General features: G+C 36.5%; 47 protein-coding genes, 4 tRNA genes and 2 pseudogenes (1 of these 53 running past the window's edge). 23 read left to right on the top strand and 30 right to left on the bottom strand.

What is annotated here, in order from left to right; all coding sequences use genetic code 11:
* Positions 1–771: 771 nt before the first annotated feature.
* Positions 772–2,184, bottom strand: a complete 1,413-nt coding sequence (locus tag GA0061081_RS06955; RefSeq protein ID WP_091348794.1) for an FAD-dependent oxidoreductase — start codon at positions 2,182–2,184, stop codon at positions 772–774.
* 13 nt (positions 2,185–2,197) lie between these two features.
* Complete coding sequence (gene gltB / locus GA0061081_RS06960; RefSeq protein ID WP_091348797.1) at positions 2,198–6,655, bottom strand: glutamate synthase large subunit; 4,458 nt, start codon at positions 6,653–6,655, stop codon at positions 2,198–2,200.
* 378 nt (positions 6,656–7,033) lie between these two features.
* Here gltB and GA0061081_RS06965 point away from each other — a divergent pair, with 378 nt between their 5' ends.
* A complete protein-coding gene (locus GA0061081_RS06965) occupies positions 7,034–8,215 on the top strand; it encodes a BaiN/RdsA family NAD(P)/FAD-dependent oxidoreductase (protein WP_091348800.1) in 1,182 nt (393 codons plus the stop codon).
* 19 nt (positions 8,216–8,234) lie between these two features.
* Here the strand turns inward: GA0061081_RS06965 and GA0061081_RS06970 are convergent, their stop codons facing one another.
* Positions 8,235–9,674, bottom strand: coding sequence for a sigma-54 interaction domain-containing protein (locus tag GA0061081_RS06970; protein WP_091348802.1), 1,440 nt, complete (start codon positions 9,672–9,674; stop codon positions 8,235–8,237).
* A gap of 256 nt (positions 9,675–9,930) precedes the next feature.
* On the opposite strand from GA0061081_RS06970, the gene dokD reads away from it, so the two are divergent.
* The 4 genes from dokD to GA0061081_RS06990 are packed head-to-tail and all read left to right on the top strand — an operon-like array spanning position 9,931 to position 15,367.
* The gene (gene dokD / locus GA0061081_RS06975) at positions 9,931–11,328 is read left to right on the top strand and encodes an ornithine/lysine decarboxylase DokD (protein WP_091348805.1); all 1,398 of its coding nucleotides are present in this window, start codon (positions 9,931–9,933) and stop codon (positions 11,326–11,328) included.
* 52 nt (positions 11,329–11,380) lie between these two features.
* Positions 11,381–12,787, top strand: a complete 1,407-nt coding sequence (locus tag GA0061081_RS06980; RefSeq protein ID WP_091348808.1) for an APC family permease — start codon at positions 11,381–11,383, stop codon at positions 12,785–12,787.
* Between the two features lie 25 nt (positions 12,788–12,812).
* Positions 12,813–13,919: an alanine/ornithine racemase family PLP-dependent enzyme gene (locus tag GA0061081_RS06985; protein ID WP_091348811.1), complete on the top strand. Its 1,107-nt coding sequence runs from the start codon at positions 12,813–12,815 to the stop codon at positions 13,917–13,919.
* Positions 13,920–13,972: 53 nt separating this feature from the next.
* A complete protein-coding gene (locus tag GA0061081_RS06990; protein ID WP_091348814.1) occupies positions 13,973–15,367 on the top strand; it encodes an amino acid permease in 1,395 nt (464 codons plus the stop codon).
* 76 nt (positions 15,368–15,443) lie between these two features.
* Here GA0061081_RS06990 and GA0061081_RS06995 read toward each other — a convergent pair whose 3' ends face one another.
* The 8 genes from GA0061081_RS06995 to GA0061081_RS07030 all read right to left on the bottom strand — a co-directional run bounded on the left by GA0061081_RS06995 (position 15,444) and on the right by GA0061081_RS07030 (position 21,345).
* Positions 15,444–16,046, bottom strand: a complete 603-nt coding sequence (locus GA0061081_RS06995) for a MarC family protein (protein WP_091348817.1) — start codon at positions 16,044–16,046, stop codon at positions 15,444–15,446.
* Between the two features lie 145 nt (positions 16,047–16,191).
* A complete protein-coding gene (rplS, locus tag GA0061081_RS07000) occupies positions 16,192–16,542 on the bottom strand; it encodes a 50S ribosomal protein L19 (RefSeq protein WP_034900792.1) in 351 nt (116 codons plus the stop codon).
* A 33-nt stretch (positions 16,543–16,575) separates the two neighbouring features.
* Positions 16,576–17,328, bottom strand: coding sequence for a tRNA (guanosine(37)-N1)-methyltransferase TrmD (trmD, locus tag GA0061081_RS07005; protein ID WP_091348820.1), 753 nt, complete (start codon positions 17,326–17,328; stop codon positions 16,576–16,578).
* Positions 17,329–17,344: 16 nt separating this feature from the next.
* Positions 17,345–17,872, bottom strand: coding sequence for a ribosome maturation factor RimM (gene rimM / locus GA0061081_RS07010; protein ID WP_245176383.1), 528 nt, complete (start codon positions 17,870–17,872; stop codon positions 17,345–17,347).
* A gap of 25 nt (positions 17,873–17,897) precedes the next feature.
* Entirely contained in the window at positions 17,898–18,146 is a 249-nt protein-coding gene (gene rpsP / locus GA0061081_RS07015) for a 30S ribosomal protein S16 (protein ID WP_034900786.1), read from the bottom strand.
* A 226-nt stretch (positions 18,147–18,372) separates the two neighbouring features.
* Positions 18,373–18,675: an AtuA-related protein gene (locus GA0061081_RS07020; protein ID WP_091348827.1), complete on the bottom strand. Its 303-nt coding sequence runs from the start codon at positions 18,673–18,675 to the stop codon at positions 18,373–18,375.
* 1 nt (position 18,676) lies between these two features.
* Positions 18,677–20,014, bottom strand: a complete 1,338-nt coding sequence (locus tag GA0061081_RS07025; protein ID WP_091348831.1) for an acyclic terpene utilization AtuA family protein — start codon at positions 20,012–20,014, stop codon at positions 18,677–18,679.
* A gap of 20 nt (positions 20,015–20,034) precedes the next feature.
* The gene (locus tag GA0061081_RS07030) at positions 20,035–21,345 is read right to left on the bottom strand and encodes a CitMHS family transporter (protein ID WP_091348834.1); all 1,311 of its coding nucleotides are present in this window, start codon (positions 21,343–21,345) and stop codon (positions 20,035–20,037) included.
* Positions 21,346–21,720: 375 nt separating this feature from the next.
* On the opposite strand from GA0061081_RS07030, the gene GA0061081_RS07035 reads away from it, so the two are divergent.
* Entirely contained in the window at positions 21,721–22,608 is an 888-nt protein-coding gene (locus tag GA0061081_RS07035; RefSeq protein WP_091348837.1) for a LysR family transcriptional regulator, read from the top strand.
* A gap of 22 nt (positions 22,609–22,630) precedes the next feature.
* Here GA0061081_RS07035 and GA0061081_RS07040 read toward each other — a convergent pair whose 3' ends face one another.
* The 8 genes and pseudogenes from GA0061081_RS07040 to aas all read right to left on the bottom strand — a co-directional run bounded on the left by GA0061081_RS07040 (position 22,631) and on the right by aas (position 30,293).
* Positions 22,631–23,005: a DUF956 family protein gene (locus tag GA0061081_RS07040; RefSeq protein ID WP_091348841.1), complete on the bottom strand. Its 375-nt coding sequence runs from the start codon at positions 23,003–23,005 to the stop codon at positions 22,631–22,633.
* A 174-nt stretch (positions 23,006–23,179) separates the two neighbouring features.
* Complete coding sequence (locus tag GA0061081_RS07045; RefSeq protein ID WP_091348843.1) at positions 23,180–24,091, bottom strand: PTS system mannose/fructose/sorbose family transporter subunit IID; 912 nt, start codon at positions 24,089–24,091, stop codon at positions 23,180–23,182.
* A 16-nt stretch (positions 24,092–24,107) separates the two neighbouring features.
* A complete protein-coding gene (locus tag GA0061081_RS07050) occupies positions 24,108–24,908 on the bottom strand; it encodes a PTS mannose/fructose/sorbose transporter subunit IIC (RefSeq protein ID WP_091348847.1) in 801 nt (266 codons plus the stop codon).
* Positions 24,909–24,929: 21 nt separating this feature from the next.
* Positions 24,930–25,472: pseudogene (locus tag GA0061081_RS11345) on the bottom strand (PTS sugar transporter subunit IIB); the annotation flags it as partial.
* Positions 25,473–25,528: 56 nt separating this feature from the next.
* A pseudogene (locus GA0061081_RS11350) lies at positions 25,529–25,904 on the bottom strand (PTS sugar transporter subunit IIA); the annotation flags it as partial.
* Between the two features lie 146 nt (positions 25,905–26,050).
* Positions 26,051–26,962, bottom strand: coding sequence for an N-acetylmuramic acid 6-phosphate etherase (gene murQ / locus GA0061081_RS07060; RefSeq protein WP_091348853.1), 912 nt, complete (start codon positions 26,960–26,962; stop codon positions 26,051–26,053).
* Positions 26,949–28,136: a lysophospholipid transporter LplT gene (gene lplT / locus GA0061081_RS07065; RefSeq protein WP_091348857.1), complete on the bottom strand. Its 1,188-nt coding sequence runs from the start codon at positions 28,134–28,136 to the stop codon at positions 26,949–26,951. The genes murQ and lplT overlap by 14 nt, the downstream gene beginning before the upstream one ends.
* Before the next feature lie 15 nt (positions 28,137–28,151).
* Positions 28,152–30,293, bottom strand: a complete 2,142-nt coding sequence (gene aas, locus GA0061081_RS07070) for a bifunctional acyl-ACP--phospholipid O-acyltransferase/long-chain-fatty-acid--ACP ligase (protein WP_091348861.1) — start codon at positions 30,291–30,293, stop codon at positions 28,152–28,154.
* 187 nt (positions 30,294–30,480) lie between these two features.
* On the opposite strand from aas, the gene GA0061081_RS07075 reads away from it, so the two are divergent.
* Positions 30,481–31,455, top strand: coding sequence for an ornithine cyclodeaminase family protein (locus tag GA0061081_RS07075; protein WP_091348864.1), 975 nt, complete (start codon positions 30,481–30,483; stop codon positions 31,453–31,455).
* Positions 31,456–31,479: 24 nt separating this feature from the next.
* Here GA0061081_RS07075 and gpsA read toward each other — a convergent pair whose 3' ends face one another.
* From gpsA to GA0061081_RS07090, 3 genes are read right to left on the bottom strand one after another with little or no spacing between them, the layout of a single operon-like run.
* Positions 31,480–32,493: an NAD(P)H-dependent glycerol-3-phosphate dehydrogenase gene (gpsA, locus tag GA0061081_RS07080; protein WP_245176384.1), complete on the bottom strand. Its 1,014-nt coding sequence runs from the start codon at positions 32,491–32,493 to the stop codon at positions 31,480–31,482.
* A gap of 46 nt (positions 32,494–32,539) precedes the next feature.
* Entirely contained in the window at positions 32,540–33,016 is a 477-nt protein-coding gene (secB, locus tag GA0061081_RS07085; RefSeq protein ID WP_091348870.1) for a protein-export chaperone SecB, read from the bottom strand.
* Positions 33,017–33,041: 25 nt separating this feature from the next.
* Positions 33,042–33,482 carry a rhodanese-like domain-containing protein gene (locus tag GA0061081_RS07090; RefSeq protein ID WP_091348873.1) on the bottom strand — a complete coding sequence of 147 codons (441 nt, stop codon included), beginning with the start codon at positions 33,480–33,482 and terminating at the stop codon, positions 33,042–33,044.
* A gap of 155 nt (positions 33,483–33,637) precedes the next feature.
* Between GA0061081_RS07090 and GA0061081_RS07095 the strand changes: the two genes are divergently transcribed.
* The 12 genes from GA0061081_RS07095 (at position 33,638) to GA0061081_RS07150 (ending at position 47,576) form a co-directional block, all read left to right on the top strand.
* Positions 33,638–34,135 carry a DUF4952 domain-containing protein gene (locus GA0061081_RS07095; RefSeq protein ID WP_091348876.1) on the top strand — a complete coding sequence of 166 codons (498 nt, stop codon included), beginning with the start codon at positions 33,638–33,640 and terminating at the stop codon, positions 34,133–34,135.
* 301 nt (positions 34,136–34,436) lie between these two features.
* Positions 34,437–35,846, top strand: coding sequence for a glutamate--ammonia ligase (gene glnA, locus GA0061081_RS07100; protein WP_091348879.1), 1,410 nt, complete (start codon positions 34,437–34,439; stop codon positions 35,844–35,846).
* Positions 35,847–35,921: 75 nt separating this feature from the next.
* Positions 35,922–36,971, top strand: a complete 1,050-nt coding sequence (gene glnL, locus GA0061081_RS07105; protein WP_091348883.1) for a nitrogen regulation protein NR(II) — start codon at positions 35,922–35,924, stop codon at positions 36,969–36,971.
* Between the two features lie 11 nt (positions 36,972–36,982).
* Positions 36,983–38,437 carry a nitrogen regulation protein NR(I) gene (glnG, locus tag GA0061081_RS07110; protein WP_091348886.1) on the top strand — a complete coding sequence of 485 codons (1,455 nt, stop codon included), beginning with the start codon at positions 36,983–36,985 and terminating at the stop codon, positions 38,435–38,437.
* Positions 38,438–38,669: 232 nt separating this feature from the next.
* Positions 38,670–39,611, top strand: a complete 942-nt coding sequence (locus GA0061081_RS07115; protein ID WP_425337791.1) for a siderophore ABC transporter substrate-binding protein — start codon at positions 38,670–38,672, stop codon at positions 39,609–39,611.
* Positions 39,612–39,622: 11 nt separating this feature from the next.
* The gene (locus GA0061081_RS07120; RefSeq protein ID WP_091349163.1) at positions 39,623–40,579 is read left to right on the top strand and encodes an ABC transporter permease; all 957 of its coding nucleotides are present in this window, start codon (positions 39,623–39,625) and stop codon (positions 40,577–40,579) included.
* The gene (locus tag GA0061081_RS07125; protein WP_091348891.1) at positions 40,569–41,540 is read left to right on the top strand and encodes an iron chelate uptake ABC transporter family permease subunit; all 972 of its coding nucleotides are present in this window, start codon (positions 40,569–40,571) and stop codon (positions 41,538–41,540) included. Before GA0061081_RS07120 ends, GA0061081_RS07125 begins: the two co-directional genes overlap by 11 nt.
* Positions 41,537–42,292: an iron ABC transporter ATP-binding protein gene (locus GA0061081_RS07130; RefSeq protein WP_091348894.1), complete on the top strand. Its 756-nt coding sequence runs from the start codon at positions 41,537–41,539 to the stop codon at positions 42,290–42,292. Before GA0061081_RS07125 ends, GA0061081_RS07130 begins: the two co-directional genes overlap by 4 nt.
* A 197-nt stretch (positions 42,293–42,489) precedes the next feature.
* Entirely contained in the window at positions 42,490–43,497 is a 1,008-nt protein-coding gene (gene cra / locus GA0061081_RS07135; protein ID WP_091348896.1) for a catabolite repressor/activator, read from the top strand.
* 212 nt (positions 43,498–43,709) lie between these two features.
* Complete coding sequence (gene fruB / locus GA0061081_RS07140; protein ID WP_091348898.1) at positions 43,710–44,882, top strand: fused PTS fructose transporter subunit IIA/HPr protein; 1,173 nt, start codon at positions 43,710–43,712, stop codon at positions 44,880–44,882.
* Positions 44,883–45,818, top strand: a complete 936-nt coding sequence (gene fruK / locus GA0061081_RS07145; RefSeq protein ID WP_091349027.1) for a 1-phosphofructokinase — start codon at positions 44,883–44,885, stop codon at positions 45,816–45,818.
* A gap of 9 nt (positions 45,819–45,827) precedes the next feature.
* Positions 45,828–47,576, top strand: coding sequence for a fructose-specific PTS transporter subunit EIIC (locus GA0061081_RS07150; RefSeq protein WP_091349031.1), 1,749 nt, complete (start codon positions 45,828–45,830; stop codon positions 47,574–47,576).
* A 61-nt stretch (positions 47,577–47,637) separates the two neighbouring features.
* On the opposite strand, the gene GA0061081_RS07155 is transcribed toward GA0061081_RS07150, so the two are convergent.
* Positions 47,638–48,213, bottom strand: a complete 576-nt coding sequence (locus GA0061081_RS07155) for an LOG family protein (protein ID WP_091349035.1) — start codon at positions 48,211–48,213, stop codon at positions 47,638–47,640.
* A gap of 148 nt (positions 48,214–48,361) precedes the next feature.
* Here GA0061081_RS07155 and GA0061081_RS07160 point away from each other — a divergent pair.
* The 4 genes from GA0061081_RS07160 (at position 48,362) to pflA (ending at position 53,386) form a co-directional block, all read left to right on the top strand.
* A tRNA-Asn gene (locus GA0061081_RS07160) sits at positions 48,362–48,437 on the top strand.
* Between the two features lie 727 nt (positions 48,438–49,164).
* A complete protein-coding gene (gene focA / locus GA0061081_RS07165) occupies positions 49,165–50,013 on the top strand; it encodes a formate transporter FocA (protein ID WP_238786092.1) in 849 nt (282 codons plus the stop codon).
* A 68-nt stretch (positions 50,014–50,081) separates the two neighbouring features.
* The gene (pflB, locus tag GA0061081_RS07170; protein ID WP_091349038.1) at positions 50,082–52,364 is read left to right on the top strand and encodes a formate C-acetyltransferase; all 2,283 of its coding nucleotides are present in this window, start codon (positions 50,082–50,084) and stop codon (positions 52,362–52,364) included.
* A 242-nt stretch (positions 52,365–52,606) separates the two neighbouring features.
* On the top strand, positions 52,607–53,386 hold the full coding sequence (pflA, locus tag GA0061081_RS07175; RefSeq protein WP_237410289.1) for a pyruvate formate lyase 1-activating protein: 780 nt from the start codon (positions 52,607–52,609) through the stop codon (positions 53,384–53,386).
* A gap of 51 nt (positions 53,387–53,437) precedes the next feature.
* On the opposite strand, the gene rarD is transcribed toward pflA, so the two are convergent.
* From rarD to alaS, 7 genes are all read right to left on the bottom strand, one after another.
* Entirely contained in the window at positions 53,438–54,331 is an 894-nt protein-coding gene (rarD, locus tag GA0061081_RS07180) for an EamA family transporter RarD (protein WP_091349042.1), read from the bottom strand.
* A 65-nt stretch (positions 54,332–54,396) separates the two neighbouring features.
* On the bottom strand, positions 54,397–55,689 hold the full coding sequence (serS, locus tag GA0061081_RS07185; protein ID WP_091349045.1) for a serine--tRNA ligase: 1,293 nt from the start codon (positions 55,687–55,689) through the stop codon (positions 54,397–54,399).
* Between the two features lie 153 nt (positions 55,690–55,842).
* A tRNA-Arg gene (locus tag GA0061081_RS07190) sits at positions 55,843–55,919 on the bottom strand.
* A gap of 19 nt (positions 55,920–55,938) precedes the next feature.
* Positions 55,939–56,015 (bottom strand) — tRNA-Arg (locus GA0061081_RS07195).
* Between the two features lie 18 nt (positions 56,016–56,033).
* Positions 56,034–56,126: transfer RNA gene (locus GA0061081_RS07200), tRNA-Ser, on the bottom strand.
* 129 nt (positions 56,127–56,255) lie between these two features.
* Complete coding sequence (gene csrA, locus GA0061081_RS07205) at positions 56,256–56,450, bottom strand: carbon storage regulator CsrA (protein ID WP_091349048.1); 195 nt, start codon at positions 56,448–56,450, stop codon at positions 56,256–56,258.
* A 138-nt stretch (positions 56,451–56,588) separates the two neighbouring features.
* Positions 56,589–57,671, bottom strand: partial view of an alanine--tRNA ligase gene (gene alaS / locus GA0061081_RS07210; RefSeq protein ID WP_091349051.1) — the 3' portion only. The gene runs 1,551 nt beyond the window's last position; the window shows 1,083 of its 2,634 coding nt (coding positions 1,552–2,634); its start codon lies off the right edge, out of view — the gene reads right to left on this strand; it ends in the stop codon at positions 56,589–56,591.

The following is a 57,671-nucleotide window of genomic DNA, read 5'->3' on the forward strand; positions in this document are numbered from 1 at the left end:
TAATTCCCTGACTCGGACGTGGTCACTGTAGCTATTTTATCCACCCAAGGTCAAAACGTCCGAAACCACCGCACCCAATCCATCCTATTCACCAAAAAAAAGGCCTGATTTTCCGCCAAAAATCGGTCAGAAAAGGTATTGATTTTATTAAAGTTTTTTCGATGTTTTTTTTAACAAAAACCGCCTAACAAAAACACAACAACCCATCCCAAAAAAGATGGTTATGTTGTTTGTCTTATTCCGGCGTCAGAATGTGCCGACAACAGAGTGAGGTTAGCACGCCAAACAGGGATGTTTGACGAGGCTATGCTTCGCCGGGAGCGAATCATAGCCGGTGCGTTAAGACCGAGCGACGGCGGACAAATTTGTCTGGAACAAATTTGAACACCTGAGCATAGCGAAGGTGGCCTCGTAGAGGCGAGTATCAGGATGATACGAGTAGCGTAGCCGTAGGCCACATTCTGCAGCCAAGCGCGGGATTGCTAAGGGAATTCGCTTTAATTCCCTTAGCTCGGACGTGGTCACTGTAGCTATTTTATCCACCCAAGGTCAAAACGTCCGAAACCACCGCACCCAATCCATCCTATACACCAAAACAAAAAAGGCCTGATTTTCCGCCCAAAAATCGGTCAGAAAAGGTACTGATTTTATTAAAGTTTTTTTGGGGTGATTTTTAACCAAAAACACCCCAAAACCCAATTAAAAAGCCCGCTTATAACAAGCGGGCTTATACTAATATCTAATTTAATTTTAATTTAAACTAAACAACCTTCAAACTTCCAAATAACTCAAAATACCTTCAGCCGCTTTGCGCCCTTCATTAATCGCTGTTACCACTAAATCCGACCCCCGAACGGCATCGCCACCGGCAAAAATTTTAGCATTACTCGTTTGGTAACCGTTAGCTTCTGGCGCAATGATTCGACCTTGTGCATCAAAATCAACCCCTTGTTCTTCCAACCACGGCATAGCATGTGGCTTAAATCCAAATGCCATTACCACTGCATCGGCAGGGAGGACAAATTCTGAACCTTCAATCATGACTGGCGAACGTCGACCTTTTGCATCGGGCTCGCCAAGCTCGGTTCGGACCATTTTTACGCCTGTCACTTGCCCAGTGCTGTTAATTTCAATGCTTAGTGGTTGTACATTAAATTGAAACTGTGCGCCTTCTTCTTTGGCGTTTTTTACTTCTCGCTTTGAGCCTGGCATATTGGCTTCGTCTCGGCGATAAGCACAAGTGACTTCGCTAGCGCCTTGGCGAATCGAGGTTCGTACACAGTCCATTGCAGTATCGCCACCACCAAGCACAACCACACGTTTATTTTTCATGTCAATATAAGGCGTATCTTGGGTTTGTTGATGTTGCATGAGGTGCTTGGTATTGGCAATTAAAAATGGCAGTGCGTCGTAAACACCATTAGCATCTTCGTTTTCAAGTCCTGCTCGCATTGATTGATAAGTACCTGCACCAACAAATACGGCATCAAATTCATTGATTAGGTCGGCTAATTGCACGGTTTTGCCTACTTCGGTATTGAGACGGAATTCAATGCCCATTTCGGTAAATATGCGGCGTCGGTTAATAAGTACTTCTTTATCTAATTTGAAAGCAGGGATACCAAATGTCAGTAATCCGCCAATTTCAGGGTGACGGTCAAACACCACCGGTGTTACACCATTGCGCACTAAAACATCAGCACAAGCAAGACCAGCAGGGCCTGCACCAATAATGGCGACTTTTAGCCCTGTTTGTTCAACATTCGATAGGTTGGGTTTCCACCCCATTTTAAAGGCTTCATCCGTAATATAACGTTCAATATTTCCAATGGTAACCGCACCAAATTCGGCATTTAAGGTGCAAGAGCCTTCACAAAGGCGATCTTGTGGACAGACTCGACCACAAACTTCCGGTAGACTGTTGGTTTGGTGCGAAAGTTCTACCGCTTCTAGAATTTTACCTTCGTTAACCAGTTTTAACCAATTGGGAATATAGTTATGTACAGGGCAGCGCCATTCACAATAAGGATTACCACAAGCCAGACAACGATCGGCTTGTGCTTGTGATTGCGAGGCAGAAAAGCCCTCATAAATTTCAACAAATTCAATTTTGCGGATGTTTAACGATTTTTTAGGCGGATCAACACGTTGTAAATCGATAAACTGATAAACATTTTGACTCATTTTCGTGTTCTCCTTACTGTGCTTGAACGCGCAGTTCTGCCGATGAGCGACTGCGGTGTCCAAGTAGTGCTTTGACATCACTGGATTTTGGTTTGACTAGGGCAAATTGTTTAGCAAAATTGTCCCAATTGGCCAAAATATTTTCGGCTCGTGATGAGTGGGTTAGTTGAGCGTGTTCCATAATTAAACCGCGAAGGTGTTCTTCGTGAATGGCGTAATTTGCGACGTTTAGCATTTCGACTAGCTCTTTGTTGATGCGTTTGTGTAGTTCGCCATCTTCATCTAAGATATAAGCAAACCCACCTGTCATACCCGCACCGAAGTTGACCCCTGTTTTTCCAAGTATACAAACAATACCGCCTGTCATATATTCACATCCATTATCACCAATGCCTTCAACAACGCTGATGGCACCGGAATTACGTACGGCAAATCGTTCACCTGCTCGGCCTGCGGCAAATAATTTGCCACCTGTTGCGCCATATAAGCAGGTGTTGCCCGCGATGGTTGCTTCATGACTTAAAAATGCCGAGCCTTGCGGTGGGCGAATGACAATGCGTCCACCAGCCATGCCTTTACCAACATAGTCGTTGGCATCGCCAGTTAGGGTTAGATCTACACCACCAGCATTCCATACACCAAAACTTTGCCCCGCCGTGCCGTTGAAGTTTAGCGAGATCGGATCGGTGACTAAGCCTTGATCGCCATATTTTTGAGCAATATAGCCTGATAGGCTTGTGCCAACCGAGCGATCGGTGTTTTGAATGTCAAAATAGAAGCTTTTGCTTTGACGGTTATCAACAAATTGTTGTGCTTGTGTGAGGATCTCTTTATTGAGTACCCCTTTATCAAATGGTTTGTTATCTTCTATGCAGTAAACCGGTTTGCCTTCAAGTGGGGTGGCGGTTTTTAGCAGTCCAGATAGATCTAGTTTTTGTTGTTTCGCAGTGATGCCATCAAGTTCTAATAATAAATCAGTCCGTCCGATTAAATCGACAATTCGACTTACGCCTAGTTCTGCCATCACTTCCCGTGTATTACGTGCAATAAAGAGGAAGTAGTTCATGGCTTTTTCTGGCAGGCCATGATAGTGCTCGCTACGTAATTTTTCATCTTGTGTTGCAACACCTGTTGCACAGTTATTAAGGTGACAAATACGCAGATATTTACAACCCAATGCGACCATTGGACCAGTTCCAAATCCGAAGCTTTCTGCCCCTAAAATGGCAGCTTTGACAATATCGGTACCGGTTTTTAATCCACCGTCAACTTGTAGACGGATTTTGTGGCGTAATCCATTAGCGACTAAGGATTGTTGTGTTTCAACCAGACCAAGTTCCCAAGGTGAGCCGGCATATTTGACCGATGTTAATGGGCTAGCTCCGGTTCCTCCGTCGTAACCAGAAATGGTGATGAGATCAGCATAAGCTTTAGCAACACCAGTTGCAATGGTTCCAACCCCGGGTTCAGATACTAATTTGACCGAAATCATTGCGTTAGGGTTAATCTGTTTAAGGTCAAAAATAAGTTGTGCCAAGTCTTCAATTGAATAGATGTCGTGATGAGGCGGCGGCGAAATCAATGTGACACCCGGTACCGAAAAACGTAATTTTGCTATATACGGTGTGACTTTATCACCAGGTAGCTGACCACCTTCCCCCGGTTTTGCTCCTTGTGCGACTTTAATTTGAATAACATCAGCACTCATTAAGTAACTTGGCGTTACGCCAAAACGGCCTGATGCAACTTGTTTTATGCGCGAGACTTTTATGGTGTTGTAGCGTGCTGGATCTTCACCGCCTTCACCTGAATTGGAGAAACCACCGAGTGTATTCATGGCTTCGGCAAGCGATTCGTGCGCTTCAGGGCTCAGTGCACCAATTGACATGGCGGCTGAGTCAAAGCGTTTGAATAGCGATTCTTCAGGTTCGACTTGTTCCAGTGGAATAGCTGCATCTTTAGGTGGATTGAGCTTTAATAAATCACGTAATGTGGCAATAGGGCGATTATTAACGATATCAGTATAACGTTTGTAATCGTCATAATTGCCATTATTGACCGCTTTTTGTAGTGATTGTACCACATCTGGGTTATAGGCATGATATTCGCCACCATGGACAAATTTAAGTAGTCCACCTTGTTCTAATGGTTTTCTTTTTAACCATGCACTTTTCGATAAGTTAAATTGGTCTTGTGTAAAATCATCAAAGTTAGCGCCACTAATACGGCTAGTAACACCTTGGAAACAAAGCTCAACCACATCTTTATGTAATCCAACCGCTTCAAACAGTTTTGAGCAGCGGTAAGAGGCAACGGTTGATATCCCCATTTTAGACATGATTTTGTATAGGCCTTTGTTGATCCCATTGCGGTAATTAAGAATTGCTTCGCGATAAGATTTATTTATTGTGCCATTATCGACCATTTGACCTAAGGTTTCATAGGCTAAGTAAGGGTAAATTGCTGTTGCTCCAAAACCAAGCAGTACTGCAAATTGATGTGGATCACGACAACTTGCGGTTTCAACAATGATATTGGCATCACAACGTAAATTCTTTTCAACTAAGCGTTGTTGTACAGCACCCACCGCCATTGGTGCCGGAATTGGTAAGCGATCGGCTGCGATGTTTTTATCTGATAAAATCAGTAAGACTGTGCCATTACGCACTTTTGCTTCGGCATCACCACATAATTGTTCAATGGCATCACGTAGGCTGCCATCAATGTCATAAGTGATGTCTAATGTTTCTGATTTGTAGTAACGCGACTCTAACTCGGTTAATTGTTGTAAATCAGAATAAACTAAAACGGGATATTTAAATGCCACGCGATGCGCTTGACCTTCTGCTTCGGCAAATACGTTCATTTCTCGGCCGATGCTGGTTGAAAGTGACATAACATGCGCTTCACGTAGTGGATCGATAGGCGGATTTGTGACCTGTGCAAATTTTTGGCGGAAATAGTCATAAATTAAACGAGGTCTACTTGATAATACGGCAAACGGCGTATCATCACCCATTGATCCAGTGGCTTCTTGGCCATTTTCACCGAGTACACGAATGCATTGGTCAAGCTCTTCAGCGCTATAACCAAACTGTTTCTGATAAGTGGCAAGTAACGTATCGTCGTAATTGCGTGAACCAATGTTATCATCAGGTAGGTTTTCAAATGGTATTAGCTGTTTAACATTTTTTGCCATCCATTCTTTATAAGGATGACGTTTTTGTAAATCGTTGTCTGTTTCAGACGATTGTAATATGCGACCTTCTTCGGTATCGATAACTAATAATTCACCCGGGCCAACACGACCTTTAGTGACAACTTCATCAGGTTGATAGTCCCAGATACCAATTTCAGAGGCACAGGTAATAAGTTTGTCTGTCGTTATTACATAACGCGCAGGACGTAATCCATTACGGTCTAAATTACATGCCGCATAACGTCCATCTGACATGACAATACCCGCAGGCCCATCCCAAGGCTCCATATGCATTGAGTTGAAATCGAAAAAGGCACGTAGGTCTTCGTTCATGTCAGGGTTATTTTGCCAAGCAGGAGGTACAAGCAGGCGCATAGCTCGTACAATATCCATCCCACCAACAAGGAATAGCTCTAGCATGTTATCTAATGAACTTGAATCGGAGCCGGTGACATTAACAAACGGTGCGGCATCTTGTAAGTCCGGAATGAGGGGCGTTTTAAATTTGTATGAGCGCGCTTTTGCCCATTGGCGGTTACCTTCGATGGTATTGATTTCACCATTATGCGCCAGATGGCGAAAAGGTTGCGCTAATGGCCAACGTGGCACGGTATTAGTTGAGAACCGTTGATGGAATAAACAAATTGCCGTTTCCATGCGGATATCGGCCAAATCTAAATAGAATCGAGGTAAATCTTTAGGCATACATAAGCCTTTATAGATATTGACCTGATTGGAGAAGCTGCAAACGTAAAATGTGTCGTCTTTCACCCGTTTTTCAATTCGACGACGCACCATATATAAGCGGCGTTCTAAATCGATTTTAGTCCAACCGGCAGGGGCGTTGACAAATACTTGTTCTATTTTGGGTAGTGATGATAATGCTATTTCGCCCAGTACGCTTTTATCAATCGGTACTTCACGCCAACCTAGAATAGATAAGGTTTCTTCAGCGAGTTCTTGTTCAACAATCTCGCGGCTTGCTTGTGCTTCTTTTTCGTCTTGGCTTAAAAACAGCATACCAACGGCATAATTGGTCGCTAATCGCCAACCTGCATCTTGTGCTACTAATCTAAAAAAACGGTCAGGTTTTTGTAATAAAAGGCCGCACCCATCGCCTGTTTTTCCATCAGATAAAATGGCGCCACGGTGTTGCATTCTGGCTAAACCGTGAATTGCTGTACGCACCACTTTATGACTTGGTTGCCCTTCAATGTGAGCAATTAGCCCAAATCCGCAGTTATCTTTTTCATGATGCTGGTTATATAACATATCATTGCCTCTAGTTCATCGCTTTTATAATTTGAGAAAGTATAGGCATTAATCCCATATTGGCTATGAAATTAAAGAAAAATCGTATTTTGGTCAAATAAATATTACTTATAAGTCAATCTTTTAATAACTGTTATTGGCGTTATTAATAAAGCTAATAATGGTAATTATTGCTATGATTTTTAATGGTTTTATAAGTCAATACTAGATTTTGGCAATTTTGGTGGATATTTGGGATATAAGTTCTTTTTCTTTTTTGTTAAAAAGTTTCATTAAAATGTTTATTTTAGTATAAAACATATTGCAAAATTCAATGGCTATTAGTGGTGGTTGTATACTGTTATAATTTATTATCTGTGAATTTTTAATATCTCAATTATGCAAACGAAAATTACAATTGTAGGCGCTGGCGCTGCAGGGCTTTTTTGTGCCGGCTTGCTAGGGCAAAAGGGCTATGATGTTACTGTGATTGATAATGGTAAAAAAGTAGGACGCAAAATTTTAATGTCTGGCGGAGGTAAATGTAATTTTACTAACTTGAATATTGAGGCTAAGCACTATTTGTCCCAAAATCCGCATTTTTGTAAATCGGCATTAAAACGTTATACGCAGTGGGATTTTATTCATTTGGTTAATCAATATCATATCGCTTATCATGAAAAAGATCATGGGCAGTTGTTTTGTGATGATTCAGCTCAACAGATTGTGAATATGTTAGTTAAAGAGTGTCAAAAAGGTGGCGTGAGTTTTATGTTGCAAACGCAACTTAATGATATTGAATCTGATACTGAGAAATTTAAATTACATACTTCAAAAGGTTTAATTGAGAGTGATAAAGTTATTATTGCAACAGGTGGATTATCTATGCCTGCGTTGGGTATGACGTCGGTAGGATATAAAATTGCCGAAAAATTTGATCTGCCGGTTGTTGCTGTAAAGGCTGGCTTAGTGCCTTTTACACTGCATAAACCCTTGTTAGAGGTGCTGTCAACGCTGTCTGGTATTTCGGTGCCGGTTGAAGTGTCGAACTCAAAAATTTGTTTTAAAGATAATCTGTTATTTACTCATCGGGGATTATCGGGTCCTGCCATTTTGCAAATTTCAAGCTATTGGCAAACTGGTGAAGCAATTAAGATTAATTTGTTACCTGATAGACAATTCGAAACGGAATTTAAACCATTACTTGAAGCAAATCGCAATCAAAATATAAAAAATTGTTTAGCGCAGATTTTACCTAAAAGACTCATTGAAGCATTAATACAATTAAATTTAGTGTCTGATTTAACAGTGAAGCAACTTACTCCTAAACAGCAACAAAATCTTTATGATATCTTGACGCAATGGTCCATTGTCCCTAATGGTACGGAAGGATATCGTACTGCCGAGGTAACATTAGGTGGGGTAGGTACTGATGCGTTATCATCAAAAACTATGGAGGCAAAAAAACAGCCCAATCTTTATTTTATTGGCGAAGTCGTTGATGTGTCAGGTTGGCTAGGAGGGTATAATTTTCAATGGGCTTGGAGTAGTGCTTTCGCTTGTGCTCAAGCGTTTGATTGATTGTTTTGGGGTGATTAGATTAATCACTAATTACCCCCATTTGAATATGATATTTTTTGACTTTATATTGTAAAGTTGTGCGTGAAATATTTAATATTTTTGCCGCTGTGATAATTTTACCATTGGCTTGGTTTAAGGCATCAATGATAAGTTGTCGTTCATAGTTTTCTACTTGTTGGGTTAAGTTGTTTCCATTTGGTGATGTGTTTTGTGCTATTTTGTCTGGTTTACTGCTGTTCTCGTCCTGATAAAATGAACTATTGAGGTCAAATAGCTCGTCATCAAGTGTGATATGCTGTAATTCACCGGGTTCGCTTTGTAATACCATACTTCTGACTATTGCATTTTCAAGCATCCGGACATTGCCAGGCCAAGGAGCTGATATTAATTGTTGTAGTGCATGTTCACTAATACCGCTGATGATGATATTTATATCGTTTTTATGTTTATCAATAAAATAGCGCGCTAAAACAGGGATGTCTTCTGTTCTGTCGCGTAAAGCTGGGAGCTTTATTAAACCAACGTTTAATCGATAAAACAGGTCGTTTCTCATTTTTCCTGTTTTTAGTAATTCTGCTGGTGATTCGTTCATCGCTGCAACAATACGAACATCAGAATACATTTCTTTATTACCACCTAGTGGCCAATAGGTTTTTTCCTGTAAGAATCGTAATAATTTGCTTTGCATATCTAAAGGCATGGCGTTTAATTCATCAAGAAATAATGTACCACCATTGGCAAGTTCTAAATAACCTTGTCGAGTTTCTGCACCCGTGAATGCGCCTTTTACTGTACCGAATAATGTGCTCTCAATTAGTGTCGTCGGCAATGCGCTACAATTAAGGGATATGAAGGGTTTTTGTCGGCGTTGACTTGTTTGGTGTATTAAACGGGCAAATAGCTCTTTACCTGTACCTGTTTCACCAACAATTAATACAGGAACATCATTTGCACCTAACACATTGGTTTGATCGATAACCTGTTGCATTTTTTGAGAAACAAAAACGATTTCGGGTAATGGCTGTTCTTTGTTTTGGTATAACTTGCTATTTAGGGTAAATACTTGGTCTTGTAATTGCCTTACAGTAGATAAATTTCGTCCTATTTCTATTGAGCCAATAATTTCTTTATTTGTGTTATAAAGTGGCACAGTTGTGTGCATGTAGTCAACAAGCTTGCCGACATGATTGTAATAGCTTTGGTAATTATCTTGATATTCTTTGCCTTGTTGTAGAGCTTGCAGCATGGTGCTGTCTTCTTTTCTCATCTTTGGATAAACTTTAAGTATGGGTTTACCAATAGCTTGTTCCATCGGATAACCATCTAGTTCTGCACTTTCTTGATTATAATAAATATATTTTCCTTCCTTATTGATAATGGCTATTGGTTGATGGATTAGATCAAAAAAATGTTTAAATATATCTAGCGATTGTAATAATTCAGGATCGATTGTCATGATATTAGTGCCCTTTAATTTTGAATTATTTTTTAGATCTTGCTTAGGTTAATTTAAATCCTTTTCAACTCTCACTGGAATGACGGATTTTTGTCATAAAGATATATTTTACACTATATGACTAATTTTGTTTATGACGATTGTTTTTTAAGTTAATGATTATTATTGTTTTTTATTTGGCATACTGATTGCATTACAGGTGAGAAGCCATTTTTCTTATTCATTATGTTCTTTTATGTATTAATTAACTGGAGGTCATATGTCTGACTCAATTATGTCAAATTATAACAAAATACGTACAGATCTTGTAACTAAAGATCGTCGTTTTAGTGCTGAAAGTGGCAAACTATGTTTTGATGGTATTAATTTAGAAAAGTTAGCCGAAAAATATCCAACCCCTTTTTATGTGTTTTCTGAAAAGGAAATTGATCGTAATGTGCAAGAAATCAAAAATGCATTTAAAGCGCATCCAAACACAAAAATTTTCTATGCGTCAAAAACCTGTTCTGTAATGGGCGTGCTTAAAGCGATTAAAGATGCCGGTATTTACGCAGAAGCCAACTCAATGTTTGAAGTGCGTAAATGTTTAGAAATCGGTTTTCCTGGTAGCCAAATTGTTTTCAATGGTGTTGTTAAAAAACCTGTGGATTTAGAATTTGCTATCCAAAATGATCTTTATATTATCAACGTAGATAGTTTATATGAACTTGATATTATTGATGAAATATCAAAACGTTTGAAAAAAGTAGCAAATGTTTGTGTGCGTGTTGAGCCAAATGTTCCATCAGCAACTCACGCAGAATTGGTAACGGCTTATCATGCTAAATCAGGTATTGATTTAGAACAAGCAGAAGAGACATGTCGTCGTATTTTGGCAATGCCATATGTTCATTTACGTGGTTTACATATGCATGTTGGTGATCAGGTGCCTGAAGCAGAGCCTTTTGCTAAAGCAACGAAGGTTTTAGTTGATGAATCACGTCGTTTAGAAGAAGTGCTTGGTATTAAATTTGATTTAATCAATGTAGGTGGGGGAATTCCTGTTCCATATAAATATGACGAAGAAAATGGTAATCCATTAGAAGATAATATGTATGCAGGTATTACCGCACAAGATTTTGCTGATGCTGTTATTAATGAAGTGCACAAGTGGCGCACTGATGTTGAAATCTGTATTGAGCCAGGTCGTAAAGTAACAAGCTCTGCTGGTGTTCTTGTAACTGAAGTTGCCTGCGAAAAACGTAAAACTAATTACGATTTAGACGGTAATATTGAAGAACATGTTGAATGGAAATTTGTTGATGCGGGTTATAGTGTTTTATCCGATAGCCAACATTTTGATTGGTTCTTCTATGTTTATAATGCCTCTAAAATTAATGAAACACATGATGAATACATTAAATTGGCAGGTCCTTTATGTGATGGGGGGGACTACTTCCATGTCGGTGTTAAAGGTGAAGAATTCTTAATGCCAAAAGATACTCAAATCGGCGATATTGTTGCTTTCCTTGATGCTGGTGCTTATACCATCGAAAGCCAAACTGTTTATAACAATCGTCCTCGTACCTCTGTTGTAATGATAGATAAAGAGGGTAAAGATCGATTGATTCGCCGCGAGGACACTTACGAAGATATGGTTGGGTACGACATATATTAATCATCAATATCTGGGGCATTTTATGCTCCAGATATTATAAAGTGAGGTTATTATGAGTGATTCTAAAGATTCAAGTTTGCTAGGTATTAAAGACATTGTGTTTATGAATGTCATTGCAATACTGAGTTTACGCCAAATTCCGAATGTTGCTCCATATGGCGCATCAGCAATGGTACTTTGGTTACTTGCCGCATTTTGTTTATTCTTTCCATTAGCAATGGTGTGTGGTGAACTTTCAACCGGCTGGCCAAAAGATGGTGGGATTTTTGTGTGGGTAAAAGAAGCATTTGGTAAACGTATCGGTTGGATTGTTGTTGTTTGTTTTTTGTTTTCTTGTGTGCTTTTCTTCCCGTTAATGTTGCAATTTGGTTTTACTGCAATAGGGTATATGTTTAGTGCTGATTTAGCTCAAAACCAAGTATTTATTGGTGTCGGTTCTATGGTTGTATTTTGGATTTTGACACTAATGAATATTAGGGGAATGCAATGGACTAAAATTATCAATAGTGTTAGTGCATGGCTTGGTGTATTTATTCCTGCTGCTATTCTTATTGTTTTAGCTATTGTATGGTTGTTAATGGGTCATCCAATGGCAACGAGCTATAGCCATGTTAGTGATTGGATTCCTGATTTAAGCAGTTGGGATACTATCGTATTTTTATCTAGCATGATGTTTGCGTTCGCAGGTCTTGAAGTGGCACCAATGATTGCTGGGCGGACTCGTGATCCTCAGCGTGATTTTCCAAAAGCGATGTTGGTTTCAGCTGTTGTCATTGTTGGTATTTATATGGTGGGTTCATGGGCAATTAATACGTTGTTACCTGCAGAAGATACCGATATTGTTGCGGGTGTTATGCAGGCGATGGAAGCTGCTGCCAATGAATTACATATGCCTTGGTTATTACCTGTTATGGCAATTTGTTTATTCTTTGGTGCATTAGGACAAATTAACTCGTGGTTAGTAGGCCCTATTTATATGTTACAAGAAGCATCAAAAGAAGATAATTTACTTGGTGAACGTATCGGTCGTTTACACCCAGTATATAAAACCCCTGCTTTTGCTTTAATTATTCAAGCAATTATTGTGACTGTGCTTTGTTTTTCAACGTTTGTGTCACCAAGTATTGCTGCGGCATATTGGATGTTAACAGCACTTACAACAATTTGTTATTTTATTCCGTATTTGGTGATGTTTATTGCGTATTATCGTTTACGCTTTACTCAACCTGATGTACCGCGTAGCTTTAAAATTCCAGGTAAGGTTATGCCAATTGTTTTACCTGCATTAGGGTTTTTATCAACGCTATTTGCTGTAATTTTGGTCTTTATTCCACCAGCCCAAATTGATATGGGGGGATATGTTGAGTATATTGCCAAAATAGTGGGTGGTGCTGTGCTTGCTATTGGTTTAGCTGAGTGGATTTATTATCGAGCACAAAAGCGTAACCGTTTGCAGTAGTAACAATATATAGAGGAGTAAGTATATGTACAAACCTATATTAGAAATTGATTTGCGCAAATTAAGAAATAATGCTCGTGTTGAAAAAGAGTTATTAGCTAAACACGGCATTGAAGTGATGGCTGTTAATAAAGTTTTTGATGGCTGCATAGAAACCGCCAAAGCTGTACTTGACGGAGGTATTGATGTGATTGCCGAGTCAAGAACTTACAATTTAAAAAAATTGAAAGAAGCTTTAAATTGTAAAACATGCTTATTGCGTAGTCCTTGTTTAAGTGAAATTAGTGATGTGGTTAAATATGCTGATATTAGCCTAAATAGCGAAAAGCAAGTTATTCAAGCACTTTCTGATGAAGCAGTTAAGCAACAAAAAGTTCATCAAGTTTTATTGATGGTAGATATGGGGGATTTACGAGAAGGTATTTGGTTTGAACATATTGATGAAATTATTGATATGGTTAAATTAATTCTTTCTTTACCGGGTGTTGAGCTCTATGGGCTTGGCACCAATTTTAACTGCTATGGTACCGTTTTACCAACAGTAAAAAATGGAGTAGACTTTTTACATATTGCGCGTAAAGTAGAAGAGTCTTGTAATATTAAAATTAAATATTTATCGGCAGGTAATTGTACAAGCTACCATCTATTAGATAAAGGTATTTGGCCTGAAGGGTTGAATCACTTAAGAATAGGTGGATTGCATGAGTTTGGTATTGAGTATGTAGATATGAAATATCTGGATGAATTTCACCATTCAAACAAACCTGTTGATAAAGCGTGTAGTAATTTGTATAAATTATATGCGCAAGTTATTGAAGTTAATCGCAAGCCAACGGTTCCTGTTGGTGAGTTAGGTGTAGATGCATTTTTAAACAGTAAAACGTTTGTTGATAACGGTACACGCAAACGAGCACTTCTTGCGTTTGGACGGCAAGATGTACCAGCGGAAAGCTGTGTGCCTATCAATGATAAGATTACTGTTTTAGGGCAAACGAGTGATCATACTATTGTTGATATCGAAGATGTTTCTGAAACATTACATGTCGGTGATGTGATCGGCTTTGAACTTGATTACACAGCCTTACTTATGGCTTGCCAAACAAATGGTGTAGAAAAACGGTTTATTTATTAATTGTGTTAGCTGCTGGGCAACCAGCAGTTTTTATTGATTATTAGGCGGTTTACATGACAACATCAGAATCACAAGAAAGCCCTTATCCCAGTAGTTTAAAGAAAAATTTAAAAAATCGTCACCTTTTGATGATTTCTTTAGGTGGTTCGATTGGTACTGGGTTATTTATCGGTATCGCATCTCCACTGAGTACGGTTGGGCCATTAGGAACCATTATCGCCTATTTAATGGCAGGCTGCATAATGCTTTCAACTATGTTATGTTTAGGCGAGCTTTCTTGTGCATTTCCTCATGCAGGCTCTTTTCAACATTATGCGTTAATGTTTATACCCAATCCAATTTGGAGTTATACAATAGGTTGGTTATATTGGTTAAGTTGGGTGTTATCTATGGCTGCCGATTTGACTGCAGCATCAATGATCGCTAACCAAGTTTTTCCTTCCATTCCTATCTATATTTTTAGCCTTTTCATTTTAGTTATCATTACGTCAGTGCATTTAATTTCAGTTCGTGCATTTGGCGAAAGTGAGTATTGTTTTTCAACGATCAAAGTATTTGCGATTATTGCTTTTATTTGTATTGGTGTTTATTTACTTTATCATCAATATACCCAAACACAGGTATTGCCAACATTCAGAACAGAGAGTGGGTGGTTTCCCAATGGTTTTTTTTCAATTTTTGTTTGTATGACTATTGTGACTTACTCATTTCAAGGCATCGAATTAATTGGGAATGCTGCAGGTGAAGCGCAATCTCCTCAATCAGTATTACCTAAAATTATTACTGGCGTTGCTTTTCGTGTTATTTTATTTTATGTTTTAGCTATTGCCGTTTTAGCACTTGTTTATCCATACGGAACAGTACATGATGAAATTAGCCCGTTTGTATGGGTATTTAACCAAGCCGGAATTACATTTGCTTCGTATATGATGCTTTTTGTTATTTTTTGTGCAGCTATATCTGCAGCTAACTCAGCAATTTATGCTAGTTCAAGAATGTTATGGTCTATGGCTCAAGATAATTTGGCACCAAAATATTTTTCAGAAGTCAATCAACGAGGTGTGCCTACAAAAGGTATACTATTTATTGCTATTATTGCATTAGTCTCTTTGTTTTCTAAGTACATTGCAGCAGAAAAGCTTTATATTTATTTAGTCGCAAGCACTGGCCAAGTTGGGTGTTTTGCGTGGATTATTATTGCTTGGTGCCAGTATCAATTTCGTCACGGGGTGAATAGTGGTAAATATCCTAAAGAGATGATTAAGTTCAAATCACCATTGTTTCCTTGGCTTGCTGTCATTTCTATTATTATGAATATTGTTATTATTATTGGAGTGTGGTTTGGCGAGTCGGGTTACTTTATTTTGTTGTCAGAAGTGGTTTTAGTTATCGCTATTCTTATCTCTTACTTTTTTTATAAAAAGCGAAATCCAATCAAAAGTTATTAATGTAATTGTATGTAATCACTTAGCAATATTATTTAAGTGTGATTACATACAATCAGTTTTGAGTTATTGTATTTGGTTATTTTAAAAAGGCGGATATTCCCGTAAACACAACTTGTGCTGCAATGGCAGATATGAGTAATCCTGTTAGTTTTGATAAAATCGCAATGCCTGTATTTTTTAATACTTTTGCAATAGTTTTGGCGCATAACAGCATAATGTAAATTCCCATTGATGCAACAAATAATGAAATAGCGCCAACCGTATTTGATACAATTCCAATTGAGCTTGTCCCCATAACGATGATGGTACCAATAGATGCAGGCCCCATACATAGTGGGATAGCAAGTGGGACAACGCTAATATCATCGTCACTGTTAATTTTGTTTTTTTCTGGCGAATCGTTCATAAGCGAAACTGCAGTAATGAACAATAATGCTCCTGAACCAATACGAAATGCATCAAGAGTAAAACCGAAAACGCTAAACATGGTGTTACCAAAAAAGAATAGTACTATGCCAATGATAAAAACAGAACAAGATGTTTTGAGTGCAGTTTTACGTCGTAGCTGTTCATCATATTGTTTAGTGCCACTTAAAAATGCACTCAGGACAGCTGGTGGCGTCATTAATGCAAATAGTTTTACTGTTGTGGATAAAATAGCAAAAATATAGTCAATCATAGCTCATCTTTTATATTAATTTTTTAAACTACGTCAATTTATCAACGTTATTGCTACGTTGACATTATTTTTATCATATATAAAAACGGTCACCATAAAGGTGACCATCTTAATCTGATATTTTTTATTGATAGCCAATAAAAAGTTAGTTAAGGCGCTCTTTAATTCGAGCTGCTTTACCACGAAGTTCGCGTAAGTAGTAAAGTTTAGCTTGACGTACTTGACCACGACGTTTCACAGTAATTGAATCAACAATTGGTGAGTGAGTTTGGAATACTCGTTCAACACCTTCGCCATTCGAAATTTTACGTACTGTAAATGCAGAATGTAAACCACGATTACGAATCGCAATGACGACACCTTCATAAGCTTGAAGACGTTTTTTGTTACCTTCAACAACCCATACTTTTACTTCAACCGTGTCACCAGGGCGAAAAGACGGGATGTCTTTTTTCATTTGTTCTTGTTCTAATTGCTGAATAATTGCATTTTTCATAATGTTATCTCTTATGCTAGTTACACTGAAATATTAATCGCTTTGTTTATTACTGTATTCATGTTTAAATTCAGCAAGTAAACATTGCTCTTCATCAGTCAGAGCTAGATTTGCAAGAAGATCTTCTCTTCTTAACCAAGTTCGTCCTAGTGATTGTTTCAATCGCCAACGACGAATCGCTTCATGGTGACCAGACATTAACACATCAGGCACCGCCATTCCATCTAACACCTCAGGCCGAGTATAGTGTGGACAATCGAGTAAACCGTTAGCAAAAGAGTCTTCCTCTGCTGATGATTGATGATTTAATACACCAGGAATAAATCTTGCAAGTGCATCAATCATTGTCATCGCCGGTAATTCACCGCCACTTAACACGTAATCCCCAATTGACCATTCTTCATCAATTTCGGTTTGGATAACGCGTTCATCTATGCCTTCGTATCGTCCACAAATTAAAATTAGTTTTTCATTTTGGGACAATTCGCAAACACCTTGTTGGTTTAATTTGCGCCCTTGTGGGGAAAGATAGATTACTTTTGTATCGTCCCCAGCTACTGCTTTTGCCGCATGAATTGCATCTTTTAGTGGTTGTACCATCATTAACATGCCTGGACCGCCACCATAAGGTCTGTCATCAACAGTCTTATGCTTGTCATGCGCAAAATCGCGCGGGTTCCAATAATCTACTGTTAACAGTCCGTTTTTAACTGCTCGACCAGTCACGCCATAACAGGTAATGGCTTGAAACATTTCGGGAAAAAGGCTAATAATGCCAATCCACATAGTTCTACCTTACCAATTAAAAAGCTGGATCCCAATCGACCACAATCGTTTTTGTTGTTAAATCTACTTGTTTAATAAATTGATCTTCAACAAAAGGAATCAAACGTTCTGTTGCTCCAAATGCATCTTTTAGGTTTGCTTTAACAACCAATACATCATTAGAGCCGGTTTCCATTAAATCTGTCACCAGGCCTAAGTCATAACCATTAACTGTTTTGACTCGACAGCCAATGAGATCCTTCCAATAAAAATCACCATTACTAAGTGCTGGTAATTTTTCTGCATCAACAAATACTTCGATATTGGTTAATGCAATTGCTTGATCGCGATCATCAATGCCTTTGAGTTTCACAATCATATCATGATTATGTGGTTTAAAGCTTTCTACGATTACTTCTTGCCATTGCCCAGCACGCTGGATATACCAAGGGGTGTAATCAAAAATGTTATCTGGAAATTCTGTAAACGAAAAAATCCTGAGCCATCCGCGAATGCCGTAGCTTGAACCAAGTTTACCAACAACAATGAGATTCTCAGTATTCATCATTACAGGACTATTAATTACTAAATTAAGCAGCTTTTTGTGCTTGTTTGATCAATGCGTTAACACGATCAGAAACTGTTGCACCTAAACCAACCCAATGATTTACGCGATCAAGATCTAAACGTAATTCTTCTGCTTTACCTTGTGCAATTGGATTAAAAAAGCCAACGCGCTCAATAAAACGACCATCACGTGGGTTACGGCTATCAGTGACAACTACTTGATAAAAAGGGCGCTTTTTAGAGCCACCACGAGCTAAACGAATAGTTACCATAACATCCTCTTAAATTAAAAAATAATCTTTTTTCTGCCCAACACGGACAAAATCAAAGCCCCAGAATTATACTCTTTCTAGCAAAAAGTGCAATGGCTGTTTCTTATCAATACCAAGTAGTAGCTTAAAAAGTGTATTTATTGAAAATAGAATAAATCAAAATCCCAACAACTAACTTTGTTGGGATTTTGAAGTCATAATATATAATATAAATATAGGAAAAGCGCTATTCTATATCCATATCCATCAATGCAGCACTAAGGCCTTTACCATGCATATCAAGAGCTAAAGAACGTGTAACGCCACCGCCTAATGCTTCGTACATGACAAAATTTAATGCACCAATACTAGGTAGTTCATAACGAATTACTTTTCCTTTTACCGTATCTGAAAAGAATTCTTTTACTTTATCAGCGGTTACTGTGGCCTTTAGTTTTTCATAGTTATTGATGTCATAAGCAATGACAGAAATGTTTGATATATTTCCTTTATCTCCAGTTCTTGAATGCGCAAGCTGTCTTAGTTTCATTTTATACCTCCAAATAGCTGATAACAGGTTTGACGAGTGTTCGTTCAATCAGTGTCGAGTCCATAGCAATAATCTCTTTAACTGATTTATAAGCTCCTCCTCCAGCAGCTGGACCATTGGTATAGAGTGCTTCAACTTCGTTACCTATTAAGTTTGCATCAGACTTACTTTTAAAACGTCCTGCAACACGAACTCTGACTTCATAAGGTTTGCTTGCTTGAGATAGTTTACTTCCATGTAAAGAGTTGACTCCAATAAGGTCAAAACGTAATTCATCGGCATTTACCCCAATGATTGATAAGCGTTCTTTGACTATATCAAGTGCTAATTGACCGCGATCTACTGCACCAGGACCTGCATAGCTCATTTCCCCTTCGCCAATAAAACCATCTAGGTAACCAACTGATACTTTTAATGTTTTAGTTTGCTCTCTACCCGTAGCACCGGTTACTGCGACTTGATCTTTTGCGATTTCTTTGAAAGTTACTTTTGAAAAATCGGCGACGACATCAGGGGTAATATAATATTCAGGATTATGTATTTCATATAGCATTTGTTCTTTACAAGTATCTACATTAACACAACCACCAGATTCAGGAACTTTGGTAATAAATGCTTCACCATTTTCGTTTATTTCAGCAATAGGAAAGCCTAAACGAGCAAGTCCTTGTACATCTTTGTAACCTGGATCAGCGTAATAACCGCCAGTTATTTGACCTGCACATTCGAGTAAGTGCCCAATTAAAGTGCCTTTACCTAATTTATCCCAGTCAGTTAATGACCAACCAAATTCGTAAATCATTGGTGATAAAAATAGGGATGGATCGGCAACTCGTCCAGTAATAACAATATCAGCACCAGCTTTAAGTGCATCAACTAATGCTTCACAACCCAAATAGGCGTTAGCCGAGACGATTTTTTTATCGGATTCGGAAACTTTTTTGTTAATATCATCAAGTTTAAGGTCTTGTTCAACAACAGATTGATAAACATCATCACCCTCAACAATAGCAATTTTTAATCCAGCTAAACCTAGCGATTGAGCAATCGATTGGATTGCTTTTCCTGCTGCTTGTGGATTAGCCGATCCCATATTGGTGATAATTTTTATTTTATTTTGAACACAAAGTGGCAATACGGCACGCATTCTTGCTTCAAGTAATTCATTAAACCCAGCATTTGGATTAGTCTGTTTTTGTTTTTGACCTATTGCAATAGTTCGTTCTGCCAAGCATTCAAAAACTAAATATTGAATTTGTCCTTTTTGTGCTAACTCTACGGCCGGTTCAATACGATCGCCAGCATAACCAGCTCCACAACCAATTCTTATTTTTTTCATAATTAAATACCTCTTGTAATTTAAATCGGAAATACGCCAGTTACAACACAAGCAACAGTCATGATGATACTTGCTAACCATAAAACTGGAATACTAAATTTTTGATGATCAGCTAAATCTACACCAGCAAGGCTGACAAGTAAGAATGTGGCAGGCGTTAATGGACTAACAGGGAAACCAGTTGTCATTTGTCCCATAATAGAGGCTTGAGCAACTTGAATACTTGGGATACCTAACATTTCAACCGTATTAGCAACGACTGGCATAATACCGAAATAATAAGAGTCAGGATCGAAAATAAGGCTTAGTGGCATTGAGACAATACCAGTGATAAATGGTACATGGCTAGCAAAATGTTGAGGAATAAAGTTAACTGCAGATTCAGACATTGCTTTAAGCATACCAGAACCAGTCATAATACCAGTAAATGCTCCTGCTGCGAATAAAATACTTGCCATCATTAGTGCGGCTTTTGCATGGGCATTAATGCGTTCAGACTGCATTTTGACATTAGGGTAGTTGATCATCAATGCTAGTGTTAATGCAATCATAAAAGCAACAGTTGGGGAGATACGTGTAAATACCATGGTAGATAAAACAGCAACAACTAGGCCGATATTAACCCAAAATAAATGAGGACGACGAAGTTTTTTCTCTTCTTCTGTTAATTCTTTTTCATGATGTGAAACATTGCTATTAGCAAGCATCCCTTCTTTAGTCAGTCCTAGACGCTTTTGTTCCTTTTTACCCCAGTAATAGCCCATAAATATCATAAATGTAAGTCCAACTATTTGAGCTGGAATAAGTGGTACAAAAAGATCATGAGTCGAGATATTTAATGCGCTAGCAGCACGGATCATTGGTCCTGTCCATGGTAAAAAATTGACACCAGCACTCAATGCGGTAATACCTATGAGCATACGTTTATCCATACCTAGTTTTGTGAATAAAGGTAACATAGTGGGGATCGTGACTAAAAAGGTTACAGCTCCATTACCATCTAAGTGGGCAATTAATGCTAGGATACCTGTGCCAATAATAATTCTGATAGGGTTAGTGCCAACAAAACGTAATATACGTTTTATAATTGGATCAAACATTCCCGCATCAGTAATAACACCAAAAAAGGTAATTGCAAATACAAACATAGCGGCCATAGGGGCAAGCTTTGTTATCCCTGCTACAATATATTTTGGTGTTTCTAAACCCGAACCAGCAATTAAAGCGCCAATCGTGGGAATAATAATTAATGCTACAATGGGCGACATTCGCTTTGACATTATGCAATAAAGCATAACGACAATAGTTAATATGCCTGTAAGTGCTAACATAGATGCTCTCCTTATTCAAATAAATTTGCCATATAATACATAACTCAAAAGCAAACAATTATTTGAATAAGATATAAATATAGTTGTAATGAAAATAAGTCGCCATTTATTTGAAATACAAATAAGTACAGCATTTAACTAAATATATTTTTTTGATTAAAGTTTTTGTTATTCATATAGTTATTTTTTTCTTGAAAATTTTTTAAATTTTTACCTAAACGTAGGTCACAAAAAATAAAAATTGATTTTGATAACTTGTTAAAATAAATAAAAAATGTGATAGAGTTTTGTTATGGCGATAAATTAGCATTTAAATAAAAATGATGGATTCTTTTTATAATGCTGGCAAATTATGAGAGATAAATTAATTATAATATGAATATATCTATCAAACAGTTACGTGCGTTTTTGGCTTTGGCGGAAATGGAGAATTTTACTAAAGCTTCGGAGTTAGTCAATTTGTCCCAACCAGCTTTTAGTGCCCTTATTGCTACATTAGAACAAGAAATTGGCTTTAGGTTATTTGATCGGGATACAAGAAAAGTTCAGCTTAATTTTGATGGATTTTATTTTATCGAATTAGCTCGTAATCTTGTCCATAGTTATGATAATACCATTGAAAACATTAAACGTTATGCGAATGGTGAAGAAGGTTGTATTACTGTCGCTGTTCTACCTTCTTTAGCCGTGAAATGGTTGCCTGAAGTAATCGCAAAATTTTATGTAGAAAATCCTGAAATCAGGGTTAAAATTTTAGATACTCAATGGGATAGGTGTTTACATGCCATTATTGATAATTCAGCTGATATTGCCATTGCAGCAGGGACACCAACGTTAAAGGATATTCAAGCTGAACTTTTATTTTCGGATGACTTTTATTTAATTTGTCATAGACAAAATGAGTTAGCCAAAAAAGATTCTGTTCAATTAAAAGATTTGGAAGGTCAGCAATTTATTGCATTTTCCCAAGGTACAAGCATTCGACTTTATACAGATCAACTAACTCAATTATATAATATTCAATATACTATGGAGGTCAGACAATTAACTACTATGATGGGTTTGATTGCTGTAAACCAAGGCGTTAGCATCACTACAGGGTTAACGTTGTTTCAGTTTGAACATGATAATATTGCTATTATTCCCTTTAAAGACCTTTCATTAAAACGAGCAGTATATTTGATTAAGAAAAAAGAAAGGCAGCTATCTCAACAGGCCGAAAAACTCTATAATTTTATTAAGAAAAATAATATTAAAGATTAACCAATAATTTTTGGGGTATACATTATTTTTTTGTTTTTTTCTTTATAAAAGCCCGTTTTAGAACATCAAAGAAACTAAGTGATCTGACCATTTTTTGCCCGTCAACATAAACTCGAATAGCTTTTAATACTTTTTTGGGTTCTTTAGATGCAAAGGTGAAAGTTCCATTTTTCTTGGTCTGAATAGAATAACGGGGAATCCATTTGCCACCTAACAGGACTGATGCAATAACATAATCAATTTCATCCCATGGTATTTGAATATATTTACGAGGATCATGCTGGTGGTAAAACTCAAAGGCTTTGTCACCGATCATTATGTTACCATACTCTGAAAAACCAACGAAAGCAGTTGCTTGAATGGTTAAGTCTACTTTAGTGTTTAATGATTGAGCCATTATTATCCATAAGTAAGTTTGTGTTTTGTAAATTATACTACTATTTAAACCATAACGTGGGTTGAAAATAGCTACTTTATTGAGACGTTATAATAAGATGACGATATATAAAAAGCACTATATATTAAAATATAGTGCCTTTTAAGAAAATTTTATAAAACGTTATGCTTTGCTTTATAAAAGGCCTATTACATGGCCAACTACACCCACAATAAATAATCCAAGAATAATTAAAATAGGTGATACTTTTTTGCGAAGTAACCACATACATAAGAAAGTTAATAGTAATGGTACTAATCCTGGTATCAACTGATCCAAGTTATTTTGTAAGGTGGTGACCTTTTCTTGGGTTAGTGATAATCCGCTTTGCATTTGTTGTAACGCTTTTTGAATGCCTTGTGCACCTATTGGTAATGTATTCCAATCAATAAACGCACCGTTATCTAATTTTACAGTCGAAACAACTGGTTGGAATTTTATTGATACCCACCTTTGTACTAAGGCAGCGAGGATAAACATCCCTAAAATAGAGGCTCCTTTAGTAATTTTTTGCAGTAAACCGCCTGATAAATTATCAGTAATTTTAGAGCCTGTACGATAACCAAACTCTTGGGTATACCACATAAAAGAACATCGAATAATATTCCATAATAAAAAGAATAAAATAGGGCCAATGTAATCACCAGTTATTGCTAATGAAGCTCCCAGAGCTCCAAGCATTGGTCGAACGGTAAACCAGAATACAGGATCACCGACTCCCGCTAATGGTCCCATCATTCCCACTTTTACCCCTTGAATAGCAACATCATCAACGGCAGCGCCATTGGCTCGTTCTTCTTCAAGAGCAAGTGTTACGCCTAGCACAGGTGAAGCTAAATATGGGTGGGTATTAAAAAATTCTAAGTGGCGTTTTAGTGCTGCTGAACGATCTTCTTTAGTGGTATATAATTTTTTGATAGCAGGAATCATTGAATAAGCCCAACCACCATTTTGCATACGTTCATAATTCCAAGAACCTTGAAGGAAAGTTGAACGCCAAGCAACAGCTAAACGATCTTTTTTGCTTAATTGAATTCTATCAGTCATTTTTTTCTCCAAGTTTCTAGTAATCATTTAAAATGTCATCAAGTGGGTCACCTTTAGTACCACCATTTGATGAATTGCCGCGTTCAGAAAGATTGAGATAAATCAATGCTAATGCAATACCTAATGCACCGAGTGCAATTAGTGTAAGTTGTGATATGGCCGCTACAACAAAACCAATAATGAAAAACGGCCATACTTCGCGGTTTGCCATCATGTTGATTACCATTGCATAACCGACAGCAACAACCATTCCACCACCAATAGCCATCCCCGTTGTTAGCCATTCAGGCATAGCATCTAGTGCGCCTTTAACTGCTTCAGCAGGAATAAATAGTAACGCTGCTGCTGGAATTGCGATTCTTAAACCTTGTAAACAGATACCTAAAATTTGTAGTAATTCAATTTTTCGTAAATTGCCTTCTTCTGCTGCTGCATCCATCATATGTACTAACGGGACGGCAATGGTTCGAACTACCATAGTTAAAAATAGCCCTGCAACTGCTAAAGGAATAGCAATAGCAATGGCGGTAGATACACCAGCAACGCCTTGTCCACCTAGTACTAAAATAATAGACGAAGCAATAGAGGCGAGTGCTGCATCAGGTGCAACAGCAGCCCCAATATTAGCCCAACCAAGAGCTATCATTTGCAATGAACCACCTAGTACAACGCCAGCTTCTAAATTACCTGTCACTAGTCCAATTAACGAACAAGCAACCAAAGGTTGATGGAATTGGAACTGATCTAAGATGCCTTCCATTCCTGCTAAAAAGGCGATAAATATCACCAAAATAATAGCAACAATTGATAATGTCATAATATAACCCCTATAAATAAACTAATTTTTTTGTTCAGCTAATTCTTCTTTCGCTTTTTTTAGTAATTCGTCCATATTGCTATTAGAATCGTTAGGTACTTTGCGAACATCAAATTTCACATTTTTTTCTTTCAATTTTTCAAATGTTTTGACATCTTCAGCATTCATTGATAGTACTTTATTTACCATAACCTTACCTACTGAATGTGCCATTGATCCCACATTAATAACATTAATATCGACACCACCTTCTATAGTCCTTAGGACATCTTCTGGGTTTTCAAATAGTAATAATGCCTTGGTATTGCCAAAACGAGGATCGCGAGAAACCTCAATAATTTTTTTGATAGGAACGACATTCGCTTTTACACCAGGAGGTGCAGCTTCTTCAATGAGTTTTTTTCTTAACTCATCTTTGGATACTGAATCAGAAACAACGATAATACGATTAGGGTTGGTTGATTTAGTCCAAGCGGTAGCAACTTGCCCATGCAATAAGCGAGAATCTATACGTGCTAATACAATTTTCATTTTTCCATTACCCAGTACAGTGCCTTCTGGAATGGTTGATGATTGTTTAGTTGATTGAGTGTTGGCAGTTGGTGTGGCCACTGTTGTGCGCACGCCTTCTTTGGCTGGCTCAATAATTGCTGCTGCAATTTCTTTTGCTGTTTCCATCGAAAATCGAGAAGAATAAGCTTCAATTAGCATGGGTAGATTTAATCCTGCTACAATAGCCCAATTACTATGTTCTCCGCACAAATTGTTAGCTTGATTAAATGGTGTTCCTCCCCATAAATCGACTAAAAAAAGTATTTCATCTTGATTATCAAATGTAGCTATTGCTTCAAGCATTCGTTCTTTCAAACTTTCTGGACTATCACTTGGATGCAAGGTAACTGCTTTAACATTTTCTTGTCCTCCAAATATCATTGTTCCTGATTGTAGAATACCTTCTGCAAACTCACCATGAGTTGCAAGGATAATTCCAACCATATAACTACCTCCTAATTTTTATATTAATTACATAATATAAAGCCTATAAAATAAAAATACCTAGTTATTTTACACTACAAATAAACTAAGAAATATGTGTTTATTACATTTTGGTAAAAAAATTAGGCTTTTATTGTTCATTAAAGCTAATCTTGCTTGGTTTGTAATGCTTGACGAATAAAGCCTTGTTCTTTGATAATTTTTTGTTTTGCCTGCTCTGCATTTATACCTAAGAGAATCATTAAAATTGCAATTTTACAGTGTTTTTGGCTTTGCTCTAATGCTTGAATAGCAATTTCCCTACTACAATTGGTGGCTTGCATGACTATTGATATTTGTCGTTCAATGAGTTTTGCATTGGTTGCTTCGACATCGACCATTAGATTGCCGTATACTTTGCCTATTTTAATCATGCTGGCTGTGGTTAGCATATTTAATACTAATTTTTGTGCAGTTCCGGCTTTCATTCTTGATGATCCAGTAATTATTTCAGCACCGACAATAGGGGTGATTGCTATATCTGCTATGTTGATCATCGGGGCTTTAAGATTGCAGCATAAACTTATGACAGTTGCTCCGATTGATTTGGCATATTGCATACCGCCTATTACATAAGGTGTACGCCCACTAGCTGCTATGCCGACTAAAATGTCGTTTGAGCTAAAATGAATATTTTTTAAGTCATTAACTGCTAATTCGGGATTGTCTTCAGCATTCTCAACCGCTTTAAAAATAGCTTGTTTCCCTCCAGCAATTAATCCAATAACTTGTTCATGCGGAGTACCATAAGTTGGTGGGCATTCACTTGCATCTAAAATACCTAATCGACCAGAAGTCCCAGCACCGATATAGATTAATCGCCCTTGATTTGAAAACCTTTGACTAATTGCATCAACAGCTTTTGCTATGTTTATTAGTTCTTTTTCAACAGCAAGTGCGACTTGCTTATCTTCATTATTGATGATTTGAAGTATTTCCAACGTTGAACAGTCGTCTATTTTTTCACTATTAGGGTTACGACTTTCAGTTAACATACCAGATAGGTTAATTTGTTGCATTTTTTCTTAATCCTAACCATAACAAAAATATCACTATAGCAAATAAACTACCAAAGCCAACACCGATAGTAATAACTGATAACTTACTGTATATAGCTAATGTATAAAGTCCTAGCATTAGCATCATTGCTGTATATTCGCTTAAGTTTTGTACCGAAATGATACTGCCGGAACTGACTAAATCTTTACCTATTTTTTGAATAAAAGCATTCAATGGTACTAAAAAGAAGCCACCTAATGCCCCAATAATAATAAGTAAAATATAAGATGAAATGATATTGCTTTGCAATGTGAAAGCGATTACTGCTATGCCCATCAGTATCCCCGCCGGTATGCAGCGTAATGTGTTGTTGATCGAAATAAATGTACTTGCCAGTCCAGCTCCAATAACAATGCCAATAGCGACAATGGCGTTTAGATTTGTTGGCGTTGCATTGTCGTGTATGTTCAAAATAGCGGGAACCCAGCTAATTAACAAAAATCGTAAAGTAATACCCGCTCCCCAAAACAAGCTAGTACCTAATAATGCGACTAAAACAGGCTTATTGGTGAAGATGATTTTAATTGTGTTCGCAAAATCTTTGACCATACCCATAAATTGCCATTGAATATTTTGTCGTGCGGTAGGTAATTTAGGAATAAAAAAGTTAGCAATAATTGCTAGCCCATACATTAATACACAAATCAATATAGATATGCTTACATTAAGATCGGCAATATGACCACCCGCTAGCGAACCAAGTAAAATTGCCGCAATGGTCGATGCTTCAATTAAACCATTTGCTTTAACCAAATTATCGCCCGTGGTGAGTTCGCCTAAAATCCCATATTTAGCTGGAGAGTATGCGGCTGCCCCTATGCCAATTAAAAAATAGCCAATAAAAGGACTAATGTTTAAACATATACAACTAGCACCGAGTAATTTCATACTATTTGAAATCATCATAGCCTTGCCTTTTGACATGCTGTCAGCAAATTGACCAACAAAAGGGGAAAGAATGATGAATGGCAGCACAAAACTAATTTGTAATATTGATCGGCTCCAAGCTGGATAATGTAGCTTTTTGATGAAAGCTAAAATAGCAAAAAAGATGGCGTTATCGGCAAATGCTGAAAAAAACTGCGCTAGCATGGTTGCAACCATGCCTTTGTTTAAAAGAGAATATTGATTCATTTGGCATCCTTTTATTTATTCGTCAGCCATTTTTCGTAGAGTAATAAAGTCGATTTTACCTGTACCAAGTAGTGGTAATTCTTTAACTACACGGATATCACGAGGAATAGCTAATGCAGGAATACCAAGTTCTTGAGACACTTGGTTAAGTTGCTCTCGATTTAATTTTGTTGAAGTAGTAAATAGAACAATAGCTTCTCCTTTTGCTGCATCGGCTTTAACTGTTGCGCCGTGCATGGCATCAATATCGACTTTTTTTGCTAAGGCTTCAACACTTTCTAATGAAACCATTTCTCCCGCAATTTTAGCAAATCGTTTTAAGCGTCCTTTAATTGTGACAAAGCCTTCGTTATCAATAGCAACGATATCGCCGGTGTCATACCAACCTTTTTCGGAGTTCCCATGTTCATCGATTGCAATTGGTTCTTCAAGTTTGCCTGGATTTTCAATACGTAAATAGCCTTTCATCACATTAGGGCCTTTAACTTGCAATTGACCTCCCTCAATAATACCTGGCACATGAATTAATCTTGATGTCATGCCTGGCAATAATCGACCTACAGTACCGGATTTAAACGCCATTGGAACATTAAGTGCCACTACGGGGGCACACTCAGTAACACCATAGCCTTCTAAAATACGGATACCATATTTATCTTTCCATTGCTCGCGTACTGTGTCTGATAATTTTTCTGCACCAGCAACAACATAGCGTAAACGCATAAAATCATATGGATGTGCGTAACGAGCATAGTTTGCTAAGAAAGTTGGCGTACCAAATAAGACAGTGCAATTTTGATCATAAATTATTTCAGGCACCATACGATAATGTAATGGATTTGGATATAAAAATGTGCGACTACCAGAAAACAGCGGTAAAAATAATCCGGCAGTAATACCAAAAGCATGGAATAACGGTAGTGCGGACATAAAGCGATCAGCCGGAGTTGGATCGATAACAGTTCGAATTTGCTCAACATTAGCAAGCAAACTACCATGACTATGAGCAACACCTTTAGGATTACCTTCTGAACCCGACGTAAACAACACGAGAGCCTCATCATCACTTGATTGAGAGCGTTTAACCAAACGAGGGATATATTGATGAACTGAAACATAAAGTTTATCGGTAAGAGTTAAACTGTTACGTAGATCTTCAAGAAAACACCATTTAACATCTTTTATTTGTTCCAGAAGATGATCAAGTTTCCCTTTTTGAATAAATTTGCGTGAAGTAATGATAGTTTTAATTTCAGCAGCTGCAATTGCACAAGTCAGCCCTTTGGTACCAGCAGTATAATTGAGCATAGCTGGAATTCGGTTTTTAACCGATAAACCAAAAATTGTTGCAACGGTAATGGTTGCATTAGGTAATAAAACGCCAACACGTTCTTTTTTCTGAGTTATTTTAGCAACAATACAGCTAACACCAATGATTTGTTTTAATAAATTACGATAAGATGCTTCATGAGTTGTGGGGTCTTGGACCATTCGCGATTTGACACCATAGCGGACTTGCGCTTCAAGTAATGCTTCAAATAGAGTTAATTTGGGGCGACTTGCCATACGTGCATTCATCATAATTTGATGAAGTTTTTCTCCTGCAATATAACGTTTTTCACTAGCTTTAGGCGCATCTGGCATTGTTATAGATGTCGGCTCAAGTACATGAATAGTTATTTTAGGAAATAAACGACGTTTAAATAATCCTTTTAAACGACTGGTTAAAGTAAATTCAGCTCCTTCAATCCAGACAGGTACAATCGTTGCTTGAGAACGAGCTGCAACAAAGGCAGCACCATCGTAAATTTTCATTAATGAGCCAGTTATAGTAATTCTTCCTTCAGGGAATATGACTATTGGACGGCCTTTTTCAACTTCGCGAACTAATCGTTTGATTGCCATTGGGCTTAGTGGATCCATTGGCACAAAGTCGACATAACGCTTTGCTAAGCGGACTAACCAGTGATTAATATAGCCAGCATAAATAGCAAATACTGGTCTTACAGGTAAAAATAATCCGATTAGGATACCATCAAGGAAAGATACATGGTTAGGAGTGATAAGAAGTCTATCTTGTTTTAAATTGTCAAGATTACCATGAATTCTGACATGAAATAAAACCTTTAAAAAAAATTTTAATATTTTAAATAACATCCGATTTCTCAATTATCATGCAAAATTGCACTCTGTAATAATAGTGAAAATACATAAAATATACAACAAAGACTATTTTTTGATATAAAACAAATTGTTAAAATTTAATTAATAATGATTCTTGATTTAAAAAATAGATAATAGATACTAAGTATGGAATAAATATAAAAGCAAGTAAGGAACAAAAATGCTCATTTTAACAGCTAAAGATATTGAACAGTTTTATACCATGAAAGATGCGATATCAGCAGATAAGGAAGCTTTAAAAATTTACACTCAAGGGAACTGTGATGTTCCATTGCGCATCAATTTTGATATGCAGAAAGGCCAATGTTTGTTTATGCCAGCACATATTCAAGGTAGTGATATTGTGGGTATTAAGATTGTCTCAGTTTTTCCTGACAATCCTAAATTAGGCAAGCCATCAGTGCCTGCTCAAGTTTTAATGTTAGATCCACAAACAGGTGAAGTTTGTGCCATGTTAGATGGTACTTTTGTAACACAGCTCCGTACAGGGGCCGTTCAAGGTGCGGCAACTGATTTATTGGCGCGTAAAAATGCTATTCGTGCAGTGTTGATTGGTACTGGTGGGCAGGCGATATCCCAACTAGAAGCGATGCTAACTGTGCGTTCGCTGACTGATGTTGCTATTTTTGATATTGACACTCAAAAAGCAAAACAATTTGCGAATGATATGAAACAACGTTTCGCTCATTTTTCGACTAATCTTTATTTTTCACAAAATTTGGATGAAGACATTAGTCAAGCCGATATCATTACTTCGGTTACAACATCAAAAGTTGTTACGTTTAATGGTGATAAAGTAAAACCCGGTACACATATTAACGGTGTCGGTGCTTATACACCAGAAATGCACGAAATTCCAGAAAACATTGTTGAAAAGGCTAACATTCGCGTACTAGATACCAAAGCGGGCGTGTTTGCTGAAGCCGGGGATATTATTGACCCAATTCAACAAAAATTAGTATCAAAAGATGACTTTTTCGAATTGGGTGATTTAGTGAAAGCTCCTGCTCTATGTCGTCAAAATGATGAGCAAATAACGTTATTTAAAACAGTTGGAACAGCAGTACTAGATGTGTATATTGGTTACGATATTTATCTTAAGGCAAAAGAAAAGGGAATAGGTACTTATTTATAATAAAACAATAAGTTAATTGTAAACTTAACTTTTAAGTTCTGCTTTTTGTGAGCGTCCAAGTAATGCCATCGCTGCTTGTTTAGGATCTTTATGTTCATAAAGGACCTGATAAATTTGTTCAGTGATTGGCATATCAACATGATGTTTTTGAGCTAGTAGCCAGACTTCTTTGGTATTATTACGTCCTTCGACAACTTGAGCAATGGCATCTTGGGCTTCCTGAATTGATTTATTTTGACCAAGTAAAATTCCAAAACGGCGATTACGAGACTGATTATCTGTACAAGTTAAAACGAGATCGCCTAGCCCTGCCATTCCCATAAAAGTTGCAGGGTCTGCACCTAATGCTGCTCCTAATCGCATCATTTCAGCAAGGCCACGAGTAATTAATGCTGTTCTAGCATTGGCACCAAAACCAAGACCATCAGATAATCCAGCACCAATGGCGATAACGTTTTTGATTGCACCGCCAAGTTGTACTCCAATAAAATCTCCGCTGCTATAAACACGGAAACTTTTACTACAATGAAATAAATGTTGTAATTCTGTTAAAAAGTTCTTATCCGTTGATGCAACAGTTACCGCAGTGGGTAACCCTGATGCCACTTCTTTGGCAAACGTTGGACCAGAAATAACGGCTAATGAAATTTGATTACCTAAAATTTCTCTTGCGACATCTTGCAATAATCGTCCTGTATTGACTTCAAGTCCTTTTGTTGCCCAGACTATTTTAGAGTCTTGTCGTAAAAATGGCTTGATTTGAGTTAGAATACTTGCAAAAGCGTGACTTGGTACCACAACAAGTAAAATAGATGCAGCTGAAACAGCTGTTTTTAAATCGCTTTCAATTTGTAGCAAATCAGGAAAAGGAATATCAGGTAAAAATTGTTTATTTTGCCTATCATGCTGCAAAATGGCCATTTTATCAGGGTTATGACCCCATAATAAAGTTGAGTGGCCATTTCGTGCCAGTAAAATAGCTAAAGAGGTTCCGTAAGATCCTGCGCCAATTACTGTAACTGCAGCATTTTTTTCCATAATAATCCAATAAACTTATCGTTAATTAACTAAAATATAATAATTATTATTGTAATGTTTCAGTAGATTTGGCTTGTTGTTGCTGTTGTTGAAGATAATTAATAAATAATGCTTCAAAATTTACTGGCTCTAAATTTATTTGAGGGAATGTCCCTTTATTGACTAAACTCGAAATGACCTCACGTGCGTAAGGGAATAAGATATTTGGACAATAGGCACCAACACAATGTTGAATTTGACCTTCATCAAATCCAATAAGTGAAAAAATACCCGCTTGAGTCACTTCACAAATATATACTACTTCGTCTTGTTGTTTTACTGTTACAGTGACGCGAAGCGCAACTTCATACACATTTTCACTTAACCCTTGTGAAGATGAATTTAATTCGATATTTAATTCTGGTTGCCATTGTTTTGTAAAAATTTCAGGAACATTATTAGTTTCAAATGAAACATCTTTAGTATAAATACGTTGAATAGCAAACTGTGTTTCAGGTTGTTGTGTATTGTTTTGTTCTGTCATGATAAAGCCTTATTTTAAAATTATATTATTTTCTAACTAATGGTAAATTTTCGCCATTCCATCCAGCAATCCCGTCTTTTAAAGTAAAGACATTTAAAAAACCTTGTTTGACAAGTATTTCACCTATACCTGCTGATGATAAACCATTTTCATCAATTAAAATAACGATGTTTTCTTTAAATTTTTCAATTATTTTTGCGCTCGCATTTTTAATATCGATAGGTAAAACATTGTGAGAATCAGTGATATGTCCTTTTTTAAAGCTATCTGCAGAACGAATGTCAACAATAACAGCTCCTTGCTTATTAATCATATGGATTGCTTGAGCATTATTGATAATTTTAACTTTAGATAGCTTACTTTTAATGGTTAGTACAATGATTGCAATAAACAGCACAATCCAACCTAATGAAAGCAAAAGATGATTTTTTATAAAAGGTATAATTTCGAGTGTAATAAATTCCATACTTGTATGATTACCTAATTTTTTTTCAATTTTAAGGTGAGATTATAACGATAATGCGTAATGAAATATAGTGCCAATAATTGAAAAATTGCTTTATAGTGAATTGTTTTATTTTAAAAGGTTATAAAATGTGTTGGATATAAGGAAAAATTTTGATGCAATTTAGAGTGCCTATCTTACTATTTTTATTATTTTTTTTTGTTTCTTCTGTGATTGCTAATGGTAATTACGATGTAGTTTTAGAGCAAGTTAGTGGTGAAAAACATGCTTCACTTATTGAACCTTCAAGTTATGATCCAGATTTGACTTGCCGTGATTTTTTACGTGAATTTGATGATGCTGCACCGGATTATTTTCAATATGAACGTTGTGATGTTGATGATTATGGGCAAACAAGATCGATTGAAGCCATTTATAAAATAGAAGGGAAAGATGCAAAACAAGCTCAAGAGTATTTAACTCAGAAAATGGGAATGACTGAACTAAAGTTGGTTTGTTGCCATTGGGAAATGGGCGGTCAGAATGTAACGATAATTAATCCAAAAGATAATATGTACTATTATGTTGTATTGGTTTCAGAAGAAACCATTGAACATGATCGGGATAAGGTAACATTTTACTTAATTGTCTCTGGTGATAGATCTCCAGTGTAGTTTTGGGAGTATTATTCGGCAAGTGATCTGCAGCGTGGTAATTTATCATCAATTCAAGTGTAAATATTGTCGATTTAGACGATTAAACGACTGTGAAAGTATGATGAATTATTTTGGTGCATTAAGTTGGTGCTTATCTAACCATTATGGTGCAACATTAAGATCTATGTTACTATTTGTGATACTTGCTTCATGAATGCACCGTTGAAAAATTGGCATTATATTTGCATAGATTATAACAGTTTGGCAAAAATGCCTTAAAAACTGAACAATTATTATTTGTCCTTAATGGAGAAGATACATGTCTACACAAAAAGTTTTAACACTAATTAAAGAAAACGACGTTAAGTTTGTTGATTTGCGTTTTACTGATACTAAAGGTAAAGAACAACACGTAACAATACCTGTTAGTCAAATCGATGCTGATTTTTTTGAAGATGGTAAAATGTTCGACGGTTCATCGATTGCAGGGTGGAAAGGGATTAATGAGTCAGATATGGTGTTAATGCCTGACGCTTCAACAGCCGTAATCGATCCATTTTTTGAAGATACAACGTTAAACCTTCGTTGTGATGTATTAGAGCCAGCAACTTTACAAGGGTATGATCGTGACCCTCGTTCAATCGCTAAACGTGCCGAAGAGTATCTAAAATCATCAGGTATTGCTGATACTGTGATTTTTGGGCCTGAACCAGAATTTTTCTTATTTGATGATGTCCGCTTTGGTTCGCCAATGTCTGGTAGTTTTGTGCATATCGATGATATTGAAGCGGCTTGGAACTCTGGTACAAAATATGAAGAAGGTAATAAAGCGCATCGCCCTGGCGTAAAAGGCGGATATTTTCCACTTCCACCCGTTGATTCCTCGCAAGATATCCGTTCTGAAATGTGTTTAATTATGGAGCAACTTGGCTTAGTGGTTGAAGCCCACCATCATGAAGTTGCTACTGCGGGGCAAAACGAAATTGCCTGTCGCTTTAATACGCTAACTAAAAAAGCTGATGAAGTGCAAATCTATAAATATGTCGTACAAAATGTGGCACACGCTTATGGCAAAACAGCGACATTTATGCCAAAACCAATGTTTGGTGATAATGGTTCTGGTATGCACTGTCACCAATCATTAGCGAAAGATGGCGTAAATTTATTTGCTGGAGATAAATATGCGGGTCTTTCAGAAATGGCATTATTCTATATTGGTGGTATTATCAAACATGCAAAAGCCATCAATGCATTTACTAACCCTGCAACTAACTCTTATAAACGTCTGGTTCCGGGCTATGAAGCGCCAGTTATGCTTGCATATTCTGCTCGTAACCGTTCTGCATCAATTCGTATTCCTGTTGTGACTAGCCCTAAAGCGCGTCGTATTGAGGTTCGTTTCCCAGATCCAGCAGGTAATCCATACTTATCATTTGCTGCTCAGTTAATGGCTGGTTTAGATGGTATTATTAATAAAATTCACCCTGGCGATGCGATGGATAAAAACTTATACGATTTACCACCAGAGGAATCTAAATTAATTCCTCAAGTCGCTGGTTCGCTTGAAGAGGCACTTAATGCATTAGATGCAGATCGTGAATTCTTAACACGTGGTAATGTCTTTACTAATGATACTATTGATGCATATATTGATTTAAAACGTCAAGATGTTGATCGTGTACGTATGACACCACATCCAGTTGAATTTGAGTTGTACTATAGCTTATAAATTATTTTTTATATAACTTAGCGTGTTACCCACCGCTTGTTAGCGGTGGTTTCTAATCAGGACGGAAATCCAACGATGACATTTAATAATGAATCTGATGCTAATCTTGTTCTTGATTCTATGATTACAAGTATTTTATTACTTGATACAAAGCTCAATATTCTCTATGCCAATACTGCAGCACAGCAGTTATTAGCACAAAGTTCTAAAAAACTATTAGAAAGTTACTTTCCTGATTTATTAGGGTATTTCTCGTTAGATATTGATTTAATGCTCAGTGCATTAGCTCAAAATCAAGGTTTTACAGATAATGAAGTTAATTTAGTTATTAATAATGAGCTACATATTTTATCGCTGACAGCTCAGCTGTTAGTTAATGGTCGGATTTTGATTGAAATGGCGCCGTTAAATAATCATAAACGCCTTAGCCAAGAACAATTACAACAAGCTCAACAAAGTGCCGCTCGTGAATTAGTTCGAGGACTTGCTCATGAAATTAAAAATCCATTAGGTGGGCTCAGAGGTGCGGCTCAGTTATTATCACGAGAGTTACCTAAAAATGAATTGCAAGATTATACAAAAATCATTATTGAACAAGCAGATAGATTACGTAATCTTGTAGATAGATTATTAGGTCCGCAACAACGCTTGCAACAAAAAGAACAAAGCATTTATCAAGCAATAGAGCGTATTTATGCTTTGCTATGTTTGGAAAAGCCTATCAATATTGAAATTTTACGCGATTATGATCCAAGCTTACCTGATTTTATCCATGATTCGGAACAAATAGAACAAGTAATTTTGAATATTGTCCGCAATGCTTTGCAGGCCATTGGTTCGAATACTGGCACTATTACTATTAAGACAAGAACGGCTTTTCAGGTTACTTTACATGGACAACGTTATCGGTTATGCGCTCGTATTGATATCGAAGATACAGGACCGGGTGTGCCAGTTCATATTCAAGACACTTTATTTTACCCTATGGTTAGTGGATATAAAGATGGTACGGGTATTGGTCTTTCGATTGCTCATAATATTGTTGATCAACATTGCGGTAAAATCGAATTTAATAGTTGGCCTGGGCATACAGTGTTTTCTGTCTATTTGCCAATTAAGCAGTGAGGTAAGTTAATATGAATGTTTGGATTGTTGATGATGATAGTTCAATTCGTTGGGTATTAGAAAAAGCATTAACTCATGCTCATTTCAACTGTGTCAGCTTTTCAACTGGTCAAGAAGTGATGGACGCTTTGATTACTTATGCTGAAAAGCCAGCGGTATTAATTTCAGATATCAAAATGCCGGGGATTGATGGTTTAACATTGCTCCACGATGTTAAAGAAAAATTGCCTCATTTACCTGTTATTATTATGACTGCACATTCGGATCTTGATGCAGCAGTAAATGCCTATCAAAAAGGTGCTTACGATTATATCCCAAAACCCTTTGATGTGGACGAAGTTATACAACTGGTTGAGCGTGCAATTTTGCAAACTCAAAGCAACAAAACTAGCAATAATACAACAGCAAAAGCATCAACAGGTATTATTGGTGAAGCCCCTTCAATGCAAGAGGTCTTTCGTATTATTGGTCGATTATCTAAATCATCAATTAGTGTATTAATTAATGGTGAATCAGGAACAGGTAAAGAATTAGTTGCTAAAGCACTACACACTCACAGCCCACGTTCACAATCCCCTTTTATTGCGTTGAATATGGCGGCTATTCCTAAAGATTTGATTGAGTCTGAGCTTTTTGGGCATGAAAAAGGTGCATTCACAGGTGCTGCTCAAATTAGACATGGACGCTTTGAACAGGCTAATGGTGGTACTTTATTTTTAGACGAAATTGGTGATATGCCGCTTGATGTTCAAACTCGGTTATTAAGGGTGCTTGCTGATGGGCAGTTTTATCGTATTGGTGGTTATTCGCCCGTTAAAGTTGACGTGCGTATTATTGCTGCTACACATCAAGATTTGGATGCAAGAGTCAGGGAAGGAAAATTTAGAGAAGACTTGTTTCACCGTTTAAATGTTATTCGTATATTACTTCCACCTTTACGCGATAGAGCACAAGATATTCCAAAACTTGCTGAACATTTTTTACATACAACGGCAAAAGAGCTTGGGGTAGAAAGTAAAATACTAAGCCCAGAAGCATTAGATGTATTATGCCAATTTAACTGGCCTGGTAATGTCCGACAACTTGAAAACACCTGTCGTTGGATTACAGTAATGTCTTCAAATAAAGAGGTTTTTGTTCAAGAGTTACCGCCAGAGTTGTTGCAGTTATCAACAACTAAAACGATTGACAATAATGAACATATTGCATTGCCTGCTAGTCACTTGCCACAACAACAAACAGACTGGAAACTGTTACTAGAACAATGGGCAAAACAAGCACTCACAAATGGTCAAACTGGCATTTTAACTGAAGTAATACACGATGTTGAATGTATCTTATTAAAGAGTGCACTCAATTTTACTCGAGGTCACAAACAAGATGCCGCTCATCTATTAGGATGGGGGCGCAATACATTAACTCGTAAGCTTAAAGATTTATCAATTTCTCTAAATCAGGAATTTTAACTATTAATATTCACTATGCTACCGAATAAATCGGTAGCTTTTTTTATTCTATTTATTATCGTTTTACTTCTATTTAGCTGTCCTTTATTGCATATTATGATTTTAAACGCTTAAAGTTCATTGAACCTTATATCTTTTTTAGTTACAATCTTAACGTAAATGATAATTATTATAATTATCATTTTTGGATTTTTATTCAGGCTGATAATTAGGAGTTATAATGTATTCATATATTAAAGCGAAATTAGTAATTTTATTTACGGTCTTACTTGTTTTAGTTGGATGTGACAATAAAAAAGAACAGCAACCATCTGTAAAAACGGTTACCATTGAACATTCTCAAGGCAAAACTGAAGTACCTGACAACCCTAAAAAAGTTGTTGTTTTTAATACTGCAACGCTTGATATTATGGATGCATTAAATATTCCAGTTACAGCAGTGCCTCAATCAGATGTACATTACCCAACTTTCTTATCCAAATATGACAGTAAAGAATATACTAATGTGGGTACTTTATTTGAGCCAAATTATGAAGTTTTAAGTTCAATTCAGCCTGATATTATTATTGCTGGCGGTCGAGCCAATGATGCCTATAATAAATTAAATGATATTGCTCCAACAATTTCGTTAGATATTGATTACAATAATTTTTTAGGAAGCATAACGCAAAGAACCCGACAATTAGGTGATATTTTTCATAAGCAAAATGAAGCTGATAAGTTATTGGCTGATTTTAATCAAAAAATAGAGCAGCTAAAACAAAAAACAAGCACAGCAGGAAGTGCATTAGTTATCATGGTTAATGGTGGAAAAATGTCTGCTTATAGCGAAAAATCTCGTTTTGGTTTTGTATTTGATGTATTAGGATTCAAACCAGCAACAACTTTCCAAGAAGCAGGCCGTCACGGTAATGCTGTTACTTCAGAATTTATCTTAAGTGTTAATCCAGAATGGTTATTTGTTTTAGATAGAGATAATGCAATTGGTAATAAAGAGGCACAATCAGCACAGCAAGTATTGAATAATGAATTAATTAAAAAAACCTCAGCATGGCAGCACAATCATATTGTTTATTTAGATTCAACATCGATCTATATTTCTGGCGGTATTCAAACTTATAGTCATTTAATGGATCAAATAGATGTCGCTTTGCAAACTGAACTAGCCCATTAATGTAAAGCATGATTAAATCTTTTTATTTTATTGCAGGTATTTTTACTTTATTGCTCATGACTGCAATAAGTTTGTTTATTGGTGCTGGGAATATGACGCTATTGGACTTATGGTCTGATAGCAACATGCGCGAAATTTTCTTTGTTAGCCGTGTACCTAGAACGGTTGCTTTATTATTAGCAGGTAGTGCCATGAGTGTTGCTGGGTTAATAATGCAACTGTTAACCCAAAATCGATTTGTTGAACCTTCTTTAGTTGGCACAACACAATCAGCAAGTCTTGGCTTATTAATTATGATGGTGTTAGCTCCTAGCGCCAGTGTTATGACTAAAATGACTGTTGCCAGCTTATTTGCTATGGTCGGCACGATGGCTTTTATGATAATTTCTCGCAAAATCATTTTTAAATCAGCACTGATGGTGCCTCTTGTTGGTATTATGTTTGGAGCTGTTATTAGCGCAGTTACTACATTTTTTGCTATGTACTTTGATTTGCTACAATCGCTAGGAGGGTGGGAATCAGGTGATTTTTCAGGTATTTTGCAAGGTCGTTATGAGTTATTATGGCTAGTTGGCGGATTAACGATAGTTGCTTGTTGGAGTGCAGATCAATTTACCGTTGTTGGCTTAGGTCGAGATTTTTCGATCAATGTTGGGCTTAATTATCGTCGAGTCATGTTGACAGGGCTTATTGTTATTGCATTAATCGGTGGTATTGTCGTTGTTGTTGTCGGTGTTTTACCCTTTCTTGGACTAATTGTACCAAATATTGTTAGCTTATTATTTGGTGACAATGTTCGTAAAACCATTCCATGGATCTGTTTATTTGGTAGTGGGCTGGTTTTAATTTGCGATATCATTGGACGGATAATTCGCTATCCTTTTGAAATCCCTGTGAGTGTTATTCTTGGCGTAGTCGGCGCTATTATTTTTTTAATATTATTGAGTCGAAAACGCCATGTTAATTAATCAAAAACGTTATCTTTCAAGTCAAAAAAGAGTCTTTGGGTTATTTATTATTGCGTTAATTTGTATTACTTGTTTTATGACGATAGGACTTAAAGGTAATATTGGCTACATTTTGATGCATCGAACTTGGATTATGCTGACAATGATTTTAGTAGCTTTTTCGGCAGCAACATCAACATTACTTTTTCAAACTATCACCAACAACCGAATATTAACTCCCTCTATTATGGGATTTGAATCGCTATTTGTATTGATACAAACTATTGTGATCTTTTTTATTGATACACAAGGTATTCCTTATATTGGTATGATTGGTAGATTCATTTTTGAATCACTTTTATTAGTCTTATTTTCACTATTTTTGTATCGAGGATTATTTACTAAGCTCAAGCAAAATTTACATCTGGTATTATTAATCGGTATCATTTTAGGAACATTATTCCGCAGTTTATCTAATCTATTACAGCGTTTAATGACACCGTCCGAGTTTGCGATATTACAAAGCCGCATTTTTGCAACCTTTACGCGTGCTGAGCCGATATTGATCGTCTTTTCATTAGTGATTGCTGTTATCATCGGTTTGTTTTTATGGCGAATGCGATATCAGTTTGATGTTTTGGCTTTAGGGCGTGATAATGCGATAAATTTAGGTATTGATTACCAAAAAAGTATTACGATTATTTTATTGTTAGTCTCTGTTTTAGTTTCAATATCGACGGCATTAGTTGGGCCTTTTACTTTCTTAGGGCTTTTAATTGCTAATTTAGCTTATAGTGTTAGTGGATCAAGCCAACATCGTTTTTTACTTCCTACTGCTTTTTTATTAGGTGTTATTTTTCTTGTTGGTGGGCAGATGTTCTTAGAGCGGATCTTAAATATGGTTGGTGCATTGTCTATTGTGATTGAATTTATTGGCGGTTCATTGTTTATCTTCTTATTATTGAAAAAGGTGCCGATGTGATAGAAATTGATAATATTAGTAAAAACTATCAAACAATACCTGTATTAAAAAACGTCAACGCGACAATCTCAAAAGGCGGCATTACTGCCATCATCGGTCCAAATGGAGCAGGTAAATCGACATTATTATCGATCGTAAGTCGACTTTTGCTTGCTGATGAAGGACAAGTTAAAATTCAAAATATGGATGTTGTGAACACGCCAAGCGATAAGTTGGCCACCTATTTATCCGTATTAAGACAAGAAAATCGTTTTACCAGCAGATTGACTGTTTTTGAATTAGTTGGATTTGGGCGTTATCCTTATAGCAAAGGGCACTTAACTGCTGATGATTATGAATATATCCACCGAGCTCTTGAGTTTTTAGAACTTACGCAATATAAAGATCGCTTTTTAGATGAGCTTTCTGGTGGGCAAAGGCAACGTGCTTATGTTGCCATGGTGCTATGCCAAGATACGGAATATGTATTACTTGACGAACCACTTAATAACCTCGATATGAAACATGCTGTCGCAATGATGAAGCAACTGCGCCGTGCTGCCGATGAACTAGGTAAAACAATTGTGATCGTTATTCATGATATCAACTTTGCATCTGTCTATTCAGACTACATTTTAGCCATGAAAAATGGCGAACTGGTATATCAAGGTAACCCACAACAGATTATGGATGCTACTATTTTACAAGATATATTTGATACACCAGTCAAAATTGAAAATATTTATGATCAAAATATTGCTATTTATTACTAATGATTAATATGTTTATCATTATGGATAGGATTTAGATATTAACTAAATTTTATTTTTGGGGATTAATCATTTTTATCTTTAGGCTTTGTTATAAAACATGAAGTCAAGCTAACTTATTGAGTAAAATTATAATTATTATTTACAAATTATTTTGATTCAGGTTAAATAACTAACTATATTTTAGTTGGGATAGCGTTATGAAATTAGAACAAATCGCACTTTTAGCTGGTGTTTCAAGGACAACTGCAAGTTATGTTGTTAATGGAAAAGCCAAAAAGCACCGCGTTAGTGACAAGACAATCGAAAAAGTGATGGCGGTGGTCAAACAGTATAATTACCGACCTAATGCAGTGGCAGCAGGGCTTAGAGCAGGTAAAACACGAACTATCGGCATCATTATTCCCGATTTGGAAAACAACAGTTACACTCGCATCGCCAATTATTTAGAACAATTAGCCAGAAAAGAAGGATATCAATTATTACTGGCATGTTCAAAAGATAACCCACAAATCGAAAAAGAATGTGTCAAGCATCTTCAACAACGTCGTGTCGACGCATTACTAATTTCATCGTCATTCGTTTCTAATCAAGATTGTCTTTTTTATGATGACTGGCAAAACGAAAAAATCCCTCTATTTGCGCTAGATAGGATATTGTCTACATCGAAATTTAGAAACATTGTTGGTGCAGACAAACAAGACTCAAAATCGCTAGCTCAAGCATTCAATAACTTTGTACAAGATTCTGTCGTATATATCGGGGCATTACCCAATTTATCTGTTAGTCAACTTCGTCTAGATGGTTTTAACGATATCAAACTTAATCATTGCAATAAAGTTGATTTTTTATATGCAAATAATTATAGTCGTCACGATGCTGATTTTGCCTTTAGTCAATGGCTAGAAAGCCATGCAATGCCCAATGGTATTTTTACAACTTCTTTTTCTTTATTACAAGGAACCATTGATGCAATTTTAAGAAAATTTAAACGTTTGCCCGAAACCTTAACAATTGCTACTTTTGGTGATAATGAACTGTTAGATTTTTTGCCATGTAAAGTAATATCACTTTCACAAGATCATAAAGAAGTTGCTAGTGTCACAATAAAACTATTTTTAAATTATTTGCATAATCAAAACTATCAATCTGGTACCACAATAATCCCAAGACGCTTAATTTATCGGGGCAGTTTGGGTCGTGAATAAATTGATAAATAACAATTTTATTATTTATTTTAAAATAGTTTAAATAAAAACAAGATCCAGATCACAAATAAATTATTAATAGATATAATTTATTTGATAATTAATGTTAATCAATTCATTATTGCTGAAACGATTCAATAAGGTTGGTTAAAGGATTTGCTTTTGTGTGAATTTTTAAATCAGCCTACATTTAACCCTGAGGTATTTATGATATGTTTCATTTAGTTAAAGAGAATATTCATTTAAATGAACAAGCCACTAATAAAACTGAAGCGATAAAAAAAATTGCTGCAACCTTAACTAGTGCAGGATTTGTTGAACAAGGTTATGTCGACGGAATGCTTGAACGAGAATCTCAAGCTGCTACCTATCTGGGTATAGGTATTGCTATTCCTCATGGTACAACCAAAACTCGCCATTTAGTCAAAAAAACAGGGGTGCAAGTTTTTTGCTTCCCGAATGGTGTTGAATGGGGAGATGAGGGGGAAAAAGCCTATCTTGCAATCGGTATTGCTGCCAGTTCTGATGAACATTTAGAATTGCTTCGACAATTAACCCATATACTTAGTGCAGATGGTGTTGAAGAACGAATTAAAAAGATCCAAACTACCGATGAAGCCATTGCCATTTTAACTGGCAAAGCAAGTGCTCAAGACAGCCAATTTACTATTGACTCGTCAACATTACTACTTGATATCCCCGCGGACAGTTTAGCTATGTTGCAGGCATTGAATGCCTCGCGTTTAAAACAACAAAATGCGGTAAATGCAACTTTTATTGCTGACGTGTTAGACAGCAAGCCAAATTACCTTGGAAGCGGTGTTTGGTTAAATGATAGCAAAAATGGCAATATAAAAAATGCCATTGCCATTAGCCGTACAACTAGCAATCTAAACGAAATCGGAAATCCGGTTAAATTACTTATCACAATGTCTGTTGTTGATGATGCTATTTCTGACGTTGTCAGTAATATTGCCTCTTTAGTTTACAATCAAAAACTAGACCAACTAGTATCAGCTAATGCTGATAAACTCATTAATTTGTTGCTTTCTGAGCAGCAGGTATCAGCCTCAAATTCTGCATCACAGACAAGATTAAATAATGACGGGCTCACTTGTGAATTTATTGTTCCTAACGAAAACGGTTTACATACCCGGCCATCGTCGGTTTTAGTCAAACTCGTTAAAGAATTTAACTGCAAAGTGACTGTGGCTAATTTAGATGGTAAAGGTGAACCAGTAAGTGCAACGAGCTTAATGAAAATTGTTGCACTAGGTGCTAAAAAAGGCAGTCGATTACAATTTACCGCCGTTGGCGACGATGCCGAACAAGCGCTTGAAGCAATTGGGAAAGCGATTGAAAACGGTTTAGGTGAGGGTGTTTAAATGACTTATCGTATTGCAACAATCACCTTAAATCCTGCTTATGATCTTTTAGGTTTTTGCTCAAAAGTAGAGCTTGGCGATGTTAATTTAGTCCAAACCAATGCGTTACTAGCTGCTGGTAAAGGCATCAATGTTGCTAAAGTTTTGTCGGATTTAGATGTTCAATTATCTGTTGGTGGTTTTTTAGGTAAAGAAAACCGTGATGGCTTTAATTTATTATTTAAATCATTAAATGTGGTTGATAAATTTGAAACAATTGACGGTCGTACACGTATTAATGTCAAATTAACCGAAGAAAATAGTGAAGTGACCGATCTAAATTTTTCTGGCTTTACTATCAGTGAGCAAGACTGGCAAAGCTTTGTAAAAAACTCGCTTGAATGGTTAAAAGACATTGATATGGTTGCTATTAGCGGTAGTTTACCTGCTGGAGTATCACTTGATAAATTTACAAATTGGATGGAACAAGTTAAAGCGATTTGTCCAAAAATTGTATTTGATAGTAGTCGAGATGCATTGGTAGCAGGATTAAAAGCAAAACCATGGTTAATCAAGCCAAATGATAAAGAGCTTGAAATGTGGATTGGTCGCAAATTATCTACATTGGATGAAGTAAAAAAAGCTGCTATGGAATTAGTTAATGGTGGCGTAGACAATGTCATTATTTCGCTTGGAAGTAAAGGTGCATTATGGGTCACTAAAAATGAAGCATGGTTAGCAAAACCGCCTAAATGCCAAGTAGTTAGCACTGTGGGGGCCGGTGATTCAATGGTCGCTGGTTTAATATATGGTTTAATCACTGAGCAATCAATTAAAGACACTTTAGTATTTGCATCAAGTGTTGCGGCTTTATCGGTTGGACAGGCTGGTGTGGGTATCGCTGAACGCCAAGCTATAAATAATATGCTAGAAAAAATTGAAATAATTGCTGCATAAGGAGTATTCATGAATATATATATTATTGAAGGTAGTCATGCAGGTCCAGTTAATGGACGTTTAGCTAAAGCTGAATTAGCTCTAGCGGCAAATGCCTTAAATTTAAACGTAGTTGATAGTGCTGGATCAGCAGATGTTATTGTCGCTGTCGGTTCGGGAACCATTAGTGATAAATCAGTGGTAGGTAAAAAAGTTTATGTTGTTGAAGACTTAAATCAGCTTTTTGCTAATCCAAAACAGATTTTAACTGATGCACAAAGTAAAGCTAGTGTTTATGAACAATCTGCTAAGGTGGCACCGACATCAACGTCAAGTCATGGTGTAAAACGCATTGTTGCTGTTACTGCTTGTCCAACAGGAGTTGCACATACCTTTATGGCGGCAGAAGCGATTGAAGAAGAGGCCAAAAAACGGGGATGGTGGTGTAAAGTTGAAACCCGTGGTTCAGTTGGTGTAGGGAATGAATTAACACCAGAAGAAGTCGCTTCTGCTGATGTTGTTATCGCAGCTTGTGATATTGATGTCGACTTAAGCAAATTTGCAGGCAAAAAACTTTATCGCACTAAAACAGGCCCAGCTTTGAAAAAAACTGCGCAAGAATTTGATAAGGCATTTGAAGAAGCAACCGTGTATCAACCAAGTGCTAATGCTTCGGTAGCTAAGTCTAATAAAGAAAAAAAAGGATTTTATCAACACCTTTTAACGGGTATTTCGTACATGTTACCAATGGTTGTAGCTGGCGGTTTGATTATTGCTCTATCATTTGCATTGGGTGAATTTAAAGATGTATTAAAAACGGTGAAAGTCTTAGAAAATGGCGTCGAAGTAGTAAAAGAAGTATTAGTAAACGAACTTGTTGGGGAGCCGCACTTAAAACTGATTGGCGATGAGGCTTTCTCTCTCATGGTACCGTTGTTAGCAGGATATATTGCCTATTCAATTGCCGATAGACCGGGTTTAGTACCAGGACTTGTTGGTGGTTTACTTGCGGTATCGACTCAAGCAGGCTTCTTAGGTGGTATTTTTATTGGTTATTTTGCTGGTTATTTAGCAATGTGTATTTCCAAATATTTACCATTACCAAAAACACTTGAGGCGTTAAAACCGATCCTAATTGTACCACTATTTGCGACATTAATAACCGGTTTAGTGATGCTGTTTATTTTTGGCGCACCTATCGCATGGTTAATGGCTTCCTTGGATTCATGGCTAAATTCGATGAATTCAAATCCAAATACTGCTGTGATTTTGGGGGTAATTCTAGGGGGAATGATGTGTACCGATATGGGGGGACCTATCAATAAAGCAGCGTATTTATTCGGAACCACATTAATTTCATCACATCAATATATGCCAATGGCTGCAGTTATGGCTGGAGGTATGGTTCCACCGCTAGCTATGGGATTAGCAACACTTATTGCACGCAAAAAATTTGCTAAAACTGAACAAGAAAGTGGTAAAGCTTCATTGGTATTAGGTTTATGCTTTATATCTGAAGGGGCAATTCCATTTGCCGCTCGTGATCCATTGCGCGTTATTCCGTGTTGTATTATTGGTGGTGCTATCACTGGAGGTATGGCGTTAGCCTTTGGTTCTCAGCTAATGACTCCACATGGAGGTTTATTTGCTTTAGCGATTCCTGGCGTGGTTAAACCAGTAGTCGGCTACCTGTTATCTATTGTTGCTGGTTCTGTTATTGCAGGTGTGGCATATGCATTTATTAAAAAACCAGAATCAGAATCTACAACCGTAGCTTAATATTGATAATATAAATAAAAAATGCCATCAAATGATGGCGTTTTTTATCATCAATAATACATTATTTTTTTACCCAACGCTGTAAGTCTTTAGGAATAAAGTGATCTATTTGTTGTAATATCAATTGAGGATCTTCCGAAACGATTAATGTTTTATAAAAACTATCTCGAACAAACCCTTCGTTCACAGCATGTTGTAAAAAACTGAGCATAGGCTGCCAAAATTCAGCTGGATTAAATAAAGCCACCGGCTTTTCGTGATAACCGATTTGCATACCAGTCCAGACTTCAAAAATTTCTTCTAGCGTACCTGTTCCGCCTGGCATAGCAATAAAACCATCGGCAAGCTCAGACAGTCTTGCTTTGCGCTGATGCATATTATCCACCACTTCTAAACGAGTGATTCCGTGGTGAGCTGTTTCGGCTTTAACTAAACGTTCCGGGATTATGCCAATTACCTCGCCTCCATGAGCCAAGACTGCATTAGCAATAATCCCCATTAAGCCTTTATTACCACCACCATAGATTAAACGCCTATGTTGCTCAGCTAACATTTTACCTAATTGTTCAGCATGAGCACGATATTCTGGACGATTTCCTTCACCAGCGCCACAAAAAACACAAATATTTTTTTTCATCAATTTTATTCTACCTTTTATATTACTTATCTATTATTTTAACACAGTAATCACAGAATTTGCTTACAAGCTGAGCAGTTGATTCTGTTTGGTGTTTTAGAGATTGACATTGTTGTTATAGATAGTTAATATTCTGCATGTTGAGTGTTCCTCCATAGTTCAGTCGGTAGAACGGCGGACTGTTAATCCGTATGTCACAGGTTCAAGTCCTGTTGGAGGAGCCAATTGTCGAATACTTAGAAACCTGCTTATAAGCGGGTTTTTTTATATCAATAATATATGTATTGATTCCTTTTATTGTTGTAACAAATGCGATTAAACCACATTTAATTAGGTATGTATATAATTTATATATCATTATTATAAAAATATATTTGGAGATATATAAGTTTAGTGGTAGCTTTTTAACATTTTTACATAAAATCAAATTCAAAATATGCGATAAACGCCAGAGGCTCAGATGGTAATTATGCATATTCCGTCAACACAAAAAACAAAAAAGCTACGGTGCTAAATCAAAATTATGGTTGATCTGTAGTATTTTAGGATTAATTTATCATTAATACCAGAACCGAAAATCTACCGTTTATCTAAATTAAACCAGCAAAAGTAATTCAAAGTTGTGTTAAGCAATAACTTCCCCTAGAACCCATTAATAAGTGTGAGTTTATTTCTCTGCTAAAAGAGGTGCCTTTTTGTAAAAGGTATTTGATAAATATGTTGATTTTATTTGTTTTTTTATATTTTTTGTAAAAAAATGAACGTTTCCAAATCAAAAAATTCTACTTTTTCCTAGAAAAATCCCCTATGAAATTTTTATTATTAGCAACTTCTTTAATAAACAGCGTTTTTTTTATTTTTAAAATTTTTTCATAAAAAAAACGTGATCTGCCTCAATTTTTGAGTATACTATGCGTCTCATAAAACCCTAGTTTTTTTGAGGATGTTAGTTTGAGTACCGATAAACTTGTAGATTCCTATTCTCCCGCACAAATGACCCAAATTGCCGAAGATATTGGTAATTACAAAGTAAATAAACCCCTATATAGCACAGTTTTATCTGCGATTCTTGCAGGTGTTTTTATCTCTATTGCTTTCGTGTTTTATATTACCGTAACAACAGGAACCGCAACTGTTGCTTTTGGTTTAGCAAAATTGGTCGGTGGTATCTGTTTTTCATTGGGACTGATGCTGGTTGTTTGTTGTGGTTCAGACTTATTTACTTCAACCGTATTAACCATTTTACCTAAAATGACTCACAAAGTGAGTTGGGCAAAAATGATCCGTAATTGGATTTTTGTCTATATCGGTAACTTTATTGGTGCTATACTGTTTGTCACAGTTATTTGGTTTTCTGGTCAGTATATGGTTGCTAATGGTTTGTGGGGATTGAATATTTTACAAACTGCTGATCATAAGCTACATCATACCTTTATTGAAGCTGTGTGTCTTGGTTTTCTCGCTAATTTAATGGTTTGTTTGGCTGCTTGGATGAGTTATGCTGGACGTAGTTTACTCGATAAAATGCTCATTATGGTATTACCTGTCGCCATGTTTGTTGCCAGCGGTTTTGAGCATAGCATTGCAAATATGTTTATGATTCCAATGGGCATTGTCATTAACAATTTTGCTTCTCCTGAATTTTGGCAAGCTGTTGGTGCATCACCAGATGCATTTAAAGAGCTAACAGTAACGCATTTTATATTTAACAATTTGATTCCAGTTACAATAGGGAATATTTTAGGTGGTTTGGCTGTGGCGCTACCTTATTGGGCTTTATATTTACGTAAGCCGCATTGATTTTATAATATTTACCCTCATATATAAGAGGATAAATAGATATTTTTGTAAACCTGAGGTGAAAAACTATGAGTAATTTAAACGAAGTACAAGCAGCTGCTTGGAAAGGCTTTAAAGATGGTGATTGGCAAAATAATGTTAATGTCCGCGATTTTATTCAAAAGAACTACACGCCATATGAGGGCGATGAGTCTTTCTTAGCTGGCGCAACTGAAGCGACAACTAAGTTATGGGATAAAGTAATGGAAGGCATTAAAATTGAAAATGCTACCCATGCCCCTGTGGATTTTGATACAAGTGTTATTTCGACAATTACTGCTCATGATGCAGGTTATATTGAAAAAGATTTAGAAAAAATTGTTGGTTTACAAACTGAAAAACCACTAAAACGTGCAATTATTCCGTTTGGTGGTATCAAAATGATCGAGAATTCTTGTAAAGCTTATAACAGAACTCTTGATCCTTTAGTTAAAAAAATCTTCACAGAATATCGTAAAACACATAACCAAGGTGTTTTTGATATCTATACCCCAGATATTCTTCGTTGTCGTAAATCAGGTGTTATCACTGGTCTTCCTGATGCTTACGGTCGTGGTCGTATTATTGGTGATTACCGTCGTGTTGCTCTTTACGGTATCGACTACTTAATGCAAGATAAATTTGCACAATTTAATTCATTACAAGCAGATTTCGAAAACGGTGTTGATTTAGCAATGACTATGCAACGTCGTGAAGAAATCGCAGAACAACATCGTGCGCTTGGTCAAATTAAAGAAATGGCCGCTAAATATGGTTACGATATTTCAGCACCAGCTAAAACAGCACAAGAAGCAGTGCAATGGACTTACTTCGGTTATTTAGCTGCGGTTAAATCACAAAATGGTGCAGCAATGTCATTAGGTCGTACGTCGACTTTCTTTGATATTTACTTCCAACGTGATCTTCAAGCAGGATTAATTACTGAAAAAGATGCGCAAGAAATTGTTGACCATTTCGTTATGAAATTACGTATGGTTCGTTTCTTACGTACTCCTGAATATGATGAGTTATTCTCTGGCGATCCAATTTGGGCAACTGAATCTATCGCAGGTATGGGGGTTGATGGTCGTACTTTAGTTACTAAGACTTCTTTCCGTTTCTTAAATACTTTATATACAATGGGTCCATCACCAGAACCTAATATGACTATCCTTTGGTCTGAAAAATTACCAAGTGGATTTAAAGAGTTCGCATCAAAAGTATCAATTGATACTTCATCATTACAATACGAAAATGATGATTTAATGCGTCCTGACTTTAATAATGATGACTATGCTATTGCATGTTGTGTAAGCCCAATGATTGTGGGTAAACAAATGCAATTCTTTGGTGCGCGTGCAAACCTTGCTAAAACACTTCTATACGCAATCAACGGCGGTGTGGATGAAAAATTAAAAATGCAAGTTGGTCCTAAAGAAGCGCCAATTACTGATGAATATTTAGATTTTGATACAGTATTTGCACGTTTAGATCACTTTATGGATTGGTTAGCAAAACAATACGTAACAGCATTAAACGCTATTCACTACATGCATGATAAATATAGTTATGAAGCATCATTAATGGCATTACATGATCGTGATGTGATTCGTACTATGGCATGTGGTATTGCCGGTCTTTCTGTTGCTGCTGACTCACTTTCTGCGATTAAATATGCAAAAGTAAAAACTATTCGTGATGAAGATGGTTTAGCGACTGACTTTGAAATCGAAGGTGAATATCCACAATTTGGTAACAATGATCCACGAGTCGATGATATTGCTGTTGATCTAGTTGAACGTTTCATGAAGAAAATTCAAAAACTTAAAACTTATCGTAATGCAATTCCTACTCAGTCAGTATTAACTATTACTTCAAACGTTGTTTATGGGAAGAAAACTGGTAATACTCCTGATGGTCGTCGTGCTGGTGCACCATTTGGACCGGGTGCTAATCCAATGCACGGACGTGACCAAAAAGGTGCGGTGGCTTCATTAACCTCTGTTGCTAAATTACCATTTGCTTATGCTAAAGACGGTATTTCTTATACTTTCTCTATCGTTCCAAATGCATTAGGTAAAGATGATGATGTGCGTAAACGTAATTTAGCCGGCTTAATGGATGGTTACTTCCATCACGAAGCAACAATTGAAGGTGGTCAACATCTAAATGTTAACGTATTAAATCGTGATACATTATTAGATGCAATGGAGCATCCTGAAAAATATCCACAGTTAACCATTCGTGTTTCTGGATATGCGGTACGTTTCAATTCTTTAACTAAAGAGCAGCAAAATGACGTAATTAGTCGTACATTTACGCAAGCAATGTAATTGAGTTAATTAATTATTAAAATAGCGTCCTTAAGGGCGCTATTTTTTTATCAAGATTAAAAGAATATTGGTGTCAACTTTTATTAAATATCAATATGATGATAATAATTGAATACTGTTGATATTTATTCGGTATAATTAAACAAAATATAATTAGCGTCGATTAATATAATTGGTGTAAGCCAGATGCTATCGGCGTTAAAATTATTAAAAGCAATATGGGCAATGATTAGAGATTATCTATGGAACAACAAAATATTATTATGACAACCAAATCACCTATTAAAGGCCGCATTCACTCTTTTGAATCCTTTGGTACTGTTGATGGCCCTGGAATTCGCTTTATTGTTTTTTTTCAAGGTTGTTTAATGCGTTGCTTGTATTGCCATAATCGTGATACTTGGGATTTAAAAGAGGGAAAAGAAGTCACTGTTGATGAATTGATGAAAGAAATTGTTTCTTACAAGAGTTTTATTATGCCTAATGGTGGTGGCGTGACGGCTTCTGGTGGTGAGGCAACGCTACAAGCTGAATTTGTTACAGAATGGTTTAAAGCTTGTCATCAAGAGGGTATTAGCACTTGTTTAGATACAAATGGTTATGCAAGACAGCTCGATCATGTTGTTGATGAACTTTTAGACGTTACTGATTTAGTTATGCTTGACTTAAAACAAGTCAATGATGAAATTCATCAAAAATTAGTTGGTGTTCCTAATAAGCGGGTTCTCGAGTTTGCCAAATATTTACAAAAAATCAATAAACGAACTTGGATACGTTATGTGGTTGTTCCCGGATGGACCGATGATGATAATTCAGCGCATTTGCTTGGTCAATTTATTCACGGGATGGACAATATTGAGCGTGTAGAATTGCTTGCTTACCATAAAATGGGGGCATATAAATGGGATACACTTGGCGATGAATATAAGTTGGAAGGGGTTGAAGCTCCACCAAGAGAAACGCTTGATAGAATCAAAGGCATCATAGAAAGTTATGGCCATTATGTCACTTTTAGTAAATAATAAATCAGCTGTTTGACACAAGGCACAATGAATTGTGCCTTTTAGTATCCATTAAATTCTTTTGCGTTTTATTGTTCGCATAACAAAAATCCCACCCTCCAAAGCTAGAATGCCAACCGATAGCCAAATAAATCCATATGATACAATATGCTTTGATGAGACTGTTTCATGTAAAAATACTATTGAAATAATTGTCAGTAGTATGGGTTCTACATATCCCAATAAACCAAATAATCCCATGGGTAGTAAGCGACTTGCAACAAAATACATAGCAAAAGCTACAGCAGTGATGATGCCTAACATAGGTATATAAATATGGAAATGAGAAAGATCACTGATTATTTTGTCTAAACGATAGTTTAAAGCACAATATACTAGGCACCCTAGGAAGATAAACAAAAAGTCAGAAAAGGTGCCAGAAATGCCATCTATTTGCAATTTGCGCCTTATTATAAAGTATATTGGGTACCCCAGAGCAATAACAGCGGTTTCCCATGAAAATGCTCCTGTAATGTAGATTTCAATAGTAACGCCTAATACAGCTAGTCCAACGGCTATTTTTTGCAAAAAACTGAGCTTTTCTTTATAAACGATCTGTCCAGAAATTACCATTGCTAATGGTAATAAAAAATAGCCTAATGAGGCGGATAATCCATGCGCATTAAGTGGTGCCCAGATAAAAATCATCATCTGTATTGTGAGCAAAAACGAAGAAAATAATAACCCCAATAAAAGAAGCGGTTGTTGTTTTATTCGACTAAATAGTGCTGTTATAGCTGACCACTGTTTTCCTGCAATGATTAATACAACTATTGCAGGAAATGAGGTTAGTAATCGCCAACAAAAAATATCAACAACAGATAAGGGATGTAACAAAACTGGATAGTAATAAAGTAACCCAAATAAACATGATGCAAGTATTGAAAGTGCTACACCTTTTATCATTTTTCCACCGTTGTTAATAAAAAAGCGCTAACAAGTAGCGCTATTATATACATTAGAAGGCGCGTTTATTTAATAAACTCAACACCATTCATATAAGGTACTAAAACTGATGGAACTTTAATTGAACCATCTGCTTGTTGATAGTTTTCCATAATTGCAACTAGCGTTCGACCAACAGCTAAACCAGAACCATTCAGTGTATGGACTAAATATGTTTTATTGTCAGCTTTATTGCGATAACGAGCTTGCATACGTCGAGCTTGGAAATCCCACATATTTGAACAAGAAGAGATCTCTCTATAGGTATTTTGAGCTGGTACCCATACTTCAAGATCATAGGTTTTACATGAACCAAAGCCCATATCACCAGTACACAGTACAATTTTTCGATATGGTAGTTCAAGTAATTGTAATACTTTTTCTGCGTGAGCAGTTAGCTCTTCTAGTGCTTTCATAGACTCTTCAGGCTTAACAATTTGAACCAATTCTACTTTATCAAATTGATGCATACGAATTAAGCCGCGAGTATCTTTACCATAAGATCCCGCCTCTGAACGAAAGCAAGGAGTATGCGCTGTCATTTTTAATGGCAATACACTTTCATCGAGAATTTCATCGCGTACAAGGTTAGTGACTGGCACTTCAGCGGTTGGAATTAACGCATAATTGCTACTGTCTGCTTCTTCATCAAGTGGTTTAGTATGAAATAAATCACCCGCAAATTTAGGTAATTGTCCTGTACCAAAAAGTGTTGCTTGATTTACAAGATAAGGCACATAAATTTCGGCATAGCCGTGTTGTTCGGTGTGTAAATCTAACATAAATTGGGTGATAGCACGATGTAAGCGTGCTATTTGTGATTTCATAACCACAAAACGAGCACCTGTTAGCTTTACGCCAGCTGCAAAATCAAGCCCACCAAAACGTTCACCTAATGCAACGTGATCTTGAACTGGAAAATCAAACGTTCTTGGTGTACCAAAACGTGATATTTCGACATTATCGTTTTCATCTTTACCATCAGGTACAGAATCATCAGGAATATTCGGGATAGAAGAGGCAATATCTTTAATTTGATTGAGTAACGTATCAAGCTCTATTTTTGCGCTATTAAGTTTTTCACCTAGTTTGTTGACTTCTTCACGTACAGCTGTGATATCTTCACCACGAGCCTTTGCTTGACCTATAGCTTTTGAGCGAGCGTTACGCTCAGCTTGCAAGTTTTCTGTTTCAACTTGTAATACCTTGCGCTTTTCTTCTAGATGACGAATAGCATCAACATCTAATTTAAATCCACGACGCGCTAATTTATTAGCGACAAGATCCAATTCATTTCGGAGTAAATTTGGGTCCAACATACATAATGTCCATTATTAATTAGGGAATATCTTTCTACTTCGTTGTTATTCTAATATAGATAACAGAACATATAAATCAAAAAGTAGATTGATTTATTGATATTAAAATTTGTGAGCTTAGTATACTAGAATTATATCGGGATTCAACCTAAATGGCGCACCCGAAGGGATTCGAACCCCTGACCGCTCGGTTCGAAGCCGAGTGCTCTATCCAGCTGAGCTACGGATGCGGGTAAGAACGTAAAAAAATGGTGCATCCGAAGGGATTCGAACCCCTGACCGCCCGGTTCGTAGCCGGGTACTCTATCCAGCTGAGCTACGGATGCATATTTTAATTTTTTAAATGGCGGTGAGAGAGGGATTCGAACCCTCGATGCAGCTTTTGACCGCATACTCCCTTAGCAGGGGAGCGCCTTCAGCCTCTCGGCCATCTCACCAAAGCATTATGACTTTGCTCAAACAACAAAATCATAATGTGTGGCGCACATATTACTTTTTACAAAAAATAAGTCAAACATTTTTTTATTTATACGTGCTGGTTGTTTATTTACTGCCCAATATTACCCTCAGGACTTGGGCAATTCATCGTTTATCTCTTGTGGCTGATGAATTCTGTTATATATTTCTTCTCTATGAATAGAAACTTCTTTAGGTGCATTAATACCAACTCTGACTTGATTACCTTTTACGCCCAAGATGGTAATAACTACATCATCACCAATTATTAGTGTTTCACCTACTCTCCTAGTTAAAATTAACATTAGATCTCCTAATATCAGTTAAGTATATATCCAAACAATTTTAAGATATAGCTTCGTTAGCCTCCATCTATAAAATAGAAGATGGAATTTTAAAGAAAAACTCTAATATTTAATTATTAAACATTTGAGTATATATGGCTAACTTGCTTGTAATTTGCTACTGATTTCTTTTTTCACCGAAGATAACGCTTCTGGTAACGCTGAGAGATCCGTTCCTCCTGCTTGAGCAAAATCAGGCCGCCCACCACCTTTACCACCTATCTTTAATGCTAATTGAGAAACTAATTCGCCTGCTTTAACTATATTGACTAAATCATCAGTTACACCAGCAGCTAAATTAATTTTACCATCATTAACGGCAGCTAAAATAATTACACCTGTTTTTAATTGATTTTTAAGATCATCAATCATTGTCCGTAATAATTTTGCTTCGACGCTATCTAGTTTAGCAATAAGCAAATTTTTTTTATTGATTGTTTCACATTGATTAATCAATTGTGCACTTTCTTGGCTAGCTTTCTGTGCTTTTAATTGTTCAATCGTTCTTTCAAGCAGTTTAGTTTGATCAAGCAATTGTTCAATGCGTGTTATAACTGTAGATTTGTCACTTTTAACTAATTGTCCAATTTCAGTTAATAAATTGGATTCGTTATGTATCAGATCTATTGCATTTTGTCCAGACGTTGCCTCGATACGGCGTACACCCGATGCAATGCTTGACTCTGTTATTATTTTAAATAAACCAATATCGCCAGTTCTATCTACGTGAGTACCACCACAAAGTTCAATTGAAAAATCGCCCATTGTTAGAACTCTAACAATATCTTCATATTTTTCACCAAATAAAGCCATAGCGCCTTTATCTTTAGCCTTATCAATAGGCATTAGCTCAATATCTACTGGTAAATTACGACGAATTTGTTGATTAACTAAGTTCTCTATTTCAATAATTTGTTCTGGTGTAATAGCTTGATTATGTGAAAAGTCAAAACGCAGATAGGTATCATTAACTAAAGATCCTTTTTGATGAACATGGTTACCTAAAACACGTTGTAAAGCCGCTTGTAATAAATGTGTAGCAGAATGATTACGGCGGATACGTTCGCGTAACTCGATATCAATAGCTGCAGTGATATTATCGCCAATTTTTAAAGAACCTTTAATTAGTTTTCCTAAATGGCCAATACTTTTACCATATTTTTGGCTATCAAAAACGCTAAA

Source organism: Gilliamella bombicola (assembly GCF_900094945.1).
GTDB lineage: Bacteria > Pseudomonadota > Gammaproteobacteria > Enterobacterales > Orbaceae > Gilliamella > Gilliamella bombicola.

What these genes read in the sequence shown, in the direction of transcription:
- GA0061081_RS06955 (WP_091348794.1), bottom strand. Translation starts at nt 2,184, where the DNA reads ATGAGTCAAAATGTTTATCAGTTTATCGATTTACAACGTGTTGATCCG.
- gltB (WP_091348797.1), bottom strand. Translation starts at nt 6,655, where the DNA reads ATGTTATATAACCAGCATCATGAAAAAGATAACTGCGGATTTGGGCTA.
- GA0061081_RS06965 (WP_091348800.1), top strand. Translation starts at nt 7,034, where the DNA reads ATGCAAACGAAAATTACAATTGTAGGCGCTGGCGCTGCAGGGCTTTTT.
- dokD (WP_091348805.1), top strand. Translation starts at nt 9,931, where the DNA reads ATGTCTGACTCAATTATGTCAAATTATAACAAAATACGTACAGATCTT.
- GA0061081_RS06980 (WP_091348808.1), top strand. Translation starts at nt 11,381, where the DNA reads ATGAGTGATTCTAAAGATTCAAGTTTGCTAGGTATTAAAGACATTGTG.
- GA0061081_RS06985 (WP_091348811.1), top strand. Translation starts at nt 12,813, where the DNA reads ATGTACAAACCTATATTAGAAATTGATTTGCGCAAATTAAGAAATAAT.
- GA0061081_RS06990 (WP_091348814.1), top strand. Translation starts at nt 13,973, where the DNA reads ATGACAACATCAGAATCACAAGAAAGCCCTTATCCCAGTAGTTTAAAG.
- GA0061081_RS06995 (WP_091348817.1), bottom strand. Translation starts at nt 16,046, where the DNA reads ATGATTGACTATATTTTTGCTATTTTATCCACAACAGTAAAACTATTT.
- rplS (WP_034900792.1), bottom strand. Translation starts at nt 16,542, where the DNA reads ATGAAAAATGCAATTATTCAGCAATTAGAACAAGAACAAATGAAAAAA.
- trmD (WP_091348820.1), bottom strand. Translation starts at nt 17,328, where the DNA reads ATGTGGATTGGCATTATTAGCCTTTTTCCCGAAATGTTTCAAGCCATT.
- rimM (WP_245176383.1), bottom strand. Translation starts at nt 17,872, where the DNA reads ATGAATACTGAGAATCTCATTGTTGTTGGTAAACTTGGTTCAAGCTAC.
- rpsP (WP_034900786.1), bottom strand. Translation starts at nt 18,146, where the DNA reads ATGGTAACTATTCGTTTAGCTCGTGGTGGCTCTAAAAAGCGCCCTTTT.
- GA0061081_RS07020 (WP_091348827.1), bottom strand. Translation starts at nt 18,675, where the DNA reads ATGAAACTAAGACAGCTTGCGCATTCAAGAACTGGAGATAAAGGAAAT.
- GA0061081_RS07025 (WP_091348831.1), bottom strand. Translation starts at nt 20,014, where the DNA reads ATGAAAAAAATAAGAATTGGTTGTGGAGCTGGTTATGCTGGCGATCGT.
- GA0061081_RS07030 (WP_091348834.1), bottom strand. Translation starts at nt 21,345, where the DNA reads ATGTTAGCACTTACAGGCATATTAACTATTGTCGTTATGCTTTATTGC.
- GA0061081_RS07035 (WP_091348837.1), top strand. Translation starts at nt 21,721, where the DNA reads ATGAATATATCTATCAAACAGTTACGTGCGTTTTTGGCTTTGGCGGAA.
- GA0061081_RS07040 (WP_091348841.1), bottom strand. Translation starts at nt 23,005, where the DNA reads ATGGCTCAATCATTAAACACTAAAGTAGACTTAACCATTCAAGCAACT.
- GA0061081_RS07045 (WP_091348843.1), bottom strand. Translation starts at nt 24,091, where the DNA reads ATGACTGATAGAATTCAATTAAGCAAAAAAGATCGTTTAGCTGTTGCT.
- GA0061081_RS07050 (WP_091348847.1), bottom strand. Translation starts at nt 24,908, where the DNA reads ATGACATTATCAATTGTTGCTATTATTTTGGTGATATTTATCGCCTTT.
- murQ (WP_091348853.1), bottom strand. Translation starts at nt 26,962, where the DNA reads ATGCAACAAATTAACCTATCTGGTATGTTAACTGAAAGTCGTAACCCT.
- lplT (WP_091348857.1), bottom strand. Translation starts at nt 28,136, where the DNA reads ATGAATCAATATTCTCTTTTAAACAAAGGCATGGTTGCAACCATGCTA.
- aas (WP_091348861.1), bottom strand. Translation starts at nt 30,293, where the DNA reads ATGTTATTTAAAATATTAAAATTTTTTTTAAAGGTTTTATTTCATGTC.
- GA0061081_RS07075 (WP_091348864.1), top strand. Translation starts at nt 30,481, where the DNA reads ATGCTCATTTTAACAGCTAAAGATATTGAACAGTTTTATACCATGAAA.
- gpsA (WP_245176384.1), bottom strand. Translation starts at nt 32,493, where the DNA reads ATGGAAAAAAATGCTGCAGTTACAGTAATTGGCGCAGGATCTTACGGA.
- secB (WP_091348870.1), bottom strand. Translation starts at nt 33,016, where the DNA reads ATGACAGAACAAAACAATACACAACAACCTGAAACACAGTTTGCTATT.
- GA0061081_RS07090 (WP_091348873.1), bottom strand. Translation starts at nt 33,482, where the DNA reads ATGGAATTTATTACACTCGAAATTATACCTTTTATAAAAAATCATCTT.
- GA0061081_RS07095 (WP_091348876.1), top strand. Translation starts at nt 33,638, where the DNA reads ATGCAATTTAGAGTGCCTATCTTACTATTTTTATTATTTTTTTTTGTT.
- glnA (WP_091348879.1), top strand. Translation starts at nt 34,437, where the DNA reads ATGTCTACACAAAAAGTTTTAACACTAATTAAAGAAAACGACGTTAAG.
- glnL (WP_091348883.1), top strand. Translation starts at nt 35,922, where the DNA reads ATGACATTTAATAATGAATCTGATGCTAATCTTGTTCTTGATTCTATG.
- glnG (WP_091348886.1), top strand. Translation starts at nt 36,983, where the DNA reads ATGAATGTTTGGATTGTTGATGATGATAGTTCAATTCGTTGGGTATTA.
- GA0061081_RS07125 (WP_091348891.1), top strand. Translation starts at nt 40,569, where the DNA reads ATGTTAATTAATCAAAAACGTTATCTTTCAAGTCAAAAAAGAGTCTTT.
- cra (WP_091348896.1), top strand. Translation starts at nt 42,490, where the DNA reads ATGAAATTAGAACAAATCGCACTTTTAGCTGGTGTTTCAAGGACAACT.
- fruB (WP_091348898.1), top strand. Translation starts at nt 43,710, where the DNA reads ATGTTTCATTTAGTTAAAGAGAATATTCATTTAAATGAACAAGCCACT.
- fruK (WP_091349027.1), top strand. Translation starts at nt 44,883, where the DNA reads ATGACTTATCGTATTGCAACAATCACCTTAAATCCTGCTTATGATCTT.
- GA0061081_RS07150 (WP_091349031.1), top strand. Translation starts at nt 45,828, where the DNA reads ATGAATATATATATTATTGAAGGTAGTCATGCAGGTCCAGTTAATGGA.
- GA0061081_RS07155 (WP_091349035.1), bottom strand. Translation starts at nt 48,213, where the DNA reads ATGAAAAAAAATATTTGTGTTTTTTGTGGCGCTGGTGAAGGAAATCGT.
- pflB (WP_091349038.1), top strand. Translation starts at nt 50,082, where the DNA reads ATGAGTAATTTAAACGAAGTACAAGCAGCTGCTTGGAAAGGCTTTAAA.
- pflA (WP_237410289.1), top strand. Translation starts at nt 52,607, where the DNA reads ATGGAACAACAAAATATTATTATGACAACCAAATCACCTATTAAAGGC.
- rarD (WP_091349042.1), bottom strand. Translation starts at nt 54,331, where the DNA reads ATGATAAAAGGTGTAGCACTTTCAATACTTGCATCATGTTTATTTGGG.
- serS (WP_091349045.1), bottom strand. Translation starts at nt 55,689, where the DNA reads ATGTTGGACCCAAATTTACTCCGAAATGAATTGGATCTTGTCGCTAAT.
- csrA (WP_091349048.1), bottom strand. Translation starts at nt 56,450, where the DNA reads ATGTTAATTTTAACTAGGAGAGTAGGTGAAACACTAATAATTGGTGAT.